This is a genomic window from Streptomyces sp. RKND-216 (assembly GCF_004795255.1).
GTDB lineage: Bacteria > Actinomycetota > Actinomycetes > Streptomycetales > Streptomycetaceae > Streptomyces > Streptomyces hazeniae.
In genome coordinates this window covers 55039-102500 of record NZ_SSBQ01000002.1, presented here as the reverse complement: position 1 = coordinate 102500, position 47462 = coordinate 55039, and the positions used below count along the sequence as shown (strand labels likewise).

Sequence of the window (47462 nt, the reverse complement as noted above, 5' to 3'; positions counted from 1 at the left end):
GCGAGCATCTGTGGCCAAGTTTTTAAGGGCGCACGGTGGATGCCTTGGCACCAGGAACCGATGAAGGACGTGGGAGGCCGCGATAGGCCCCGGGGAGCTGTCAACCGAGCTGTGATCCGGGGGTGTCCGAATGGGGAAACCCGGCAGTCGTCATGGGCTGTCACCCGCACCTGAATGTATAGGGTGTGTGGAGGGAACGCGGGGAAGTGAAACATCTCAGTACCCGCAGGAAGAGAAAACAACCGTGATTCCGGGAGTAGTGGCGAGCGAAACCGGATGAGGCTAAACCGTATGTGTGTGATACCCGGCAGGGGTTGCGCATGCGGGGTCGTGGGACCGTACTTCAGTTGTCTGCCGGCGGCTGGGCGAGTCATAAATTGTGGGTGTAGGCGAAGGGCATGCGAAAGGCCCGGCGTAGAGGGTAAGACCCCCGTAGCTGAAACATCTGCAACTCGTTTGTGCGGCACCCAAGTAGCATGGGGCCCGAGAAATCCTGTGTGAATCTGGCGGGACCACCCGTTAAGCCTAAATATTCCCTGGTGACCGATAGCGGATAGTACCGTGAGGGAATGGTGAAAAGTACCGCGGGAGCGGAGTGAAAGAGTACCTGAAACCGTGTGCCTACAAGCCGTGGGAGCGTCGCACAGCAAGCTTGCTTGCTGTGTCGTGACTGCGTGCCTTTTGAAGAATGAGCCTGCGAGTTTGCGGCATGTTGCGAGGTTAACCCGTGTGGGGGAGCCGTAGCGAAAGCGAGTCCGAAGAGGGCGTTGAGTAGCGTGTTCAAGACCCGAAGCGGAGTGATCTAGCCATGGGCAGGGTGAAGCGGAGGTAAGACTTCGTGGAGGCCCGAACCCACCAGGGTTGAAAACCTGGGGGATGACCTGTGGTTAGGGGTGAAAGGCCAATCAAACTCCGTGATAGCTGGTTCTCCCCGAAATGCATTTAGGTGCAGCGTCGTGTGTTTCTTGCCGGAGGTAGAGCACTGGATAGGCGATGGGCCCTACCGGGTTACTGACCTTAGCCAAACTCCGAATGCCGGTAAGTGAGAGCGCGGCAGTGAGACTGTGGGGGATAAGCTCCATGGTCGAGAGGGAAACAGCCCAGAGCATCGACTAAGGCCCCTAAGCGTGTGCTAAGTGGGAAAGGATGTGGAGTCGCAGAGACAACCAGGAGGTTGGCTTAGAAGCAGCCATCCTTGAAAGAGTGCGTAATAGCTCACTGGTCAAGTGATTCCGCGCCGACAATGTAGCGGGGCTCAAGCACACCGCCGAAGTCGTGTCACTCCAGTATGTACCTTTAACGAGGGCTGGGGTGGGTAGGGGAGCGTCGTGTGCCGGGTGAAGCAGCCGTGGAAGCGAGTTGTGGACGGTATGCGAGTGAGAATGCAGGCATGAGTAGCGATACGTACGTGAGAAACGTGCGCGCCGATTGACTAAGGGTTCCTGGGTCAAGCTGATCTGCCCAGGGTAAGTCGGGACCTAAGGCGAGGCCGACAGGCGTAGTCGATGGATAACCGGTTGATATTCCGGTACCCGCTGTGAAGCGACCCACATCGAATCCAGTGATGCTAAGCCCGTGAAGCCGCCGGTGGATTCTTCGGATGAAGTCGGAGTGGTGGAGCCGGTGGCCCGAGCTGGTAGTAGGTGAGTGATGGGGTGACGCAGGAAGGTAGTCCATCCCGGGCGGTGGTTGTCCCGGGGTAAGGGTGTAGGACGTCAGGTAGGTAAATCCGCCTGGCTTGTGTCTGAGACCTGATGCCGAGCCGATTGTGGTGAAGTGGATGATCCTATGCTGTCGAGAAAAGCCTCTAGCGATGTTTCATGGCGGCCCGTACCCTAAACCGACTCAGGTGGTCTGGTAGAGAATACCGAGGCGTTCGGGTGAACTATGGTTAAGGAACTCGGCAAAATGCCCCCGTAACTTCGGGAGAAGGGGGGCCACGTCTGGTGATGGGACTTGCTCCTTGAGCTGGGGGTGGCCGCAGAGACCAGCGAGAAGCGACTGTTTACTAAAAACACAGGTCCGTGCGAAGCCGTAAGGCGATGTATACGGACTGACGCCTGCCCGGTGCTGGAACGTTAAGGGGACCGGTTAGTCATTCTTCGGGATGGCGAAGCTGAGAACTTAAGCGCCAGTAAACGGCGGTGGTAACTATAACCATCCTAAGGTAGCGAAATTCCTTGTCGGGTAAGTTCCGACCTGCACGAATGGCGTAACGACTTCTTGACTGTCTCAACCATAGGCCCGGTGAAATTGCACTACGAGTAAAGATGCTCGTTTCGCGCAGCAGGACGGAAAGACCCCGGGACCTTTACTATAGCTTGATATTGGTGTTCGGTTCGGCTTGTGTAGGATAGGTGGGAGACTGTGATGCTCAAGCGCCAGCTTGGGTGGAGTCGTTGTTGAAATACCACTCTGGTCGTGCTGGATGTCTAACCTGGGTCCGTGATCCGGATCAGGGACAGTGTCTGGTGGGTAGTTTAACTGGGGCGGTTGCCTCCTAAAGAGTAACGGAGGCGCCCAAAGGTTCCCTCAGCCTGGTTGGTCATCAGGTGGTGAGTGTAAGTGCACAAGGGAGCTTGACTGTGAGACTGACGGGTCGAGCAGGGACGAAAGTCGGGACTAGTGATCCGGCGGTGGCTTGTGGAAGCGCCGTCGCTCAACGGATAAAAGGTACCCCGGGGATAACAGGCTGATCTTCCCCAAGAGTCCATATCGACGGGATGGTTTGGCACCTCGATGTCGGCTCGTCGCATCCTGGGGCTGGAGTCGGTCCCAAGGGTTGGGCTGTTCGCCCATTAAAGCGGTACGCGAGCTGGGTTTAGAACGTCGTGAGACAGTTCGGTCCCTATCCGCTGCGCGCGTAGGAGTCTTGAGAAGGGCTGTCCCTAGTACGAGAGGACCGGGACGGACGGACCTCTGGTGTGCCAGTTGTTCTGCCAAGGGCATGGCTGGTTGGCTACGTTCGGGAGGGATAACCGCTGAAAGCATCTAAGCGGGAAGCCTGCTTCGAGATGAGGACTCCCACCCCCGTTGAGGGGTTAAGGCTCCCGGTAGACGACCGGGTTGATAGGCCGGATCTGGAAGCCCAGTAATGGGTGGAGGTGACCGGTACTAATAGGCCGAGGGCTTGTCCATAGAGGCTCGCGTCCACTGTGTGGGTTCTGAGACCACAACCAGGTCGAGAACCCGTAATTCCTTGCCCGCCTTTGGTGGTGTGTGGGGGGTTGCGGTTGTTCTCCCGGTGTTTGTGTGTTTCATAGTGTTTCGGTGGTCATAGCGTGAGGGAAACGCCCGGTTACTTTCCGAACCCGGAAGCTAAGCCTTATTGCGCCGATGGTACTGCGAGGGGGACCTCGTGGGAGAGTAGGACGCCGCCGAACAATCTGTGACGGGAGCCCCGTCGGCCTTCGGGCCGGCGGGGCTTTCGCCGTTTTCGGCCGAGTCGCCGGCACCCCTCTGCCCGGGTTGCCGCGTCCGGCCGGTATCGTCGGGTCGGCAAACGTCGGCGCACGTCACTCCCAGGAGGCCCGGGTGGAGGCTCAGGAATCCCCAGTCCGCGCGGACCGGGTTTTCACCATCCCCAACATCCTGAGCATGGCCCGCCTCGTCGGCGTCCCGCTCTTTCTCTGGCTCATCCTGTGGCCCGAGTTCGGCGGCCCCAACTGCGACGGCTGGGCGCTCCTCGTCCTCGCCCTGAGCGGAGTGAGCGACTACCTCGACGGCAAACTCGCCCGCCGGTGGAACCAGGTGAGCGACCTGGGCCGCATCCTCGACCCGGCTGCCGACCGGCTGTACATCCTCTCCACGCTCGTCGGGCTCACCTGGCGCGACATACTGCCGCTCTGGCTGACCGGGATCCTCCTCGCCCGCGAGGCGCTGCTGCTGGTCATGGTGTGGGTCCTCGACCGGCACGGGTTCGCCCCGCCGCAGGTGAACTTCCTCGGCAAGGCCGCCACCTTCAACCTGATGTACGCCTTCCCGCTCCTCCTCCTCAGTGACGGAAGTGGATGGCTGGCGTCACTCGCTGCTATTTTCGGATGGGCGTTCGCAGGTTGGGGTACAGCGCTGTACTGGTGGGCCGGAGTGCTCTACGTCGTTCAGGTCCGCCGCCTTGTCAGAGCGAGCGCCGCAACCGGCTGATCCCTCCCCGCGGCGTTCTCGCGTCCCGGGTGCCCGTCGTGTGACAACCTGGGCCTTCGGGGAGGGTGGTAGCCGGTTCGACCGTCGCTGCGCGAGGAGGACGCTTCCGAGATGAAGGCCGTCGTGATGGCAGGCGGCGAAGGCACACGCCTTCGCCCTATGACCGCGAGCATGCCCAAGCCACTGCTTCCCGTTGCCAACCGCCCGATCATGGAGCACGTGCTGCGGCTGCTCAAGCGCCACGGGCTCAGCGAGACGGTCGTCACCGTCCAGTTCCTCGCCTCATTGGTCCGCAACTACTTCGGCGACGGCGAAGAACTCGGGATGGAGCTGACCTACGCCAACGAGGAGAAGCCGCTCGGCACGGCCGGCAGCGTCAAGAACGCCGAGGAGGCGCTGAAGGACGACTCCTTCCTGGTGATCTCCGGTGACGCCCTCACCGACTTCGACCTCACCGACCTCGTCCGCTTCCACCGCGAACGCGGCGCCCTCGTCACCGTCTGCCTCACCCGCGTCCCGAACCCCCTGGAGTTCGGCATCACCATCGTGGACGAGGACGGCAAGGTCGAACGCTTCCTGGAGAAGCCCACCTGGGGGCAGGTCTTCTCCGACACCGTCAACACCGGCATCTACGTGATGGAGCCGGAGGTCTTCGACTACGTCGACGCCGACGTGCCCGTCGACTGGTCCGGCGATGTCTTCCCGCAGCTCATGAAGGAGGGCAAGCCCGTCTACGGCTACATCGCCGAGGGCTACTGGGAGGACGTCGGCACGCACGAGAGCTACGTCAAGGCGCAGGCCGACGTCCTCGAGGGCAAGGTCGAGGTCGACATCGACGGCTTCGAGATCTCCCCGGGCGTCTGGGTCGCCGAGGGGGCCGAGGTCCACCCGGAAGCGGTGCTGCGAGGCCCCCTGTACATCGGCGACTACGCCAAGATCGAAGCCGGCACCGAGATCCGCGAGCACTCGGTCATCGGTTCCAACGTCGTCGTCAAGAGCGGCGCCTTCCTGCACCGGGCCGTCGTGCACGACAACGTCTACATCGGCCAGCAGGCCAACCTGCGCGGCTGCGTCGTCGGACGCAACACCGACGTGATGCGCGCCGCCCGCATCGAGGACGGCGCCGTCATCGGCGACGAGTGCCTGGTCGGGGAGGAATCCATCGTCCAGGGCAACGTCCGCGTCTACCCCTTCAAGACCGTCGAGGCCGGTGCCTTCGTCAACACCTCCGTCATCTGGGAGTCCCGGGGCCAGGCCCACCTCTTCGGCGCCCGAGGGGTCAGCGGCATCCTCAACGTCGAGATCACGCCCGAACTCGCCGTCCGGCTCGCCGGCGCCTACGCCACCACCCTCAAGAAGGGGTCGACGGTCACCACCGCGCGCGACCACTCCCGTGGCGCCCGCGCACTCAAGCGCGCCATCATCTCCGCGCTCCAGGCCAGTGCCATCGACGTGCGAGACCTGGAGAACGTGCCGCTTCCCGTCGCCCGTCAGCAGACGGCCCGCGGTAGCGCCGGCGGCATCATGATCCGCACCACCCAGGGCCTTCCCGACAACGTCGACATCATGTTCTTCGACGAGCGGGGCTCCGACCTCTCCCAGGCGGCGCAGCGCAAACTCGACCGCGTCTACACCCGGCAGGAGTACCGCCGGGCGTTCCCCGGCGAGATCGGCGACCTCCGCTTCCCCGCCAGCGTCTTCGACTCCTACACCGGCTCCCTGCTCCGCGCCGTCAACACCGACGGCATCGCCGAGTCCGGCCTCAAGGTCGTCGTCGACGCGTCCAACGGGAGTTCCGGACTCGTCCTCCCCAGCCTCCTCGGCCGGCTCGGCGTCGACGCTCTCACCATCAACCCCGGCCTGGACGAGGCCCGCCCCACGGAGACCGCCGACGCTCGCCGCTCCGGCCTGGTGCGGCTCGGCGAGATCGTCGCCTCCGCGCGTGCCGCGTTCGGCGTCCGCTTCGACCCCGTCGGAGAGCGGTTCTCGCTCGTCGACGAGCGAGGCGAGATCGTCGAGGACCACCGGGCGCTGCTTGTCATGCTGGACCTGGTGGCGGCCGAACGCCGCAGCGGAAAGGTCGCCCTCCCCGTCACCACCACGCGCATCGCCGAACAGGTCGCCGCCTACCACGGCACGCAGGTGGAGTGGACCACCACCTCGCCCGACGACCTCACCCGCGTCGGCCGGGAGGACTCCACGATCTTCGGCGGCGACGGCCGTGGCGGCTTCATCATCCCCGAGTCCAGCTCCGTCTTCGACGGGACCGCCGCCTTCGTGCGGCTCCTCGGGCTGGTCGCCCGCACCCAGCTCACCCTCAGCCAGATCGACGCCCGCATCCCGCAGGCCCACGTGCTGCGCCGCTCCCTGACCACGCCCTGGGCCGTCAAGGGGTCCGTGATGCGGCGGGTCGTCGAGGCCGCCGGCGACCGTGACGTCGACACCACCGACGGCGTGCGGATCGTGGAGTCCGACGGCCGCTGGGTGATGGTCCTGCCCGATCCCGCCGAAGCCGTCACCCACCTCTGGGCGGAAGGCCCCGACGACACCTCCGCGCAGGCCCTGCTCGAGGAGTGGACGGGAGTCGTCGACAGCGCCGGGCGCTGACCCCTCCGGTCCGCGCCGCCGGCATCCCGCACGCGCCGGATGGGCCCCAACCGCCCACGCGGAGGGCCCATTCGGCGGAACGGCGGCCGACGTGCGACGATGTGCGGCATGTCGCAGCAGCCCCCCGGACGGAGTACCGCAGCGCGGCCTGCGCGACCCGACGCCTCGATGTCGCTGCTCACCAACGTCATGGAACACAGCCTCGACGACGGCTACGCCGAGGCCGCCGCGCGGGACGGGGTCGAGGGCAGGAACGGTCTCCCGCGGAGCCTTCGCGGACGCCTCTGGCTCGCCGCCGGCGTCGTTCTGGCCACCCTGGTGGTCACCGTGGGCGCGGTGCAGGCGCAGATGGACGCGCCGACCCTGGCCCGGGAGCGTGGGGAACTGGTCGAACGCGTCGAGGACGACACCGCGGCGGCCGACTCCCTGCAGCAGCGGGTCGACGAGCTGCGCGGCACCGTGAGCGAGATGCAGCGGGAGGCGCTGGAACGGCACGGCGGCGACCAGGCAGAACTGATCGCGCTGCTGTCCGGAGCCACACCCGTCGAAGGGCCCGGTGTCGAACTCACCGTGAACGACGCCAAAGGCGCCGGCGGCGGAGGCGACGGGCCCCGGGCCGACACCGGTTTCTCCGACACCGGGCGGGTCCGCGACCGGGACATGCAGCGCATCGTCAACGGCATGTGGAGCGCCGGCGCGGAAGCCGTGTCGATCAACGGGCAGCGGCTCACCGCCCTGTCCGCCATCCGCGCCGCCGGTGACGCCATACTCGTGGACAACAAGCCGCTCGCGCCGCCGTACGACGTCCTCGCGGTGGGCGACGGCAGCGAACTCGCCGACGCGTTCAAGGACAGCGTGGACGGCCGATACCTGCAGGTGCTGAAGGAGAACTACGGGGTGCGCTACAGCATCAGCGAACAGGACCAGGTCCGGCTGCCGGCCGCGGCGAGCCTGATCGTACGCACAGCGGAGCCCGTGAAGACAGAGAAGGGCAGCACATCGTGATCGCCGTACTGGGCCTCGTCGTGGGAGTCGTGGCCGGACTCTTCGTCCGGCCGGTGGTGCCTACCGTGGTCGAGCCGTACCTGCCGATCGCCGTCGTCGCGGCACTCGACGCGGTGTTCGGCGGGCTGCGTGCCATGCTGGACGGGATCTTCAACGACAAGGTGTTCGTGGTGTCGTTCCTGTCCAACGTGGTCGTCGCCGCCCTCATCGTCTACCTGGGTGACAAGCTGGGCGTCGGTGCGCAGCTCTCCACCGGCGTGGTGGTCGTCCTGGGCATCCGCATCTTCTCCAACGCCGCCGCGATCCGGCGGCACGTGTTCCGGGCGTGAGGCCGATGAGCGACGACAACCACGAGCCGGACAGCCCGGCCCCCCGCTCTGTCGGCCCCGAGCTGCCGCCGGAACGCCCGCGCGGCGGCACTCCGCCGGGCCCGCCGGAGGCGCCCCGGACCGGTCCCGGACCGGCGGCCCCGCCGCCGGACGGCCCGCCGACGTCCGGCGACCGACCGGGGGCCCCCGGATCGGAGGCCCCCGGGCCCGCGGACGAAGGACCTGCCGTCGCCGACCCGTCCGCTGCGTCCCGGGACGCGGAACCGACCGGGCGGCAGCGGCTCGCGGCCGCGATCTGGCCGCCGCGCGTCACCCGCGCCCAGCTGATCGCGGCCCTCCTGCTGTTCGTCCTCGGCCTCGGCCTCGCCATCCAGGTACGCAGCACCAGTGAGAGCAGCCCGCTGCGCGACGCCCGCCAGGAGGACCTGGTGCGCATCCTCGACGAGCTCGACGACCGCACCACGCGCCTCCAGGACGAGAAGCAGCGTTTGGAGGACCAGCGCAGCGAACTGGAGACCAGCTCCGACCAGGCCGAAGAGGCACGCAAGCAGACCCAGCAGAAGAAGCGGCAGCTCGGCATCCTGGCCGGCACGGTCGCCGCCGAAGGGCCGGGGCTCCGCATCACCGTCTCCGACCCGGCCGGTGCGGTCGAGTCCGACATGCTGCTGGACGCCATCCAGGAGCTGCGCGCGGCCGGTGCGGAGGCCATCGAGATCAACGACGTGCGCGTCGCGGCCGGCACCTACTTCACCGGAACCGGCGGCGACGTCCGCATCGACGGGAAGAAGGTCGGCGCTCCGTACCGCTTCCTGGCCATCGGGGAGCCGGAGGACCTGGAGCCCGCCCTCAACATTCCGGGCGGTGTGGTGCAGACGCTCGAGAAGGAGCAGGCCGTCGTGCAGGTCACCCGCGAGGAGAAGATCGTCGTGGATGCCTTGCGCAAGCCGGAACGTCCTGACTACGCTCGGTCATCACAGTGAGGTGGGCGATGATTCTTGCAGGGGGTCGGCGGGGGAGCGACGGACGGCGTCAGGGAGACTGTGCCCAGGCCAGGCACGTTTCCGCGATCTGCGCAACGGCCAATCAGAGCATCGAGGATCTGTCCTGCCCCACGGGCGGGTCTGTTTCGTGCGAGGGGAATCGCCCGTGAGTTTTCTTTCCAGGTTGTTCGGCAAGGGCCGCAAGGACGGCAGCGGCGACGGCCGCCACCGCGCCCCGCAGCACGGCGGTGACGGTGCGCCCGCCGAGACGGCCGGTCACGAGCGTCCCATGTTCCGTGACGAGGTGAATGGGCCGACCGGCGGTACTTCTCCCGCCGCAGGCGGAGTTTCTGTTGACCCCGGAGCCGCGGCGCGCATAGGTTCCACAGATCCATCAACCTCACCAACGGGTGGAGGATCTGCCTTGCCGGTCTGTTCGAGGTGCGGTACGCGCGCTGCGGAGGAGAGCCGCTTCTGCTCGCAGTGCGGTGCACCGCTGCGGGGCAGCGTGCCCCCGCCCGAGGCTCCCTCGGAGACCACCTCGACGATCTCCATCTCCGGACTCGAGGCCTACGACTCCGAGGCGACGGGCCAGCACGTGGCGCCGCTGCCCCCCGAGGCGCAGGCCGCCGTGGACGCGCTGCCGCTGGGCTCGGCCCTGCTCGTGGTGCGGCGCGGGCCCAACTCCGGCAGCCGCTTCCTGCTCGACGGCGAGCTCACCACCGCCGGCCGCCACCCGGAGAGCGACATCTTCCTCGACGACGTCACGGTCTCGCGGCGTCACGTGGATTTCCGTCGCGGTCCGGACGGCGTGTTCACCGTCTCCGACGTGGGCAGCCTGAACGGCACCTACGTCAACCGGGAGCGGATCGAGACCGGCATCCCGCTCGCCAACGGCGACGAGGTGCAGATCGGCAAGTACCGGCTGGTGTTCTTCGCCAGCCCGCGCAGCGCCTGACCACCCGGGGGTATCGACCCGCGGGAGGCTCCATGCCGCACACACCCACCGGCGGTGCCCTGGGGGGCACCGCCACCCGGGAGCCGTCGCTCCGGGGCGCAGCGGCCGCCCCGGAGGAGCGACCGCAGAGCATCGGCACCGTGCTCGCGGCGCTGCGGAAGGACTTCCCCGAGGTCACCCTGTCCAGGATCCGCTTCCTGGAGGCGGAGGGCCTCGTCAGCCCCGAGCGTGGAGCCGGAGGGCAGCGCCGCTTCCGCGACGCCGACGTCCGGCGGCTCCGCCACGTCCTTGGCCTCCAGCGCGACCACTGTCTGCCGCTGCACGCCATCCGGGAACGCCTCGGAGAGCCGGGCGACGGCCAGGACGCCGCAGCCCACCCCGCTCCCGCCCCTGGGCATCCCCGCGACCTGCGGGTACGCACCGGGCGGGCCCGCCTGCTCGCCGCTACCGGGGCCGACGAGGCGCAGTGCGCACGCTGGGAGGAGTACGGACTGCTCCGCCCGGACGCCGCCGGTCACTACGACGTGGCACAGGTGGCCCTCGCCCGTACCCTCGCCGAGCTCGGAGGGCACGGACTCGAGCCGCGGCACCTGAGGGCTGTCAAGGCGGCCGCCGACCGTTCCGCGGCGCTCGTGCAGCAGGTCGTCGCCCCGCTGCGGGCCAACCGCGACCCACGGGTCCGGGAGGACGCCGAGGCCACCGCACGGGACCTGGCCCACCTCACCGCCCGCCTGCACGACGCCTTCCTGCGGGCCGCACTGGAGCCCGCTCCACACGGTCAGAGCCGGGTCCGCTGAGCAGGCCGACGCCCACGCCGAAAGCGTGCCCGACTATCCAAACAGGCCGGGCACGTCCTAGGGTTGCTGTGTGAACGAGCTCGACGTCGTGGGTGTCCGGGTCGAAATGCCCTCCAACCAGCCGATCGTTCTCCTGCGGGAAGTGGGGGGCGACCGGTACCTCCCCATCTGGATCGGTCCGGGAGAGGCGACCGCCATCGCGTTCGCCCAGCAGGGCATGACGCCGGCCCGTCCCCTGACACACGACCTGTTCAAGGACGTGCTGGAGGCGGTGGGGCAGGAACTGACCGCTGTGCGCATCACCGACCTGCGTGAGGGCGTCTTCTACGCCGAGCTGGTCTTCGCCAGCGGCGTCGAGGTCAGCGCCCGCCCCTCCGACGCCATCGCACTGGCCCTGCGCACCGGGACCCCGATCTACGGCAGTGACGGCGTACTGGACGACGCTGGCATCGCCATCCCGGACGAGCAGGAGGACGAGGTCGAGAAGTTCCGCGAGTTCCTCGACCAGATCTCCCCCGAGGACTTCGGCACCAGCAGTCAGTGACCCGCGGGCTCCCGGCGGCCCGTCCCGTGACGCCGCCGCGCGCCCAACCGGCGTCCGTCCCCGCTCTGAAGCCCGCTAAACCACTCTTCGGGTGATTATCACTCGGCGTGCCGAGTGTGGCGATCGTTGACGCACCCGGAGCGACTGCCTACCTTCAAGTGGGCATCTTCCGGGGCCCGGAAGAGGGAAGGGACGGAGGTCGGCGTGAGAAGCACCGGCGACGGCGTGGCAGCGGGCGAACCCTCCCGAGCGGGGTCCGCGTCCCCGGCCGGCCGCGCACCCGCTCCCACTACCTCCGGCGAGGAGAACCTCGGCTACCGGGGTCCCACGGCTTGTGCCGCCGCGGGCATCACCTACCGCCAGCTCGACTACTGGGCCCGCACCGGCTTGGTCGAACCCGGTATCCGCTCCGCCCACGGCTCCGGCACCCAGCGGCTCTACAGCTTCCGCGACGTCGTCGTCCTCAAGATCGTCAAGCGTCTGCTCGACACCGGGGTGTCGCTGCAGAGCATCCGCGCCGCCGTGCAGCACCTGCGCTCCCACGGACGCACCGACCTCGCCCGGCTCACCCTCATGAGCGACGGTGCCACGGTCTACGAGTGCGCTTCCCCCGACGACGTCGTCGACCTGCTCCAGGCCGGTCAGGGTGTGTTCGGCATTGCCGTCGGCGTGGTGTGGCGGGACGTCCAGGGGGCCCTGTCGCAGCTGCATGCCGAACGGGTCGACACCGGCGAGACCGTCACCGCGCACCATCCGGCCGACGAACTGGCCCGGCGCCGCCGCGACCGCGCAGTCTGAAAACCTGCGACGACGCAGAGACCACCGCCCGCAGCGCTGTCCGGCCCTGCGGACGCCGCGTCCTCCCCGGTGCGCCCGTCCGGGCGGCTGTCAGCGCCGTAGGGCAGCATCGGTGGTGTGAGAGACGCAGCGACGGTCCTCCATCTCGACATGGACGCGTTCTACGCCGCCGTGGAGCAGGCGGCGAAGCCCAGTCTGCGCGGGAAGCCCGTGATCGTGGGCGGTCTCGGACCCAGGGGGGTCGTGGCCACCGCCTCCTACGAGGCGCGCCGGTTCGGCGTCCATTCGGCCATGCCCACGGCTCAGGCGCGCCGCCGCTGCCCCAATGCCGCCTACCTCACTCCGCGCTTCGGGCTCTACCGCCGGATCAGCGGACGGGTGATGGAACGGCTGTCCGTGCTCTCGCCGCTCGTCGAGCCCCTCAGCCTGGACGAGGCCTTCGTCGACCTCGAAGCGGGCGGGGCCGCAGCGGACTCGGCGGCGGCCACCACCGTCGCCCACCGCCTCCGCGCCGACATCCGGGCCGAGACCGGGCTGAGTGGTTCGGTGGGGCTGGCGGGCTCCAAGCTCCTCGCCAAGATCGCCTCCGAACGCGCCAAGCCCGACGGGCTGGTCGTGGTGGAACCCGGCACCGAACGCGCACTGCTGGCGCCGCTTACCGTGCGCACCCTGCCCGGGGTCGGGCCCGCCACCGCCGAGGTGCTGCGCCGCGCCGGCATCGCCACCGTCGGCGACACCGCGGAGGCGGGGGAGGACGAACTGCTGCGGCTGCTCGGGCGGGCCCACGGCAGCACGCTGTACGCCATGGCTCTCGGCCTGGACGACCGGCCCGTCGTCGCCGAGCGGGACGCGAAATCGGTGTCCGTCGAGGACACCTACGACGTCGACCTCACCGACCGAACGCGCGTGCAGACCGAGGTGGCGCGCCTCGCCGACCGCTGCGTGCACCGGCTGCGGGAGGCCGGCCGCTCCGGCCGCACCGTGGTTGTGAAGGTGCGCAGCTACGACTTCTCCACCCTCACCCGTTCCGAGACGCTGCGCGGACCGACCGACGACCCCGCCGTCGTCCGCGCCGCCGCGGCCAGACTGCTCGAGGGCATCGACACCACGGCCGGTGTGCGCCTCCTCGGTGTCGGGGTCAGCGGCCTCGCCGACTACACCCAGGAGGACCTGTTCGCCCAAGCCGCGGCCTCCGCCGAGGCGGAGGTCGGTGACGTGCCGGACCCGGGCCGTGCCCACGGCGCCCCGGTCCGCCCCGGCGGCGCGGCGGACGGCGGAGCGACCCAGGCGGCCGGGGAGCGGTCGCGCAGTTGGTTGCCGGGTCTCGACGTCCACCACCCGGCCTACGGCCCCGGCTGGGTGCAGGGCAGCGGCGTCGGACGGGTCACCGTCCGCTTCGAACAGCCCGGCTCGCCGCCCGGACCCGTCCGCACCTTTCCCGTCGACGACCCGGAGCTGACCGCGGCCGACCCGCCCATGCTCGTGCCCGGCCCCCCGGTCGCGGACGACTCCGCCTCCGGGGCCGGTCAGCCCTCCGAACCGGCGACCCGGCCGAAGTCCCGGTCCGGCGGCACGGCCGGCGGGCCGGGAGCGGAAGGCACGTCCAAGCCGTAGTGGTGGTAGAGCTGGAGTTCCTGCTCGGGCGACAGGTGGCGGCCCACACCGAAGTCCGGCGCGTCCTTGATCAGAGCCCGTTCGAACGGCACCCGTAGCACTTCGCCGTCCAGCAGGCTCGGCTCCAGCGGCACGAACGCGTCCCGGCTGAACAGACCCGTGCGCACCGCCGCCCACTCGGGCTCCCCGGTCGCGTCGTCCAGGTAGACCTCGTCCACGGTGCCGATCTTGAGTCCGTCACGGTCGAACGCTCTGCGGCCTATCAGGCTCCGCGGGTCGATGTCCGTCTGCACGCTGCCTCCAGCTGCTCGCACACTGCACGGGCCCCCTCCCAACGATTGGCCACTTCGCCCGCGACGGCCACTCGAGAGCCGCGCCCGTCCCCCTACGGCCCCTCGCTGGTACGCTCGGGGCGAAGGCTGTTGACCCCGTGCGGGAGAGCTCTCCGGCGGCAGCGCCGGAGGCGCCGAAGGAGCAACTCCTCCCCGGAATCTCTCAGGCTCACGTACCGTACGGACGAGGTCACTCTGGAAAGCAGGGTGGGCCACGGACCCGTGCCTGGGGCTCCCCCTCACCGACGGTGAAAACCCGGCTGCCCCCACAAGGCCCCGCCGGGTGAAGCTCTCAGGTTGTGATGACAGAGGGGGAGGCCGTCCGGGCACCGGCCGTGGTGCCCCTCGCAGGTCGCTCACGACCAGGAGGCCCCCGCAGATGACCGACAACCGCATCTCCCTCGCCGAGCTCGAGCGCGGCACGCCCTTCGAACAGCGCCATGTCGGCCCCGACCACGGCGCGCAGGCCAAGATGCTCGCGCATCTCGGATACGCCTCACTCGACGAACTCACCGCCGCCGCGGTACCCGACGCCATCAAGAGCACCGACCGGCTTCAGCTCCCCGAGGGGCGCACCGAGGCCGAGGTCCTGGCCGAGCTGCGCGACCTGGCGCGGCGCAACAGCGTGCTGTCCTCGATGATCGGGCTGGGCTACTACGGCACGTTCACCCCGCCCGTGGTGCTCCGCAACGTGATGGAGAACCCGGCCTGGTACACCGCCTACACGCCTTACCAGCCGGAGATCTCCCAGGGCCGCCTCGAGGCGCTGCTGAACTTCCAGACCGTCGTCGCCGACCTCACCGGCCTGCCCACCTCCGGTGCGTCGCTGCTGGACGAGCCCACCGCCGCCGCCGAGGCCATGGCGCTCGCACGACGCGTGGGCAAGGTCAAGAAGGGCGTCTTCCTCGTCGACGCGGACTGCCTGCCGCAGACCGTCGCCGTGCTCCGGACCCGCGCCGAACCCACCGGCGTCGAGGTCGTCGTCGCCGACCTGACGGACGGTATCCCCGCCGAGGTCGCCGAGCGGGGCGTCTTCGGCCTGCTGCTCCAGTACCCGGGTGCCTCCGGCGCTGTGCGGGACCACCGTTCCGTCATCGAGCAGGCGCACGGCCTGGGCGCGATCGTCACCGTCGCCGCCGACCTGCTCGCCCTCACTCTGCTGACCTCGCCGGGCGACCTGGGCGCGGACATCGCCGTCGGCTCCAGCCAGCGCTTCGGCGTGCCCATGGGTTTCGGCGGCCCGCACGCCGGCTACATGGCCGTCCGCGACACGTTCGCCCGCAGCCTGCCCGGCCGTCTGGTCGGCGTCTCCAAGGACGCCGACGGCACCCAGGCGTACCGCCTCGCCCTCCAGACCCGCGAACAGCACATCCGCCGCGAGAAGGCCACCAGCAACATCTGCACCGCGCAGGTGCTGCTCGCCGTCATGGCCGGCATGTACGCCGTCCATCACGGTCCCGAGGGTCTCGCCGCGATCGCCCGTCGCACCCACCGCTACGCGACCCTGCTCGCCCGGGGCCTGAGCGACGGCGGCGTCGAGGTGACGACCGGCGAGTTCTTCGACACCGTCACCGCCCGGGTGCCCGGCCGCGCCGCCGAGATCGTCGAGCGGGCCCGCGAGGCCGGGGTGAACCTCCGCCACGTCGACGCCGACCACGTCGGCATGGCGTGCGACGAGACCACCACCCGTGAGCAGCTCACCGCCGTGTGGGGCGCGTTCGGCGTGCAGGCCGACATCGAGGAACTCGACGGCGCCGTCGCGGACGCCCTGCCCCGGGACCTGCTGCGCACCGACGAGTATCTGACCCACCCGGTCTTCCACGAGCACCGCTCGGAGACGTCGCTGCTGCGCTACCTGCGCCGCCTGGCCGACCGCGACTACGCGCTGGACCGCGGCATGATCCCGCTGGGCTCGTGCACCATGAAGCTGAACGCCACCACCGAGATGGAGGCGGTCACCTGGCCCGAGTTCGGCGGACTGCACCCCTTCGCGCCCGCCGACCAGGCCGAGGGCTACCTCACCCTGATCCGCGAGCTCGAGGAGCGCCTCGCCGAAGTCACCGGCTACGACAAGGTCTCCATCCAGCCCAACGCCGGCTCCCAGGGCGAGCTCGCCGGTCTTCTCGCCGTCCGCGCCTACCATCGCGCCAACGGCGACGACCAGCGCGACATCTGCCTCATCCCGTCCTCCGCACACGGCACCAACGCCGCCAGCGCCGTGATGGCCGGCATGAAGGTCGTCATCGTCAAGACCGGCGAAGAGGGCGACATCACCATGGAGGACCTGCGCGAGAAGATCGCGCAGCACGGCGACCGGCTGGCCGTCCTCATGGTCACCTACCCGTCGACGCACGGCGTCTTCGAGGAGAACATCTCCGAGGTCTGCGCCGCCGTGCACGACGCGGGGGGCCAGGTGTACGTCGACGGCGCCAACCTCAACGCGCTCCTCGGACTCGCCCGCCCGGGCCGCTTCGGCGCCGACGTCTCGCACCTCAACCTGCACAAGACGTTCTGCATCCCGCACGGCGGCGGCGGCCCCGGCGTGGGCCCGGTCGGCGTCCGCGCCCACCTGGCCCGGTACCTGCCCAACCATCCGCTCCAGCCGCTGGCGGGACCGGAGACCGGAATCGGACCGGTCTCCGGGGCTCCGTGGGGCTCGGCGGGCATCCTGCCGATCTCGTGGGCCTACATGCGGCTGATGGGCGGCGAGGGACTGCGGCGCGCGACGCAGGTCGCCGTGCTGAGCGCCAACTACATCGCCAAGCGACTGGAGCCGCACTTCCCCGTCCTCTACACCGGCCCGCACGGCCTGGTCGCGCACGAGTGCATCATCGACGTGCGGCCGCTGACCAAGGCGACCGGCGTCAGCATCGACGACGTCGCCAAGCGGCTCATCGACTACGGCTTCCACGCCCCGACGATGTCGTTCCCGGTCGCCGGCACGCTGATGATCGAGCCCACCGAGAGCGAGGACATCGCCGAGGTCGACCGCTTCTGCGAGGCCATGATCGCCATCCGCGCCGAGATCGACAAGGTCGCCTCCGGCGAGTGGAGCGCGGAGAGCAGCCCGCTGCGCAACGCCCCGCACACGGCGGCCCAGCTCAGCGATGCCTGGGACTTCCCGTACACCCGCGCCGAGGCAGCCTTCCCGGCCGGGGTGCAGGCGGCGGACAAGTACTGGCCGCCGGTGCGCCGCATCGACGGTGCGTTCGGCGACCGCAACCTGGTGTGCTCCTGCCCGCCCGTCGAGGAGTACGACGGCTGAGGCCGTCCTCCCCCGGCACAGGACGGGCCCGGGACGGCGGTGACCGCCGTCCCGGGCCCGTCCCCGTCGCTGCGTCCCGGTTCACGCCGCCTGCGCGACGCGCAGCGCGTCCAGGGGGCGGTGCGGGGCGATGACCCGGCCGTCCGGGAGCAGTTCCCCGGTGTCCTCGAAGACGAGGACACCGTTGCAGAGCAGGCTCCAGCCCTGCTCCGGGCGGTGCGCCACGAGGTGGGCGGCCTCCCGGTCGGCTGATTCCGCGGTCGGGCACGGTGGCTGGTGCTGGCACATCGTCGGCGTCTTCCGTTGTGTGGTCTCGACGGTCCTGGTCGTCCTGCGGCTCGGTGTGGCTTCCATGGCCGTTCCCCGTTCCTCAAGGGCTGTCCCAGTGTCCACCTGCGGACGAAGGGCCCGCAGGGGTTTCGCGGCAGCACTCCTCGTAGGGAAGGACGTTTCACCCGGACGGGTGGTTTCAGGCGCCGATCAGCGGCACGGAGCGCAGGCGGTGTGTCAGCAGCGGTAGCAGGGTGTCGACCCGCTGCGGCTGGTGGGAGGCGATGCCGGGCGGCGCCGGGGCCAGCGGGATCACCAGGTCGGCGGCGTCGGGGAAGTGTGCGGCGGGGTCGGCGTCCGGGACGGAGTGCAGCCAGAGAGTCAGCATGTACAGCTCCGGTACCGACAGCAGTCGCGGCTGGTACGGCAGCGGCAGTCCTTCGGCCTGGTCGAGCGCACGCAGGGTGGCGGACACGTACGGGCCGCCGCGGAAGTGGGCGAAGGCCCAGCCGTCCGCCGTCGGCATGGTCTCCGCCGCGCTCAGCGGCGGAGGGGATGACGGCCCGGGCGCCGCAGACTTCCCGTCCGGTGCCGGCGCCGCCGGCACCGGTGCCAGCAGGAAACGCCAGCCGGTCAGGCCGGTGCGCGGCGGCCCCTGCCTGCTCACACCGGTGATCTCATGTACCGGCAGGGCGAGTTCGGGACGCAGCCGGGCCGGGCCCGGCCCGGCGCCGGAGTCGAGGGCCGACAGGACACTCTGCCGGGCGGGCGCCGGAGCAGGAGCAAAACGCAGGGGCATGATGGGTCGCCTCTCACCTCGACAGGCACACGGGAGCGGGGGCGGGGCGCGGACGGCGCTGTTCGGCCCGGGGGGCCGCAGGACCGTAGCCGGTGCAGCGGGCAGACGGTCGTTCGACGCGGGGTCTCGGCCTCGTCGGCAGAGTTTATACGACACCAGTTCCCCGGTGGTTTCGGCTAACGACGCGGCGGTGTTTCCACAAGGCGGCTTCACGCCGATTTCCGGAGGTATTTCCTCCCGCTCCGTCCACCCGTCGAAGCGCTCGCCTCGGCCTTCGGCGGAAACCGGGTCGGCCGGTTCTGCTGTGGCCCTTTCTCCCGGCCCTTGCGTGACGCCTGGGCCGTGAGCCGTATGCCCAAGGAATGTGCCAGAGGATTTCCCCGGCACGATAGCGGTTACCCGGGGGTTCGCCGAGGGATTGCGGATCATCGCCCTGGGCATCATCAGGTGACACACGTGCCCGGTCGTCGCACGGGCACCCGACCGAGAGGACCGGCGGGATGGGAGAGAAGGTCGCGGCCGACAGGTTCGCCCTGTCCGATCGGCTGCGGTACCGGCAGAAACTCCTCCAAGGGCTGGAGGCCCTGGAACTGCTTCTGGACAGGAAGCGGTTCGACCGCCCGCGCAATCTCATGGGTCTGGAGATCGAACTCAATCTCGCGGACGCCGAAGGCATGCCCCGGATGATGAACGCCGAGGTTCTGGAACGCATCGGCAGCCGGGATTTCCAGACGGAGCTCGGTCAGTTCAACCTCGAAGCCAACATCGTCCCGCACCGCATGGCCGGCCGGGTTTTCGACCAGCTCTCCGAGGAACTCCGCACCGCCCTCGCCTACGCCGACCGCCAGGCCCGCGAGGTGGACGCGCGCATCGTGATGATCGGCATCCTGCCCACGCTCACCAGCGACGACCTGGTCTCCGCGAACCTCTCCGCCGTCGACCGGTACACCCTGCTCAACGACCAGATCATGGCGGCCAGGGGAGAGGACGTGATGCTCGACATCGAGGGTGTCGAGCACCTGCGCTACGCCTCCGACTCCATCGCCCCCGAGGCCGCGTGCACCTCGGTGCAGCTGCACCTCCAGGTCACGCCGGGCCGGTTCGCCGACGTGTGGAACGCCGCCCAGGCGATCGCCGGGCCGCAGATCGCCATGGGCGCCAACTCGCCGTTCGTCTTCGGGCGGGAGCTGTGGAGGGAGTCCCGGCCGCCGCTCTTCCTCCAGTCCACCGACACCCGGCCGCCGGAGCTCGCCGTGCAGGGCGTACGTCCCCGCACCTGGTTCGGCGAACGCTGGATCGACTCCGCCTACGACCTCTTCCAGGAGAACGTGCGCTACTTCCCGGCGCTGCTCCCGCTCTGCGAGGACGAGGAACCACTCCAGGTGCTGGAGGACGGCGGAGTCCCCGAACTTCTCGAACTGTCCCTGCACAACGGCACCGTCTACCGCTGGAACCGCCCGGTCTACGGTGTCGTCGACGGCGTCCCCCACCTGCGGGTCGAGAACCGGGTGCTTCCGGCCGGCCCCACCGTCACCGACGTGCTCGCCAACGCCGCCTTCTACTACGGGCTGGTGCGCGCCCTGGCGGACGAGCCCCGTCCCCTCTGGACCCGGATGCCCTTCCCCGTTGCCCACGAGAACTTCGAGGCGGCGTGCCGGGACGGCATCGACGCCCAGCTGCACTGGCCGCGCTCCGGGCGGGGGAGCGCGACAGTCGCGCTGCCCGCGACCCGGCTCGTGCAGGACGAGCTGCTCCCGCTCGCCGCGTCCGGACTCGACGCGTGGGGCGTGGAGCCCGCCGACCGGGACCGCTACCTGTCGGTGATCGAGGAACGCTGCCGGCGCCGGGTCAACGGCGCCTCCTGGCAGGCCGCCACCTACCACCGGGCCACGGACGCCGGACTCGACCGGGAGAAGGCACTCGCGGCCGTCGCCCGCCGGTACTGCGAACTCACCCGCACCGACGAGCCGGTGCACACCTGGCCGCCCGGGCCGTGACGCCGGGCGGCGCCCGGATACCCCGCGCACGACTCCGCCTCCCGGATGCGGCAAGCTGAGACCGGGAGCCGGACACACCGGCGCCCCACAGGCAGGCGATCCAGGCGAACAGGAGGCGCGGGTGCGCGCACGGACGGGAGACGCCGCGGACCAGGGGATTCCCGGCGACGCCGGACTCCCCGCTCCCGTGCTGCGGCGGGAGACGCTGCTGGTACTTGCCCTCTCCCTCGGCGCCAGCGCGCTCTCGGCGCTCATCAGCTTCGCCGGTTCGCTGACCGCCCCGGGCGGACTCGCCGACCAGGCTGCGCGGATGAACACCTCGGCCGCCCCCGACCGCCCGTGGCTCGACCTGGCCTGGCAGCTCTTCGGTATCGCCACCGCGCTCGTCCCCGTCGCGCTCGTCGCGCACCTGCTGTACCGCGAGGGCACCGGCGGCCTGCGCGCGGTCGGGTGCGACCTGGGGCGCCCCCGCTCCGACCTGGCCCGCGGCACGCTGGTCGCCGCCGGCATCGGAGGAACCGGCCTGCTCCTCTACCTCGGTGCCAGGGCGGCCGGCGCGAACCTCACCGTGGTGCCGGAGAACCTTCCTGACGTGTGGTGGAAGATCCCGGTGCTGATCGCCTCCGCGGTGCAGAACGCCGCGGTGGAGGAGATCATCGTCATCGGCTACCTTCTGCGCCGCCTGGACCAGCTCGGCTGGTCACCCTGGGGAGCGCTGGCGGCCAGCTCCCTCCTGCGCGGCACGTACCACCTCTACCAGGGGATCGGCGGCTTCGTCGGCAACATGGCGATGGGCGTGATCTTCGTGCTGCTCTACCGCCGCTGGGGGCGCGTCGGCCCGCTGCTCGCCGCCCACGCCCTGATCGACATCGTCGCCTTCGTCGGCTACGCGGTGCTGGCCGGCAAGGTGGACTGGCTCCCCACCGGCTGACCCGACGCCCAGGCCGGTCGGTGCCCCCCGGCGGACGCGCACCGCCGCCGGGGCGCAGCGGCGGCCGGCGCGCTCAGAGCCACGTCAGCAGCCGGCCGTCCAGCACCGTCACCGCCGCCCCCGACAGCTCCGTCCGCGCGCCGCGCAGCGCGGTCCGCACCACTCCGGTACGCGCGGACGCCTGGAAGCCGGTCAGCTCGTCCCGCCCCAGCCGAGCCGCCCACAGCGGCGCGAGTGCCGTGTGGGCGCTCCCGGTGACCGGGTCCTCCGGAACCCCCACCGCGGGTCCGAAGAACCGGGAGACGAAGTCGTAACCGGCGGCCGTGTCGTGAGCGGCGGCGGTGACGATGACGCCGCGCCCCCGGAGCCGGGCCAGCGCGGCCATGTCCGGTGCGAGGGCGCGCACCGTGTCCTCGTCGTGGACCTCGACCAGGAGGTCGCCGACGTCCGGCCCTGTGTCGTGCACCGTCAGGACCTCGCAGCCCAGCGCCGCGGAGAGCCCGGGCGGCTCGGTCAGCGGCGTCAGCGGAGCCGTCGGGCAGTCCAGCGTCATCGTGCCGTCGGGGGAGGGAGCGGCGGTCAGCACTCCGCTACGGGTCCGGAACCGCAGCCGGGAGCCGGCCCGTCCGGCGGAGTGCAGCACGTGCGCCGTGGCCAGCGTCGCGTGCCCGCACAGGTTCACCTCCACGGCGGGCGTGAACCAGCGCAGCGCCCAGTCCGCGTCCTCGCCGCGGGGGAGTGGGTGCGCGAACGCCGTCTCGGAGAGGTTCATCTCGCCCGCGACCCGCTGGAGCCGTTCGTCCGGGGGGAAGCCCGCCTCCTCGAGCAGGACGACCGCGGCGGGATTGCCGGCGAACGGACGGTCGGTGAAGGCGTCGACGACACGGATTCTCATGCCCAGAAGCGTAGGCCGCTGCGGTCGCGCCCCTCCACGGCCGGTCTCGGGGACGTCGCCCAGTGCTCTCCGCGGCCTCCGCGAGGGCCGACCGCATCCGAGTCTCGCACGGTGAGACAGGTGCTATCCGGGGTGACACTCCTGACCTCGCTTGGCATCATGGGGCGCATGCCGCACGCCGCACCACCGTCGCACCCCGTCCGGGTCCGGAGCACGGGGCTCGCCATCGCGCTCCTCTCCGCCTTCGCCTTCGGCGGATCCGGTCCCGCGGCCAAGCCGCTCATCGAGGCCGGTCTCGCCCCCCTGCACGTCACCTGGCTGCGGGTCGCGGGAGCCGCCCTGGTCACTCTGCCCCTCGCCTGGCGTCATCGCGGGCTGCTCAGGTCGCATCCCGCGCTGCTGGCGGGCTTCGGCCTCTTCGCCGTGGCCGGCGTGCAGGCCTGCTACTTCGCAGCCATCTCCCGCATCCCCGTGGGCGTGGCCCTGCTCATCGAGTACCTGGCCCCCGCACTGGTCCTTGGCTGGGTGCGCTTCGTACAGCGCCGCCCGGTGACCCGGGCGGCGGCCGTCGGCGTGGTGCTGGCCGTCGGCGGGCTGAGCTGCGTGGTCGAGGTGTGGTCGGGGCTGGCCTTCGACGTCCTCGGCCTGCTGCTGGCGCTGGGCGCGGCCTGCTGCCAGGTCGGCTACTTCGTGCTCTCCGACCACGGTGCCGACGAGGCCGACGGCCGGCGGCCCGACCCGGTGGGCGTGATCGCGTACGGCCTGCTGGTCGGCGCACTGGTGCTCACCCTCGTCGCGCGGCCGTGGTCCATGGAATGGGGCGTCCTGCTCCGCGAGGCCGAGATGGACGGCATGCCCGTCCCCGGCCTGCTGCTCCTCGGCTGGATCGTGCTGGTCGCCACCGTCGCCGCCTACCTGACGGGCGTGGTCTCCGTGCGCCGCCTCTCCCCGCAGGTCGCCGGGGTGGTCGCCTGTCTGGAGGCGGTCATCGCGACCGCGCTGGCCTGGGTGCTTCTCGGCGAACACCTCTCCGCGCCCCAGGTCCTCGGTGGTCTGCTGGTGCTCACCGGCGCACTCATCGCCCAGCGCTCGGCCCCCCGGCCGCCCGCGCCCGAGCCGGTCGCCGGGAGCGCCGTCGCCGACCACGCCGGAACGGGCTTGTCCGCGCGGACCCCGTCCTCGTAGGGTGGGCCGCCGTGTACCTGACCGTGCTGTCGCCGCCCGCCGCGTAGAGCGGGCCGGCCGAGGACCGCGCCACCGGGGGAGCGAGACTCCGCCCGCGGCGTCACCCTCCGGCGCCCGCAGACGGGAACGTCACCAGTCCCCTCTCTGCGCGGAGTACACCACGTGTCGCATGCATCCTTTTCCCCTGCCGCCGCCCTGCCCGTCGGCCGCGCCCTGACCTACCTCGTCGTGGCCGGCGTCGCCTGGGGCACCGCCGGCGCGGCCGCCTCACTCCTCTACAGGGCGAGCGACCTCGGCCCCCTCGCCCTGTCCTTCTGGCGCTACGCCGGAGGTCTCCTGCTGCTGCTGGCCTTCCAGGGTCTGCGCGGACTGACGGCACGCTCGCGGACGGAGCCGGCCCGGGGGCCCCGGCCGGCCGAGCGGCCCCGGCGCCGTGCCCTGCGCATCGCCTCCACAGGCGTCGGCCTCGCCGTCTTCCAGACCGCCTACTTCGCCGCGGTCGAGGTCACCGGCCTCGCCGTCGGCACCGTCGTCACGCTCGGTGCGGGGCCCGTCCTCATCGCGCTCGGCGCTCGGCTGACCATGGGCGAACGTCTCGGTGGTTCCGGGATCGCGGCGGTGACCGGTGCACTGGCCGGACTCCTGGTCCTGTGTCTCGGCGCGGGAGGCGGCACCGTTCACCCCGCCGGAGTCGCCCTCGCCCTTCTCTCCGCCACCGGCTACGCGGCGGTGACCCTGCTGACGCGGCGGTTCGGCCGCGCGTCGGGCACCGGCGAGTCCGCCACCACACGCTGGGCGTTCGCCGTCGGGGCGGTCTGCACCCTCCCCCTGGCGCTGGCCGAAGGACTCCTCCCGCAGACCGGGGACCCGGTCCGGGTGCTGCTCCTCCTCGCCTACGTCGCCGCCGTGCCCACGGCGCTCGCCTACGCCCTGTACTTCGCGGGCGCCGCCGTGGTCCGCGCGGCAACCGTCTCGGTCATCATGCTGATCGAGCCGGTGAGCGCCGCGGTCATCGCGGTGGTGCTCCTGGACGAACGGCTGACCGCCGCCACGGTGACCGGCACCGTGCTGCTTCTCCTCGCCGTGACCGGTCTGGCGTGCGCCGAGGCGCGGCACGCCGCGTCGGTCCGCCGGACTGCCGCGCGGCCCGGGCCCGACCTCAGCGTCCCGGCCTCCGCGGAGCGGTGAGGTAGGCGGGCGCGGCGACGGTGCCGGCCAGGTCGTCGGCCGGCACCGGCTCGCCCGTGGTGCTGCGCACGGGCAGCACGCCGGCCCAGTGGGGGAGCGACAGGTCCGCCGGCTCGTCCACGGGCGGGCCGGACCGTACCTTCGCCGAGACCTCCACCAGGTCCAGCGCCAGGACGGCGGTGGCCGCCAGCTCCCGCGCGTCCGCCGGTCGGCAGTCGGCCGCCCGGCCGGGCAGCACGTGGTCCACCAGCGCGTCCAGCGCCGCCGTCCGCTCCTGCGGGTCCGTCACCTGCCGGGCCTCGCCGTGCACGACCACGGAGCGGTAGTTGGCGGAGTGGTGGAAGGCCGAGCGAGCGAGCACCAGCCCGTCGACGTGCGTGACGGTCAGGCAGACGGGAAGCCCCGGTGTCTCGGTGCCGTCCCCGGCCGCCCGCAGCGGCCGGGAGCCGGTGGAACCGTGCACGTACAGCCGCTCGCCGTCCCGGGCGTACAGCGTCGGCAGCACCACCGGCGCCCCGTCGCGCACGAAACCCAGGTGGCAGACGTAGCCCTCGTCGAGGATCGCGTGCACCAGGTCGCGGTCGTAGGAGGCCCGGTCGCGGTTGCGGGTCGGCATGGTGCGCCCGACGGCCTCGTAGGTCGGTCGCGGAGACGCGGTGGCGGACATGGGGATCTCCTTGCGTTCTCTTTGTACTAGTGCATAATCGTCTTTGTGCTAGGAGATTACCGGATCGAGGGAGCGGGCGCAGCCGAGATCGCCGCCAGCGTGGAGCGCGGCGTCGGCGCCGGCGCCCTCGCCCCCGGCGACGCGCTGCCCCCGCAGCGGGAGCTCGCCACGCGGCTCGGCGTCAACCCCAACACGGTGGCCGCCGCCTATCGTTCGCTTCGGGACCGCGGAGTGATCGAGACCGCCGGGCGCCGGGGGAGCCGCATCCGGCACCGTCCGGCCAGCACACCCCGCGAGTCGCTCCGCGTCGACGTCCCCCACGGTGCGCGCGACCTGTCCACCGGCAATCCGGACCCCGCGCTGCTGCCACCGCTGGGCGACGCCCTCGCCACGGCGGCCGAGCGCGCCCGCACGCGTCCGACGCTCTACGGTGCCCCCGCAGTCACCGCCGAACTCGGCCGCGCCGCACGGCGGATGCTCGCCGCCGACGGCGTTCCCGACGGGCCCGTCGCCGTGACCTCCGGCGCCCTGGACGCGATCGAACGCGTCCTGGCGGCGCACCTGCGGCCCGGTGACGTCGTCGCCGTGGAGGACCCCGGCTGGGGGAGTCTTCTGGACCTGGTCCCGGCCCTCGGCCTGCGTCCGCTGCCCGTCGCCGTGGACGACGACGGGCCGCTGCCCGACGCCGTCGCCGGTGCCCTCCGGCGGCATGCGCGCGCCCTGATCGTGACCGCCCGCGCCCAGAACCCCACGGGCGCCGCCGTCTCGGCCGCGCGCGGAGCCGCCCTCCGCGCGCTGCTGGCGGAACACCCGGCCACGCTGGTCGTCGAGGACGACCACGGGCACGGCATCGTGGACCTGCCGCTGCACGCGGTCTGCGGCTCCACCACCCACTGGGCGCTGGTCCGCTCCACCGCGAAGGCGTACGGCCCCGACCTGCGCCTGGCCGTCCTCACCGGCGACGCACTCACCGTCGACCGGGTGCGTGGCCGCCAGCGGCTCGGCCCGGGCTGGGTCAGCCACCTGCTCCAGGACGCCGTCGCCCGGCTCTGGGAGCAGGAGGCCGTGCGTCCGCACCGCGTCGCCGCCTCCTACGGGCACCGGCGGGACGCACTGGTACGCGCCCTCGCGGACCGCGGCGTGCCCGCGCGCGGCCGCAGCGGCATGAACGCCTGGGTGCCCGTGCCCGACGAGACCGGAGCGGTGGCGCGCCTCCTCCAGGCCGGCTGGGCGGTGGCGCCCGGCGCGCGCTTCCGCCTCGCCTCGGGACCCGGACTCCGGATCACCCTCTCGCCGCTGGCTCTGGAGGAGATCGGGGGAGTGGCGGACGCCGTGGCCGACGCGCTGCGTCCCTCCCTGCCACGCCGGTACGACTGACGGGTCCGGCCGGCGGGGGAGGCGCCCGGTCAGCTCCGCCGCACGGAACCGCCGCGCACCGACACCTTCACCGCGGGCAGCGGCTGCGTCGCCGGACCCTGCTGGACGCTGCCGTCGGCGACGGCGAAACGACTGCCGTGGCACGCGCAGTTGATGGAGCCGTCCGCGACCGACGACACCACGCAGCCCTGGTGCGTGCACACCGCGGAGAAGGCTTTGTACTCGCCGGCCGAGGGCTGGGTGACGACCACCTTCTCCTCCTTGAGGATCGTCCCGCCGCCCTCCGGCACCTCGGAGGTGCTCACCAGCTCCGCGCCGCCCCCGCCGGGCTCCGAAGTGCCCTTTCCGGTCGGCTGGTCGCCGGACCCGGGCGACTCCTCGCCGCCCGTGTCCCCGCCGCCGGAACTCCCGCACGCGGCGAGGGCCAGCGCGGCCGAGGTGGTCCCCGCGGCGGCCAGTACGGTACGGCGGGTGGGAAAGGCGGTGTTCATGCCACGCTCCTACGGTCTCGGGACAGCCGTCCACACCTTCCTACGTGCGCCCGGGCCGTCACGTTCAACGACACGGCGCCGCATAACCTGGTGCGATGCTGCCCGAAGTCACCGCCACCCGGTACGTCACGCCCCTGCGCGAGGGCGGCTCACTGCCCGGCCTCCTGGAAGCCGACGACCTGGGCACCTACGTCGTGAAGTTCACCGGTGCCGGACAGGGACGCAGGACGCTGGTCGCCGAGGTCGTCTGCGGGCGTCTCGCCCGGCTCCTGGGGCTCCGCGTACCGGACTTGGCAGTCGTCCACGTCGACCCGGTCCTCGGGCTCGCCGAGCCTGACGAGGAGGTGCAGGAACTGCTGAAAGCGAGCGGCGGTCCCAATCTGGGCATGGACTACCTGCCCGGCTCCCTGGGATTCGACCCGCTCGCCTACGAGGTGACGGCCCGGGAGGCCGGGCGGATCGTCTGGTTCGACGCCCTGACCGGCAACGTCGACCGCTCCTGGCGCAACCCCAACCTGCTGGTCTGGCACGGCGACCTGTGGCTCATCGACCACGGGGCCTCCCTGATCTGGCACCACAACTGGCCGAAGGCCGGCGCTGCCGCGGACCGCCGCTACGACGCGTCGGACCACGTCCTCGCGCCCTTCGCCCCCGACGTGGCCGCCGCCGCAGCCGACCTCGCCCCCCGGGTCACGCCAGCACTCCTCGACCGGTGCACCGCGGACATCCCCGACGACTGGCTGGCGGGCGAACCAGGCTTCGATCACCCCGACGACGTCCGCGCCGCCTACACCCGCGTCCTCGCGGCCCGCGCGCCGCAGGTGCACGAGCGCGTCGAAATGGGCGCACCCACCCCCGACCGGCCCTCACAGGCCCCGGGCTGGCTGACCGGGCACCCGGGCACCGGGCCCGAGCCGGCCCGCGCCCGGCACGCCGGGAAGCCGGGGGAGACGCGATGACGCCTCGCATGGTCTTCGAATACGCCCTGCTCCGCGTCGTCCCGCGCGTCGAACGCGGCGAACTCATCAACGCCGGCGTCGTGCTCTACTGCCGTGCGCGCTCCTACGCCGCCGCGTTGACCCACCTGGACGAGGACCGGCTGCGCGCCCTGGACCCGGACGCCGACGTGGCGGGGGTGCACGCCGCGCTGCGCGCGGTCGAGGGGGTGTGCCGGGGCGGCGGCGACGCGGGGCAGGCCGCGGGCGACGACGCCGGACGCCGCTTCCGCTGGATCGTCGCGCCGCGCAGTACCGTCGTCCAGCCCGGCCCGGTGCACACCGGCCTGACCGCGGACCCCGAGGCCGAAGCCCGGCGGCTGCTGGACCTCCTGGTGCGGTGACCGGCACGAACCAGGCTGCCGTTGACACGGAGTGCCACGACTTCTAGCGTCACGACCACCGAGCCTACTAAGCGGTTGCTCACCAGGCGGGCACGTGGCCCGCCGGCGACCCCACGAGGACGAGGAGAACGAAATGTCCACCAGCGAGCAGCGCGTCGCGATCGTCACCGGCGCAGCCCGAGGCATCGGCGCGGCCACCGCCGTGCGTCTGGCCCATGAGGGCAGGGCCGTCGCCGTGCTCGACCTCGAAGAGGCGGCCTGCAAGGACACCGTCGAGAAGATCACCTCCGAGGGGGGGCGGGCGATCGCCGTCGGCTGCGACGTGGCCGACACCGAGCGGGCCGAGGCCGCCGTCGCCCGGGTCGCCGAGGAACTCGGCGCGCCCACCGTGCTGGTGAACAACGCCGGCGTGCTCCGCGACAACCTGTTGTTCAAGATGAGCGACGCGGACTGGGACACCGTGATGAACGTCCACCTGCGCGGCGCCTTCGTGATGACCCGGGCCTGCCAGAAGCACATGGTGGACGCCGGGTTCGGACGCGTGGTCAACCTCTCCTCCAGCTCCGCCCTCGGCAACCGCGGCCAGGTCAACTACGCCGCCGCCAAGGCGGGCCTCCAGGGCTTCACCAAGACCCTCGCCAAGGAACTGGGCAAGTTCGGCGTGACCGCCAACGCCGTCGCGCCCGGCTTCATCGTCACCGACATGACGGCCGCCACCGCCGAACGCGTCGGCATGGACTTCGACGAGTTCCAGGCCGCAGCAGCCACCCAGATCCCGGTCCAGCGCGTCGGCCGCCCCGAGGACGTCGCCGGCGCCATCGCCTTCTTCGCCTCCGACGACGCGGGATTCGTCTCCGGCCAGGTCATGTACGTGGCCGGCGGCCCCCTCAACTGACAGGAGCCACCCCCATGACCGACACAGCACAGCCGGACCCGTCACAGCCCGGAGCGCCCCGCCCGGACAGCGGGCGGACGGCCCTGGTGACCGGCGGCAGCCGCGGCATCGGATACGCCGTCGCCGAAGCCCTCGTGGCACGCGGTGACAGGGTCTGCATCACCGGTCGCAACGAGGACGCCCTGAAGACCGCGGTGGCCTCGCTCGGCGCCGACCGGGCCATGTACGTCGCGGGGAAGGCGCACGACACCGGCCACCAGGCCGCCGCCGTCGACGCGGTCATGGCCGCCTACGGACGGCTCGACCACCTGGTCAACAACGCCGGGACCAACCCCGTCTTCGGGCCCATGGCCGATCTCGACCTCGCCGTCGCCCGCAAGGTCTTCGAAACCAACGTCATCTCGGCCCTGGGCTTCGCCCAGCGGACCTGGGCCGCCTGGCAGCGCGACCACGGCGGCTCCATCGTCAACATCGCCTCCATCGCCGGACTCTCGGCCTCGCCCTTCGTCGGCGCCTACGGCATGAGCAAGGCGGCGATGGTCAACCTGACGCAGCAGCTCGCCCACGAGTTCGCGCCCGCCGCCCGCGTCAACGCGCTCGCCCCGGCCGTGGTGAAGACGAAGTTCGCCGCGGCGCTCTACGAGGGCCGTGAGGACGAGGCCGCGACCCGCTACCCGATGGGGCGGCTCGGAGCCCCCGAGGACGTCGGCGGCGCCGCCGCGTTCCTCAGTTCGGACGCCGCGGCGTGGATCACCGGCCAGACCCTGGTCGTCGACGGCGGCCTCTTCCTCAACGCCGGCGTCTGATGACCCTGAGTTGAGGCGAGTCCACCGCTGGTCACCCGTCTGATGCCGCTCCGCAGTGGAGCGGCATCAGATCTGTGACGCCTTCGAAAAGGGCGTCACAAAGGGATGATCTGTCCCTGCTCACGGCTGGGAGGCTGGGGTAAGGTCTGATGCGCCTGCGGCCAGCAGGTCCGCGCGGGCATCCGCGTGCAGGACACACGGATGCGCAAGCGAAGCGCATGGAACCGGCCGGCGGGCGACATCCCTCATGCAACCGCATCAAGCAGTGGCCCCGCCGACTGAGGAGCGCGTACGTGTTCGACCGGAACGGACCTCTGAGAATCGCAGCGATCGCGGCGAGCGCGGCGCTGCTCGCCGGGTGCAGCGTGTTGCCCGGTGGTGACAACGACGAGGACCAGTCCATCGTGGTCGGCACCACCAGCTCGCCCAGCGTCCTGGACCCGGCGGGCGCGTGGGACCAGTCCTGGGAGCTGTTCCGGAACGTCTACCAGACCTTGATGCACTTCCCCAACTCCTCCAGCTCGCCCGAGCCGGACGCCGCCAAGTCCTGCAAGTTCACCGACACGGCGAGCAAGGTGTACCGCTGCACCCTGCGCGAGGACCTCACCTTCTCCAACGGCAACCCGCTGGACGCGGAGGCGGTCAAGTTCTCCCTCGAGCGCGTCTTCAGTATCGGAGCCGAAGGCGGCCCCTCGGGCCTCCTCGGCAGCCTGGACCGCATCGAGACCCCGGGGAAGCACGAGATCGTCTTCCACCTGAAGGAGTCGGACGCGACCTTCGAATACGTCCTCGCCACTCCCGCGGCCTCGATCGTCGACCCGGAGGTGTACGACGACAAGGGGCTGCTCAAGGGCACCGAGATCGTCGGATCCGGCCCGTACGTGCTCGAGGAGTACAGGGAGAACAAGCGCGCCGTCCTGCTCGCGAACCCGGACTACAAGGGTGCCGCCGAGATCAAGAACGACAAGGTCACCATCCGCTACTTCCAGAGCTCCACGGCGATGGTGAAGAAGTTCAAGAAGGGCGAACTCGACGTCACCTTCCGCGGGCTCACGCCGAGTCAGATCAGCGAGTTCCAGGACGCCGGCGCGAAGGGCAACGACAAGATCGAGCTGAGCGAGCTCCCGGGCAAGGAGATCCGCTACCTGGTCTTCAACCCCAAGTACGACTGGGCGGGCGACGAAGCCGTCCGCCGGTCCATCGCCCAGCTCATCGACCGCAAGGCGCTGGTGCGCAACGTCTACGACCGCACCGCCGAGCCGCTGTACTCCATGGTGCCAAGTGGCCTGACCGGCCACACCAATGCCTACTTCGACGAGTACGGCGAGCCCAGCCGTGCGGGCGCGGAGGAAGTCCTGCGGGAAGCCGGCATCACCGAGAAGGTGCCGCTGACCCTCTGGTACACCACCGACCGCTACGGCTCGACGATGAAGAAGGAGTTCGAGGAGATCGAGCGCCAGCTCGAGGGCTCCGGCCTCTTCGACATCACCGTCAAGGGCAAGCCGTGGAACGAGTACTCCCAGGACTACCTGCACGGCGAGTATCCGGTCTTCGGCCGTGGCTGGGCCCCCGACTTCCCCGACGCGGACAACTTCATCTCACCGTTCGTCGGCGAGAACAACGCGCTGAACACGCCGTACGAGGCACCCCGCATCACCCAGGAGCTGCTGCCCTCCTCCCGCAAGCAGGACGACCGCGGCATCGCCAGCGAGGCGTTCACCGAGGCGCAGAAGATCCTCGCCGAGGATGCCCGCCTGCTGCCGCTCTGGCAGGGCAAGGTGTACGTGGCGGCCGGCAAGGACATCGCCGGCGTCGAATGGTGCATCGACCCCTCGACGATCATGCGCATGTGGGAGCTGAACCGGAAGGCGAGCTGGTAGCGGCCTCCGCCCTTCCGCACTGCGTGCGCCCCGGCTGGTCGGCAGCCGGGGCGCACGCCTGTACGCGGGGCCGACAACCCCGCACCGCGCCGCCCGGCGCGGCGTTGTCGGTGGCGCCCGGTACCTTCGGTTCCGGCGCGTGGGAACACCAAGCGGAACGCGCCTGCATCTGACGGAGGTTGACGCGTGATCGGCATGCTGCCCGGATCCTGGCAGGACGTCCTCGGCGAGGAGCTGGACGAGGACTACTTCACCGAACTCACCGAGTTCGTCGAGAAGGAACGAGCGGCGGGACCGGTCTACCCACCCCGCGACGAGGTCTTCGCCGCCCTCGATGCCACACCCTTCGACCAGGTCAAGGTACTCGTGCTCGGTCAGGACCCCTACCACGGTGCCGGCCAGGGCCACGGCCTGTGCTTCTCCGTGCGTCCGGGTGTACGGACCCCGCCTTCGCTGCGCAACATCTACAAGGAGCTGCGGGACGACCTCGGCCACCCGGTGCCCGACAACGGCTGCCTCACCCCGTGGGCGCGGCAGGGCGTCCTGCTGCTCAACTCCGTGCTGACGGTGCGTGAGGCCGAGCCCAACTCGCACAAGAACCAGGGCTGGGAGAGGTTCACCGACGCCGTGATCCGCGCCGTGTCCGACCGCGAGCAGCCCGCCGTGTTCGTGCTCTGGGGTGCCTACGCCCGGAAGAAGCTCCGTCTCGTCGACACCACCCGGCACGCCGTCGTCGAGGGGGCCCACCCGTCCCCGCTCTCGGCGAAGAAGTTCCTCGGCTCCCGCCCGTTCAGCCAGATCGACGCGGCCCTGCGGGCCCAGGGCCACGACCCCGTCGACTGGCGCATCCCCGACCTGGCCGCCTGACCGCCACCCCGCCACCTCCCACGCGGGACCCGTTGGCACGCACATCGTCGAGGAGCAGCCATGACCGCAGCAGCGCCCCAGCCGTCGCAGGGCGAACCGACCACGCGCATCGGTCAGGCGGTGATGCTCCACCACGCCGGAGACCGTGAGGAGGCCCGCAGCCGCTTCGCCGCGCTGTGGGAGGAGACCTCCGCAGCGGACGCCTTCCACCGGTGCACCATCGCCCACTACATGGCGGACACCCAGGACGACCCGGCCGACGAACTGGCCTGGGACCTGCGGGCGCTGGCCGCCGCCGACTCGCTCACCGAGGACCACGCAGCCCGGGGCGAGCACGCCGTCGCGGTGCGGGCCCTGTATCCCTCCCTGCATCTCAACCTCGCCGCCGACCATGTCAAACTCGGCGACCCGGGCGCCGCGCGCCGCGAGCTGGACCGCGCGCGGCACGCGGCGCACGTGCTGCCCGACGACGCCTACGGCCGGGGCGTCCTCGCCGCGATCGACCGGCTCGGCCGGAGACTGGAGGAGCCGGATCAGCGCCCGTAGGCCCGCTCGCAGGCGTCCTGCGGGGCGCTGCCCGCGTCCCAGCCGCCGTACCGGCGGCCGAGGTCGCACATCCCCGCGCCGCCCGGCAGCCCCGGCATGTCCCCGGGCCGCAGGGCCGGGGACCGCCGTTCCGCGGCGCCCCCGGGAGCGGGCCGCCCGGCCGGTCCCTCCGCCTCCGGCACCTGCGCGGCCGCCCCGCGCTCGGCCGCTTCTTCTTCCGGTACGGCGCCGGGCCGGGCCTCGTACCGCACGGACGCGCCCGGCGCCGGGGCCGGGCGTGACAGCCCTTCGTGCGGCGAGGGCCGGCCCGCCCGCGACAAACCACCCCCGTCCGCCGCTTCCGGCGCGTCCGCCGCTCGCGAAGAACCGGGGCCGGGGGACCCGTGCGGTTCCCCCTTCTCCCGGACCGTCACACAGCCCGTCACCGCCACGACGGACACGCACCCCAGCACCACGGCTCCCGTCATACGTCTCACCCCCGCAACCCTGCACGTCGGCGGGGTGCCGTGACATTCCCCGGGAGAGTGAAAACGCGGGCGTCGAGGTGCCGCCGCCGGGTACATCCACCACGCGGCAGCCGCCGCCCTCACCGAACGGACCAGGAGCACCCGTGAAGATCGGCATCATCGGGCTCGGCGCGATCGCCCGCAAGGCCTACCTGCCGGTGCTCACCGCACAGCCCGGTCTCGAGCCGCACCTGGTGACCCGCGACGCCCGGGTGCTCGGCGAACTCGGCGACGCCTACCGCGTCCCTCCCGCGCACCGCCACGCCACGATCGAGGGTCTCCTCGACGCCCGCCCGGACGCGGCGTTCGTCCACGCCGCGACCCCGGCACACCCCCGACTCGTCGGCCGCCTGCTCGACGCGCGCGTCCCCACCTATGTCGACAAGCCGCTCGCCCGCCACCTGGCCGACGCGGAGACACTCGTCGACAGCGCGGAGTCAGCCGGAATCCCCCTCGCCGTCGGGTTCAACCGCCGCCACGCGCCGTGCTACACGCAGTGCCTGGAGCACCCACGCGACCTGATCGTCCTCCAGAAGCACCGCGTCGGCCTGCCCGAGAGCCCGCGGCACATGATCCTCGACGACTTCATCCACGTCGTCGACACCCTGCGCTTCCTCGCTCCCGCCCCCCACGACCAGGTCACAGTCCACGCCCGGGTCCGCGACGGGCTGCTGCACCACCTGGTCCTGCAGCTCGCCGGGGACGGCTTCACCGCGCTCGGCGTCATGAACCGGCTCTCCGGATCGGCGGAGGAGATCCTGGAGGTCTCGGGGCAGGACACCAAGCGGGAGGTCCGCGACCTGGCCGAGGTCGTCGACCACAAGGGGCAGCCCAGCGTGCGGCGCCGCGGCGACTGGGTGCCCGTCGCCCGGCAGCGCGGCATCGAGCAGGCCGTCCTCGGCTTCCTGGACGCCGTGCGCGCCGGGCGGCCGCTGTCCGCCCGCGACGCGCTGCTCACCCACGAACTGTGCGAACGCGTGATCCGTGCGGTCGAGGAGCAGTCCGTCTGACGTGGTGACGGCCCCGGGGCGGACATCCGCCCCGGGTCAGCTCCGGCAATGCGCCGGGTGCGGCACGGCCGTACCGTCCGCCCGGCCCTCGCCCCGCACCGCCGCCGGGTCGAGCCCCGCCGTCAGCGGCACCAGCGCCCCGGCGGCCTCCGGCCGCGCCACCGGCGCGGGGATGACGACCGCTCGGGCGGCCGCCGCCCGCCGCTGCCGCGCCACGTTGTCGGCCGTGAGGACGAACAGCCCCCAGCCGGTCACCACGGCGCCCAGCAGCGCGGCCACCGCACCCGGAGCCCCGTAGCGGAAGCCCTCGTCCAGCAGCAGAATGCCCACCGCCCCGGCCACCACCGGATTGACCACCGTCGCCGTGGCGAGCGGCGTGGCCAGGCCGCCGCCCCGGTACGCCGCCTGCGAGGTGGCGAGACCGGTGACCGCGAAGACCGCGATCAGGCCCAGCACCGGAACGGCCCGGGCCGGCGACGTCAGCGCCCAGCCCTCCGCGACCGCCTTCACGCACACCGAGGCCGTGCCGAACGCGACCCCGGCTGCGGTCGCGAGGGCGATGCTGCGCAGGCCGGTGCGCCCCGTCCGGCTCAGCACCGTCGCGCAGCCGACCAGCAGCAGGACGCCGGCCGCGGCGACGCCGGTCACCGCGTACTGGCCGCCGGCGCCCAGCGGTTTCGAAGCGTTCGCGCCGGTGAACAGCAGCACCGCCGCCAGCCCCAGCGTCACCAGGCCGATGCCCCGCCAGGCCCTCCTGCCGACCCGGCGCTTCACGGTCAGCGCGGCAAGCGGGGCCACGATCACGATGGTCAGCACTCCCAGGGGCTGCACGACCGTCAGCGGACCCAGCCCCAGCGCCGCCACGTGCAGCAGCGCGCCCGTGCCGTTCAGCACGACCGACACCCACCAGCGGCCGTTGCGCAGCAGCGCGAAACGGCTCGGGTCGGTCGTCGACGCGATCCGCTCCTGGACGATCGCCGCTCCCGCGTAGGCGACCGCCGAGAGGACCGCGAGCAGGACCGAGGCGATCAGCGTGTTCACCGCCGCGCACCTCGCTCCGACCAGAAGACGTCCATACCTCCACCATGGACCCGTCGGACAGCGAATGCGTCCTCTGGCGGTCCCGATCTCTCCTACCCCCACAGGAGTACGCCTCAGCCCCACGTACATCCCACAGCGGACCCCGGCCCGACACCGGCTCCGACGCCGCGCCGCCCTCGGCCCGGCCCCGCCGCTAGCCCGTCCCCCTGACGTTCCTCCCCCCGACGGACCTCCCGGCTGTCGCGTTCCCTCCGCCCGCTTCAGGGTGCGAAGCAGGAGCCCGTCACGGGCACGCACGCCGAGGAGAGGCGAGGAACAGTCATGGGACGCATACGACGGCCGGTACGGCTCGCGGGAGTGCTCACGCTCTGCGCCGCGCTCGCCTCGTGCAGCCAGACGCGGACCGGCACCGACGCGGCCGCCGGCGACCGGGACGAGCAGCGGATACCCGCGGCCCGAGCCGCCGACGCGGAACCGTTCACGCTCGTCGCCTCCGGCGACGTCATCCCCTACCCCTCGATCATGCGGCAGGCCCGGCAGGACTCCGGGGGCGAGGGTCACGACTTCACCCGCATATTTGCCGGCATCCGCCCCGTCGTCGCACAGGCCGACCTCGCGCTCTGCCACATGGAGACCCCCTACGGCGACGCCGACGGCCCGTTCACCGGCTACCCTCTCTTCCGCTCGCCGCCGCAGCTCGCCGAGTCGCTGCGCGCCACCGGGTACGACAGCTGTTCCACCGCCTCCAACCACACTCTCGACGCCGGTATGGAGGGTCTGACCCGCACACTGCGGGCGATGGACGAGGCAGGACTCGAGCACGCCGGCTCCGCGCGGTCGTCGCGCGAACGGAACAGCCCCACCCTGCTGAAGGCCGGCGGCGCCACCGTCGCCCACCTCTCCTACACCTACGGCACCAACGGCATACCGGTGCCCGACGGCAAGCCCTGGGCCGTCAACCTCCTCGACCCGCGGAAGGTCGTCGCCGACGCCCGCGCCGCACGGAAGGCGGGCGCCGACGTGGTCGTCGCCAGCGTCCACTGGGGCACCGAGTGGCAGCAGAAGCCGGACGCGCGGCAACTGCGCCTCGCGAAGCGGCTGACCGCCTCTCGCAGCGACGGGCGGCGCGACATCGACCTGATCCTCGGCACCCACAACCACGTGCCGCAGGCCTACGAGAAGGTCAACGGCACCTGGGTCGTCTATGGCCTCGGCGACCAGGTCGCCAGCTTCATCCCCTCCATGTACCGGGGCAACGAGGGCTCCACCGCGCGCTTCACCTTCACCCCGCCCGAGCGCGCGGGAGAGCCCTGGACGGTCTCCGAGGCCGGCTTCCTGGTGACGCACTCCGACACCGGCCCGCCGTTCCGGGTGGTCCGCGCGACCGAGGACCGCTTCCCCGCGGTCCGGCAGCGCGTTCGCGAGGCCGTACTCAGCCGCGGCGCTGCCGACGACGGCCTCACCGAAACCCGCTGAACGGCACCCGCCGCCCCGACACCGCCCCGCCCCGACACCGCGCCCACCGCCCGCACCCTCCGGAGATGCCGCATGCCCACGCACCACCACGGAAGAGACCGCACCCGCCACCCCCGCCACCGCGTCGCCCTCGCCTGCGCCGTCACCGCGCTCCTCACAGCGCTTCCAGCCTGCGGGACGGACCGGGCCGGCGACGACGGCGCAGCCTCGGACGGCGGCAGGAGCCGGGACGCCGCAGCGGCCGCCCACCGCGAGTCCGCAGAAGGGTTCACCCTCCTCGCCACCGGCGACATCCTTGCGCACGACTCGATCATCCAGCAGGCACGGCGCGACGCGGGCGGCAAGGGCTACGACTTCCGGCCCATGCTCGCCGCCGCCGAACCCCTCGTCTCGGCCGCGGACCTGGCGGTCTGCCACATGGAGACCGTCTACGGCGCCGACGGCGGCCCCTTCACTGGTTACCCCGCCTTCCAGACGCCGCCACACGTGGCCGAGGCCATCGCCGCCACCGGGTACGACAGCTGTTCCACCGCCTCCAACCACACCTTGGACGCCGGCCCGGAAGGTGTGCGCCGTACCCTGGACGCCCTCGACGAAGCGGGGGTCCGGCACGTCGGCTCGGCGCGTTCCGCGAAGGAGGACGTCGAGCCCGTCCTGCTGGACGCGGGTGACGCGAAGGTGGCCCAGCTCGCCTACACCTACGGCACCAACGGCATACCAGTGCCGCACGGCAAGCCCTGGCTCGTCGACCTCCTCGACCCGCGGAAGGTGGTCGCCGACGCCCGTGCGGCCCGGAAGGCCGGCGCCGACGTCGTAGTGGTGTCTCTCCACTGGGGGACCGAGTGGCAGCAGGAGCCGGACACGGACCAGCTGCGGCTGGCCAAGGAGCTGACCGCGTCGCGCAGCGACGGGCGGCGCGACATCGACCTGATCCTCGGCACCCACAACCACGTGCCGCAGGCCTACGAGAAGGTCAACGGCACCTGGGTGGTCTACGGACTCGGCGACCAGGTCGCCGGAGTGATGAACGACCCGCGCGGCAGCATGGGCAGCGCCGCCCGCTTCACGTTCGCCCCGCCGCGGCGCGAGGGCGGCGCGTGGCGCGTGCGGAAGGCGGATTTCACGCCGTTCCTGATGGCGAGTGAGCCACGCTTCCGGCTGGTCGACCTCACCGGTGAGGAGGCCCGCGGATCCGGCCGCCCGCAGTACACCGCGGCGCTGAACGGCATCCGGGAGGCCGTGCTCGCCCGCGGCGCCGCCGACGACGGCCTCACCATGACCCCCTGACCCGCGGCCTCCTCCGTGGCGGCGGCACGGCGGCGGCTGGGTCTCGGGGCGGTGTCGGCTCGGTCTCGGGGCGCCTCAGCGCGAGCCCTGCCCCGACCCCACGTCACCCGCCTCGTGCGGAGTGAGCACGCCCAGCGCGATGAGGACGAAGATCACCACCCCCAGCAGCACCCGGTAGATCACGAACGGCATGAAACTCCTGGTGCTGATGTACCGCATGAACCAGGCGATGACCACGTAGGCGACTGCGAACGCCAGCACGGTGGCGAAGAGCGTCGGCCCCCAGGACACGTGCCCCTCGCCGATCTCCGTGAGTTCGTAGAGTCCGGACGCCAGCACCGCGGGGATGGCGAGCAGGAAGGAGTACCGGGCGGCGGCCTCGCGGGTGTAGTTCATGAACAGCCCCGCGCTGATCGTCGCCCCGGACCGCGACACGCCCGGCACCAGCGCGCACGCCTGCGCCAGCCCGTAGAGCAGGCCGTCCTTCACGGTCAGGTTCTCCAGCGTCTTGGGCGCGCGGCGCGCACGGTGCCGCCCGCCGCGCTCCCGCCGGGCCGACACCCGGTCCGCGACGCCCAGGATGACGCCGACGCCGATCAGCGTGGTGGCGATCAGCCGCAGGTCACGGAACGGCCCCTCGATCTGATCCTTCAGCGTCAGCCCCAGCACGCCGATCGGGATGGACCCGACGATCACCAGCCAGCCGAGTTGCGCGTCGTGGTCCCGGCGCATGGCCCGGTCGGTCAGCGACCGGAACCACGCGGTGACGATCCGGGCGATGTCCTTGCGGAAATAGATGAGCACGGCCGTCTCGGTGCCGATCTGGGTGACGGCGGTGAACGCCGCGCCCGGGTCCTTCCAGCCGGCGAACGCGGCCGTCAGCCTCAGGTGGGCGCTGGAGGAGATGGGGAGGAATTCGGTCAGCCCCTGGACGAGCCCGAGGATGAATGCTTCGAACCAAGACATGGAATTCCCGTGCGTCCCCGAGGTGTGCGCTGTTCGCGAGCCGGTGCGAGTCGGACCCGCGCCACTCTAGGACAGACGGCGTCACCTTCCGTCGACGGAAGGTGACGCGTGGGCGGCGGGCCGGTGACGGGTGGATGACGGGACGGCGGTGCCGCGTCACGCCGCGTACGCGGTCGGCGGCACGCCACCGTCGCGGTGAAGTCGCGGACCAGGTGGGCCTGGTCGCTGTACCCCGGCTCCGCCGGCAGCCGCGCCCAGTCCCCCGGCCCGGAGGACTCCGCCCGCTCCAGCGCCTCGTGGATCCGGTAGCGGAGGATCACCCACTTGGGGCCCACACCGCCTGGGCGGCGAACAGCCGTTGCAGGGCGCGGACCGATACGGCCGGAGCGCCGCGGCCGGCGCGTGACGGCGGAACCGGACGCGGGCGAAGAGGCCGTGCGCGTCGACGATGCCGCGGGTGTCGCGCCGTGGACCTGCCATGTCCCGATCCTGGCGGCCAAGCGCGACGCGGACTTTCTCCGCCACGCCCGTCTACCTGCACGGCGACTGGCGGGCGCGTTTTCCGTGCGAGACCGGCGCCCTGCCTGGTGCGCGCCTGGGCGCAGCCGGGCGCCGAGGAGGGCACGGCAGGTTCCATGGGGCTGCCCGCGCGCACGCTGGGCGCCATGGTCCTGCTCGACCTCAGCGTGCACCCCTGGGACCTGGCCCGGGCGGTCGGGCTGGACTACACGGCGGGCACGGCGGGGCTGGGCGAGTTGGAGGACCTCGTCGCGCAGATGGGGTCGACCGCGCGTTCGATGGGCGCCTTCGGCGAGCCGTACCCGTTCCCGGCGATGCGGGGCGTTTCGAGAGGCTGTTGGTCGCGGTGGGACGCGACCCGCGATGGGCGCCGCCCGCGCGGTGACGCGGGCGGGCTGGGAGGCGTGGGCGGGGAGGGCCGGAGCGGAGTGCCCCGGGTGGGGGGGCGGTGGCCTCAGGCGGCCTGGGCGGCGAGAACCTTCTCCTCCTCCGCCGCCACCCGCTGGGCGTCGAGCGGCTGCGGTGCCTCGGTGGCCGCGTCGGCAGGGACGCCCGCGGCCCGTGCGGTGGCCGCCCGCATCTTGGCGCGCTTGCGCCAGGCGAAGACGACTCCGCCGACACCGGACACCGCGATGAAGCCGAACGCGACCATGAACGCCGGGGAGTTCGGCGTGCCGGCCTGGCTGCCCGCCACCACGTACGCGGCGGTGTTGGGGATCGAGCCGAGGATGGTGGCCGAGAGGAAGGCCGGCCAGCTCATGCGGGAGACGGCCGCGGTGAAGTTGGAACCGGCGAACGGAATACCCGGAAGCAGCCGCATGATCAGCATGGTGCGGAATCCGTGGCGGCTGAGCTGCCGGTCCGCCTTGGTGAGCAGCTTGTGCTTCAGCAGCGGACGCAGGGCGTCCTGGCCGAGCAGGCGGCCCATGCCGAACGAGATTCCGGCGCCCACGGCGGTGCCGGCGAGCGCGGCGCCGAGGCCGAGCTGCGCGCCGAAGAGGGCGCCTGCCGCCAGGTTGAGGAAGGGGCGGGGGAGGAAGGCCGTCGTGCACGTGCCGTAGGCCGCGGCGAAGAGCAGCACGGCCAGCGCACCGGACAGCTGGGCGATCCCGCCGTCGGTGATGAGGCGCTGCGGCTCGAAGACCAGAACCAGGGTGGCGGCCGTGGCCAGCAGCACGATCAGCAGGCCGAAACGGGACCAGGGGGAGAGGAGCGTCTGTGCCAGGCGGGCGGGGAAACCCGCGGGCTGCGCGACAGAAAGGGACATCTCGGGGAGAGTAACCCACGACCTCGGACCCGCAACGTGACGCGGGTCACGCCCCCCGGTGGCCCCTTTCGGTGTGGCGTTCTGACCAGCCGGTCAGTCCTTCGGACGCAACGTCCAGATGATGGACATCTCGCCCGTCGTCTCGCCGTCCTCGCGCGTGATCACGACCCGCACCGGGAACTCCGGACGCCCGCCGGCGTCCAGCTCGGCGACGACCTCGGCGGCCGGCCGCCCCAGCTCCGCCGTCGCCGTGACCGGTCCCATGGCCAGCTTGCGGTACGCGATCTCCGCGCTGACCGCCAGCGGCACGGCGCGGGAGAGCTGGTCGCCGAAAGCGGCCAGGACGATCGCACCGCTCGCGGACTCCGCGAGGGTGAACATGGCCCCGGCGTGCGGCCCCCCGACGTGGTTGTGGAAGGCGCTCTGGTCCGGCAGTGAGAGCACCGCGCGTTCGGCCGTGGTCTCGGTGAACTCCAGGTTCAGGGTGCGCACCATCGGCACAGTGGCCGCCAGCAGCTCGCCCCAGGACTGCGTGTCGCCCGTGGAGGGCGCGGATTCCGTCGTCATGGGCGCACATTACCACTGGGTAACTTGTTGGGGTCGGTCGCTCGCGCCGCAACCGCCGCCGCGCGGTCCAAGCGACCGGAAACCGGGCTGCGACGTGCCCGGCACGGCCCGTAGGGTTGCCGCCCATGTGGCAGGCGGACCAGCACGGCGGCGACCCCGAGGCGCCGTCCGGACCAGCGAAGCGGCCGACCCGGGCGACCTGGGCCGGCCGCAACTACGCCCTGCTCACCGCCGCCGCCGTCGTCACCGGTCTCGGAAACTCCGGCGCCCTCGTGGCGGCCGCCTTCGCCGTCCTCGCGGCCGGCGGCGACGGCACTGACATCGGGCTGGTCGCCGCCGCCCGCACCGTTCCGCTGGTGCTGTTCCTGCTGGTCGGCGGCGCAGTGGCCGACCGCCTGCCCCGCCACCGGGTCATGGTCGCCGCGAACGCCCTCAACTGCGCCTCGCAGGGCGTCTTCGCCGCACTGGTGATCACCGGGCAGGCCCAGCTGTGGCAGATGGCCCTGCTGTCCGCCCTGGGCGGAACCGGCCAGGCGTTCTTCGCCCCCGCGTCCGAGGGCATGGTGCTGGCCACGGTCAGCGGTGAGCAGTCCTCCCGCGCCTTCGCCTTCTTCCGCATGGGTGTCAACGGCGCCAACATCGGTGGCGCGGCTCTCGGTGGCGCGCTCGTCGCCGTCGTCGGACCGGGCTGGGTCCTGGCGGCCGACGCCGCGGCGTTCGCCGTCGCCGGACTCCTCCGCGCCCTGCTGGACCTCAGCGGCGTTCCCGAACGGGGCCCGGGGGGCGGGCTGCTCGCCGACCTGCGGGACGGCTGGCGCGAGGTCGTCTCCCGGACCTGGCTGTGGGCGGTGGTGGTCCAGTTCGCGGTGGTCAACGCCGTCGTCGCCGCGGCGGAGGCGGTGTACGGTCCCCAGGTCGCCCAGGAGCACCTGGGCGGGGCCGGCCCCTGGGGTGTCGCCCTGGGCGCGTTCGGCGCGGGCACGGTCGGCGGCGCGCTGCTGATGACCCGCTGGAAACCCCGCCGCATCCTGCTCACCGGCGCCCTGTGCGTTTTCCCGCTCGCTCTGCCGTCCGCCGCGCTCGCGGTGCCGGTGTCCGCCGCGGCGCTGATCGGGGTCATGTTCGCCACCGGCCTGTTCGTGGAGGTGTTCGGGGTGACGTGGATGATGGCCCTGCACCAGGAGGTCCCCGAGGAGAAGTTCTCCCGCGTCTCCTCCTACGACTGGTTCGGCTCCCTCGCGATGGTCCCGGTGGCGACCGCTCTTGCCGGGCCCGCCGAGGAACTCGTCGGCCGGCCGGCCGCACTGTGGTCCTGCTCCGCGGTGATCGTGCTGCTCACCGCGGCGGTCCTGTGCGTGCCCGACGTACGCCGCCTGGAGCGCCGCACGGTTCCCCGCGACGTCGCGGACGGCACCGGGGCTGTCGGGCAGCCCGTACCGCCGCAGGCCTCTCAGCCGATGCCGAAGGAACCCTCCGGCGGTACCGGGGACGGCGCGGCCGCGTCCTCCTGAACCGGGATCGCCCCGCCCCGCAGAGCCTCCAGCTCCGCACCCGGGACGACCCGCGCGGGGAACGGATCCGCCGCCGTGCGCCGCGCCAGCAGGGGCGGCGGCAGTTCGCCGTCCGAGGCGAGCAGCAGCACGTTGCCGAACCGCCGCCCGCGCAGCACCGCCGGCTCCGCCACGACGCACACGCGGGTGAACGCCGCGCGCCACGTGGCGATCTGGGAACCGAGAAAGCCGAAGGGCGCCGCGTCCGCGAGATTCGCCGCGTAGATCCCGCCGGGCCGCAGCGCCCGCGCCGCGGCCCGGGCGCAGCCCACCGTCGTCATCTGCGGCGGCACCCGGTTCCCGCCGAACACGTCCGCGACGACCACGTCTGCCGACGCCGGGGGAGAGGACTCCAGGGCCGCGCGGGCGTCAGCCGCCTCCACCGCCGTCCCGGCCCCGGCCGGCAGCGGCAGGAACTCCGCGACCAGCGCCGACAGTTCCGCGTCCGACTCGACGACCCGCTGCCGCGACCCCGGCCGGGTGTGTGCGGCGTAGCGCGGCAGCGTCAAACCCCCGCCGCCCAGGTGCAGCACGTCCAGCGGCGCCCCCTCGGGCCCCGCGAGATCGAGTACGTGGGCCAGCCGCCGCACGTACTCGAACTCCAGGTGCAGCGGATCGTCCAGGTCCACGTACGACTGCGGCGCCCCGTCGACGGTCAGCATCCACGCCCGGCGGCGGTCGACGTCGGGCAGCAGTTTCGCGGTACCGCCGCCCACCGGGCGGCAGACGGCTGCGGGCTCCTCCACCGTCCCATTGTGCGGTCCTCGATCACCCCTCGGTGCGTCGCCCCCGCTCCAGTAGGCTGCCGGGGTGGGGTGGCACCTCGCCGAGAGACGCGGAACGGGAGACATCGATGACGGAGAACGCACTCGTCATGACCGTCGGCGGCCATGGGCCCCGGATCCACCCGGAGGCGTTCACCGCGCCCACCTCGGTCGTCCTGGGCGAGGTCGCCCTGGAAGCCGGAGCGAGTGTCTGGTACCACGCGGTGCTGCGGGCGGACTGCGGCCCGATCGTGCTCGGCGCGGACAGCAACATCCAGGACAACTGCACCGTGCACGTCGACCCCGGCTTCGCCGTCACCGTCGGCGCCCGCGTCTCCGTGGGGCACAACGCGGTCCTCCACGGCTGCACCGTGGAGGACGACGTCCTGATCGGCATGGGAGCCACGGTCCTCAACGGCGCACGGGTCGGGGCGGGTTCGCTCGTCGCCGCCCAGGCGCTCGTCCCGCAGGGGCTCCAGATCCCACCGGGCTCGCTGGTCGCCGGCGTCCCGGCGAAGATCAAGCGCGAACTCACCCCGGAGGAACGCGAGGGCATCCGCGCCAACTCCGACATGTACCTCGAACTCGCCCGCCGGCACCGCGAGGCGACTCCCGTACGTTGACCGCCGCCCCGCACGGCAGGCGCGCGCGACGCCCCGGCGGGCGACGCTGCGGGAAGGATCACAGGCCCGGCGCGGGGTGGGACGGCCGCCCAGCCGCTACCGTGAGGCGGTGCGACCGATCGGTAACCTGTTCTCCGCGCTGGCCTCCCGCGCCGTGCACGCCGCGTGGCGCCGCGCCCAGCACCTCGGCGCCGTCACGGCGCAGCGTCCCGGACCGTACACCTTCCGCGCCTTCGGCCCCCACAGCCGCCTGGCGTTTCCGCAGGGCACAGTCTTCGGCGCGCCGTGGATGGAGATCGGCGACCACTGCGTCATCGGTCAGGACGTGACCCTCACCGCGGGCATGATGCCCGGCCTGGACCTCGGAGACGACACCGTGCTGACTCTCGGAGACGGCGTCGTCGTCGGCCGCGGCAGCCACCTCATCGCCGACGCCTCCGTCACCCTGGACGACGACGTCTTCTGCGGCCCGTACGTCTACATCACCTCCACCAACCACTCCTACGACGACCCCGGCGCTCCCGTGGGACGCCAGTGGCCGCGCACCGCACCCGTACACATCGGCGCCGGCAGCTGGCTGGGCGCGGGCGCCGTGGTCCTGCCGGGCGCCCGCCTGGGCCGCAACGTGGTCGTCGCCGCCGGATCGGTGGTGCGTGGCGAGGTGCCCGACCACGCGGTGGTCGCCGGCGCCCCGGCCCGGGTGGTGCGCCGCTGGGACGCCGCGCACGGCTGGCAGCCGCCGCTGCGCACCCCGCCGCCCGAGCCGCTGCCCGACGGCATCACGGCCCGGGAACTGCGCGCACTGGCGGCATCCGAACGCAGCGCCGCGGGCACACTGGAATGAGAACGGCCGGCGGCAGGGCGCCGCGCGGCACGGGCACCGGGACGGGAGGCGCCGTGAGCGGCCGCACGCTGCGCATACTCCTTCTGGCGGCCATCGCCGTCCAGGGGTTCGCCCTGCTGCTCTACGCCGTCCAGCGTTTCTGACCCGCGCGCCCGCTCCCCCCTCCGCGCTCAGCCGGAGGCCAGCAGTACCGTGCCCACCAGCGCCAGCCCCGCCCCGGCGGTCTGCACACCGCGCAGTCTCTCCTTGAGCACGCCCCGCGCCGCCAGCGCCGTGACCACCGGATAGAGCGAGGCGAGCACTGCCGCGACGGTCACCGGACCGTGCTGCGCCGCCAGTACGTAGGTCCCGTTGGCCGCCACGTCCGCGAGGCCGACGAAGGCCAGCGCGGGAAGCTGGGAGCGAAGTACCGGCACCCCGCCCTCGGGCAGCGCGGGCGCGCCGCGCCGCATCTGCACCAGCAACGCCCCGCCGCCGACCGCGATGTTGCACAGCCGCTGCACGAACAGCGCGAGGAACAGCCCCGTGATGCTGGTCGAGGCGTGCTCGATGAGCGCCATCACGGCACCGAAACCGAAAGCGGAGACCAGCGTCAGCAGCAGCGTCTGCCGCTGTACCGGGGCGCCGCGCAGCTCCGGGCCGCCGGCCAGCACCACCCCGGTGACGGCGACGAGGATGCCCACGGCCTGCGTCCAGCCCGGGCGCTCGCCCAGGGCGAGCCCGGCGCCGACCGGCACCACCACGGCGAGTGAGGCGAGCGGTGAGACCACACCCATCGGCCCCTGCGCGAGCGCCTTGTAGAAGGAGAGCATCGCCACTGGCCCCACCACGCCGGCGGCGACCGCGAACCACAGCTGCGGGCCCCACTCGTTCCAGCCTCCGGTCGCCACGACCACGGCGCCCAGTACCAGCGCGGCGAGGGTCTGCGACACGACCACGACGGTGAGGGCGGACATGCGCCGGGTCAGCAGCCCGCCGCCGAAGTCGGCCAGCCCCCACATCAGGCTGGTCGCCAGCGCCAGGGCTGCGGTCATGACGGCACCTCGCAGTACAGTGTGGTGAACGGTTGGGTCCAGCACACCGTAGTACGGCGGACTGGACTCTGTCATGCAGAATAGTGGACCACGACTGGACGGTGCGCCCGCACGTGACGGACCTCGACCACCTCACGCAGTCCCTCGCCCGCAACCTCAGGCGATGGCGGCAGGAACGCGGCTTCACCCTGGACGCCCTCGCCGCCCGGGCGGGCGTAAGCCGGGGCATGCTCATCCAGATCGAACAGGCCCGCACCAACCCGAGCGTCGGCACCGTCGTCAAGGTCGGCGACGCGCTGGGCGTGAGCATCACCACCCTGCTGGACTTCGACCGGGAGCCCCAGGTCCGCGTCGTCCCGCCGGACCAGGCAGTGCGCCTGTGGTCCACGGACGCCGGGAGTCACAGCACCCTCCTGGCGGGAGCCGAGGCCCCCGGCCCCCTGGAGCTGTGGCACTGGCGGCTGATGCCGGGGGAGGGCAGCGCCTCCGACCCCCACCCCCAG

General features: G+C 71.8%; 43 protein-coding genes, 2 rRNA genes, 2 pseudogenes and 1 riboswitch (1 of these 48 running past the window's edge). Of the genes and pseudogenes, 33 read left to right on the top strand and 14 right to left on the bottom strand.

Going from position 1 to position 47462, the window contains the following annotated elements; genetic code table 11:
- Positions 1-12 precede the first annotated feature (12 nt).
- From E4198_RS00710 to E4198_RS00650, 13 genes and pseudogenes are all read left to right on the top strand, one after another.
- A 23S ribosomal RNA gene (locus E4198_RS00710) occupies positions 13-3138 on the top strand.
- 128 nt (positions 3139-3266) lie between these two features.
- Positions 3267-3383 (top strand): 5S ribosomal RNA (gene rrf, locus E4198_RS00705).
- A 151-nt stretch (positions 3384-3534) separates the two neighbouring features.
- Positions 3535-4143, top strand: a complete 609-nt coding sequence (locus E4198_RS00700) for a CDP-alcohol phosphatidyltransferase family protein (RefSeq protein WP_136181400.1) — start codon at positions 3535-3537, stop codon at positions 4141-4143.
- Between the two features lie 111 nt (positions 4144-4254).
- Positions 4255-6750 (top strand): mannose-1-phosphate guanyltransferase, encoded by a 2496-nt coding sequence (locus E4198_RS00695; RefSeq protein ID WP_136181399.1) that lies wholly within the window; start codon positions 4255-4257, stop codon positions 6748-6750.
- 99 nt (positions 6751-6849) lie between these two features.
- Entirely contained in the window at positions 6850-7755 is a 906-nt protein-coding gene (locus tag E4198_RS00690) for a DUF881 domain-containing protein (RefSeq protein ID WP_210732754.1), read from the top strand.
- Positions 7752-8084, top strand: a complete 333-nt coding sequence (locus E4198_RS00685) for a small basic family protein (protein WP_027764785.1) — start codon at positions 7752-7754, stop codon at positions 8082-8084. The genes E4198_RS00690 and E4198_RS00685 overlap by 4 nt, the downstream gene beginning before the upstream one ends.
- A 5-nt stretch (positions 8085-8089) precedes the next feature.
- Positions 8090-9064: a DUF881 domain-containing protein gene (locus E4198_RS00675; protein ID WP_247597493.1), complete on the top strand. Its 975-nt coding sequence runs from the start codon at positions 8090-8092 to the stop codon at positions 9062-9064.
- Positions 9015-9557, top strand: a pseudogene (locus E4198_RS25755) (hypothetical protein); the annotation flags it as partial. The gene E4198_RS00675 and the pseudogene E4198_RS25755, both read left to right, overlap by 50 nt.
- Positions 9558-9572: 15 nt before the next feature.
- Entirely contained in the window at positions 9573-10022 is a 450-nt protein-coding gene (locus tag E4198_RS25750) for an FHA domain-containing protein (protein WP_348771321.1), read from the top strand.
- A 32-nt stretch (positions 10023-10054) separates the two neighbouring features.
- A complete protein-coding gene (locus E4198_RS00665) occupies positions 10055-10819 on the top strand; it encodes a MerR family transcriptional regulator (RefSeq protein ID WP_136181396.1) in 765 nt (254 codons plus the stop codon).
- A gap of 70 nt (positions 10820-10889) precedes the next feature.
- On the top strand, positions 10890-11363 hold the full coding sequence (locus E4198_RS00660; RefSeq protein ID WP_027764781.1) for a bifunctional nuclease family protein: 474 nt from the start codon (positions 10890-10892) through the stop codon (positions 11361-11363).
- A gap of 204 nt (positions 11364-11567) precedes the next feature.
- Positions 11568-12161, top strand: a complete 594-nt coding sequence (locus E4198_RS00655) for a MerR family transcriptional regulator (protein ID WP_136181395.1) — start codon at positions 11568-11570, stop codon at positions 12159-12161.
- A gap of 117 nt (positions 12162-12278) precedes the next feature.
- Positions 12279-13775, top strand: coding sequence for a DNA polymerase IV (locus E4198_RS00650; protein WP_136181394.1), 1497 nt, complete (start codon positions 12279-12281; stop codon positions 13773-13775).
- Here the strand turns inward: E4198_RS00650 and E4198_RS00645 are convergent.
- Positions 13688-14068 (bottom strand): PRC-barrel domain-containing protein, encoded by a 381-nt coding sequence (locus E4198_RS00645; protein ID WP_136181393.1) that lies wholly within the window; start codon positions 14066-14068, stop codon positions 13688-13690. The genes E4198_RS00650 and E4198_RS00645 overlap by 88 nt on opposite strands.
- A 130-nt stretch (positions 14069-14198) precedes the next feature.
- Positions 14199-14296, top strand: a riboswitch (glycine riboswitch).
- A 190-nt stretch (positions 14297-14486) separates the two neighbouring features.
- Here E4198_RS00645 and gcvP point away from each other — a divergent pair.
- Positions 14487-17372, top strand: coding sequence for an aminomethyl-transferring glycine dehydrogenase (gene gcvP / locus E4198_RS00640; protein WP_136181392.1), 2886 nt, complete (start codon positions 14487-14489; stop codon positions 17370-17372).
- 81 nt (positions 17373-17453) lie between these two features.
- Here gcvP and E4198_RS00635 read toward each other — a convergent pair whose 3' ends face one another.
- Together E4198_RS00635 and E4198_RS00630 are read right to left on the bottom strand one after the other, a co-directional pair.
- Positions 17454-17660 carry a DUF5999 family protein gene (locus E4198_RS00635; protein ID WP_136185096.1) on the bottom strand — a complete coding sequence of 69 codons (207 nt, stop codon included), beginning with the start codon at positions 17658-17660 and terminating at the stop codon, positions 17454-17456.
- A gap of 181 nt (positions 17661-17841) precedes the next feature.
- Positions 17842-18441 carry a hypothetical protein gene (locus E4198_RS00630; protein ID WP_136181391.1) on the bottom strand — a complete coding sequence of 200 codons (600 nt, stop codon included), beginning with the start codon at positions 18439-18441 and terminating at the stop codon, positions 17842-17844.
- Between the two features lie 500 nt (positions 18442-18941).
- On the opposite strand from E4198_RS00630, the gene E4198_RS00625 reads away from it, so the two are divergent.
- Positions 18942-20438 (top strand): glutamate--cysteine ligase, encoded by a 1497-nt coding sequence (locus tag E4198_RS00625; RefSeq protein ID WP_136181390.1) that lies wholly within the window; start codon positions 18942-18944, stop codon positions 20436-20438.
- A 157-nt stretch (positions 20439-20595) separates the two neighbouring features.
- Entirely contained in the window at positions 20596-21369 is a 774-nt protein-coding gene (locus tag E4198_RS00620) for a CPBP family intramembrane glutamic endopeptidase (RefSeq protein WP_247597832.1), read from the top strand.
- Positions 21370-21442: 73 nt separating this feature from the next.
- Here E4198_RS00620 and E4198_RS00615 read toward each other — a convergent pair whose 3' ends face one another.
- Positions 21443-22264, bottom strand: coding sequence for a PhzF family phenazine biosynthesis protein (locus E4198_RS00615; protein ID WP_136181389.1), 822 nt, complete (start codon positions 22262-22264; stop codon positions 21443-21445).
- Positions 22265-22432: 168 nt separating this feature from the next.
- On the opposite strand from E4198_RS00615, the gene E4198_RS00610 reads away from it, so the two are divergent.
- Together E4198_RS00610 and E4198_RS00605 are read left to right on the top strand one after the other, a co-directional pair.
- On the top strand, positions 22433-23449 hold the full coding sequence (locus tag E4198_RS00610) for an EamA family transporter (RefSeq protein WP_136181388.1): 1017 nt from the start codon (positions 22433-22435) through the stop codon (positions 23447-23449).
- A 162-nt stretch (positions 23450-23611) separates the two neighbouring features.
- Positions 23612-24637, top strand: a complete 1026-nt coding sequence (locus E4198_RS00605) for an EamA family transporter (RefSeq protein ID WP_247597491.1) — start codon at positions 23612-23614, stop codon at positions 24635-24637.
- Here the strand turns inward: E4198_RS00605 and E4198_RS00600 are convergent.
- Complete coding sequence (locus tag E4198_RS00600; RefSeq protein WP_136181387.1) at positions 24609-25304, bottom strand: pyridoxamine 5'-phosphate oxidase family protein; 696 nt, start codon at positions 25302-25304, stop codon at positions 24609-24611. The genes E4198_RS00605 and E4198_RS00600 overlap by 29 nt on opposite strands.
- Positions 25305-25349: 45 nt before the next feature.
- On the opposite strand from E4198_RS00600, the gene E4198_RS00595 reads away from it, so the two are divergent.
- Entirely contained in the window at positions 25350-26681 is a 1332-nt protein-coding gene (locus E4198_RS00595) for an aminotransferase class I/II-fold pyridoxal phosphate-dependent enzyme (RefSeq protein ID WP_136181386.1), read from the top strand.
- A 29-nt stretch (positions 26682-26710) separates the two neighbouring features.
- On the opposite strand, the gene E4198_RS00590 is transcribed toward E4198_RS00595, so the two are convergent.
- A complete protein-coding gene (locus E4198_RS00590; protein WP_136181385.1) occupies positions 26711-27172 on the bottom strand; it encodes a Rieske (2Fe-2S) protein in 462 nt (153 codons plus the stop codon).
- 95 nt (positions 27173-27267) lie between these two features.
- Here E4198_RS00590 and E4198_RS00585 point away from each other — a divergent pair, with 95 nt between their 5' ends.
- The 7 genes from E4198_RS00585 to E4198_RS00555 all read left to right on the top strand — a co-directional run bounded on the left by E4198_RS00585 (position 27268) and on the right by E4198_RS00555 (position 33505).
- The gene (locus tag E4198_RS00585; protein WP_136181384.1) at positions 27268-28131 is read left to right on the top strand and encodes a HipA family kinase; all 864 of its coding nucleotides are present in this window, start codon (positions 27268-27270) and stop codon (positions 28129-28131) included.
- The gene (locus E4198_RS00580) at positions 28128-28511 is read left to right on the top strand and encodes a DUF3037 domain-containing protein (protein ID WP_136181383.1); all 384 of its coding nucleotides are present in this window, start codon (positions 28128-28130) and stop codon (positions 28509-28511) included. Before E4198_RS00585 ends, E4198_RS00580 begins: the two co-directional genes overlap by 4 nt.
- A 133-nt stretch (positions 28512-28644) precedes the next feature.
- Positions 28645-29406, top strand: a complete 762-nt coding sequence (gene fabG / locus E4198_RS00575; protein ID WP_136181382.1) for a 3-oxoacyl-ACP reductase FabG — start codon at positions 28645-28647, stop codon at positions 29404-29406.
- Between the two features lie 14 nt (positions 29407-29420).
- The gene (locus tag E4198_RS00570; protein WP_136181381.1) at positions 29421-30212 is read left to right on the top strand and encodes an SDR family oxidoreductase; all 792 of its coding nucleotides are present in this window, start codon (positions 29421-29423) and stop codon (positions 30210-30212) included.
- Positions 30213-30505: 293 nt separating this feature from the next.
- Positions 30506-32092 (top strand): ABC transporter substrate-binding protein, encoded by a 1587-nt coding sequence (locus tag E4198_RS00565; protein WP_136181380.1) that lies wholly within the window; start codon positions 30506-30508, stop codon positions 32090-32092.
- 186 nt (positions 32093-32278) lie between these two features.
- On the top strand, positions 32279-32959 hold the full coding sequence (ung, locus tag E4198_RS00560; RefSeq protein WP_136181379.1) for a uracil-DNA glycosylase: 681 nt from the start codon (positions 32279-32281) through the stop codon (positions 32957-32959).
- A gap of 60 nt (positions 32960-33019) precedes the next feature.
- Entirely contained in the window at positions 33020-33505 is a 486-nt protein-coding gene (locus E4198_RS00555) for a tetratricopeptide repeat protein (protein ID WP_136181378.1), read from the top strand.
- On the opposite strand, the gene E4198_RS00550 is transcribed toward E4198_RS00555, so the two are convergent.
- The gene (locus E4198_RS00550) at positions 33493-33756 is read right to left on the bottom strand and encodes a hypothetical protein (RefSeq protein ID WP_136181377.1); all 264 of its coding nucleotides are present in this window, start codon (positions 33754-33756) and stop codon (positions 33493-33495) included. The genes E4198_RS00555 and E4198_RS00550 overlap by 13 nt on opposite strands.
- Positions 33757-34115: 359 nt before the next feature.
- On the opposite strand from E4198_RS00550, the gene E4198_RS00545 reads away from it, so the two are divergent.
- Positions 34116-35021, top strand: coding sequence for a Gfo/Idh/MocA family oxidoreductase (locus tag E4198_RS00545; RefSeq protein WP_136181376.1), 906 nt, complete (start codon positions 34116-34118; stop codon positions 35019-35021).
- A 36-nt stretch (positions 35022-35057) separates the two neighbouring features.
- On the opposite strand, the gene E4198_RS24730 is transcribed toward E4198_RS00545, so the two are convergent.
- On the bottom strand, positions 35058-36062 hold the full coding sequence (locus tag E4198_RS24730; protein ID WP_247597490.1) for a DMT family transporter: 1005 nt from the start codon (positions 36060-36062) through the stop codon (positions 35058-35060).
- A 321-nt stretch (positions 36063-36383) separates the two neighbouring features.
- On the opposite strand from E4198_RS24730, the gene E4198_RS00535 reads away from it, so the two are divergent.
- Both E4198_RS00535 and E4198_RS00530 read left to right on the top strand, forming a co-directional pair.
- On the top strand, positions 36384-37538 hold the full coding sequence (locus E4198_RS00535; RefSeq protein ID WP_136181375.1) for a CapA family protein: 1155 nt from the start codon (positions 36384-36386) through the stop codon (positions 37536-37538).
- Positions 37539-37610: 72 nt separating this feature from the next.
- Positions 37611-38825 (top strand): CapA family protein, encoded by a 1215-nt coding sequence (locus E4198_RS00530; RefSeq protein ID WP_136181374.1) that lies wholly within the window; start codon positions 37611-37613, stop codon positions 38823-38825.
- A 75-nt stretch (positions 38826-38900) separates the two neighbouring features.
- On the opposite strand, the gene E4198_RS00525 is transcribed toward E4198_RS00530, so the two are convergent.
- From E4198_RS00525 to E4198_RS00510, 4 genes and pseudogenes are all read right to left on the bottom strand, one after another.
- Entirely contained in the window at positions 38901-39791 is an 891-nt protein-coding gene (locus E4198_RS00525; protein ID WP_136181373.1) for an undecaprenyl-diphosphate phosphatase, read from the bottom strand.
- A 156-nt stretch (positions 39792-39947) separates the two neighbouring features.
- Positions 39948-40170: pseudogene (locus E4198_RS25245) on the bottom strand (AraC family transcriptional regulator); the annotation flags it as partial.
- 594 nt (positions 40171-40764) lie between these two features.
- The gene (locus E4198_RS00515) at positions 40765-41577 is read right to left on the bottom strand and encodes a VTT domain-containing protein (RefSeq protein WP_136181372.1); all 813 of its coding nucleotides are present in this window, start codon (positions 41575-41577) and stop codon (positions 40765-40767) included.
- Positions 41578-41670: 93 nt separating this feature from the next.
- Complete coding sequence (locus E4198_RS00510) at positions 41671-42144, bottom strand: DUF4442 domain-containing protein (protein ID WP_136181371.1); 474 nt, start codon at positions 42142-42144, stop codon at positions 41671-41673.
- Between the two features lie 125 nt (positions 42145-42269).
- Between E4198_RS00510 and E4198_RS00505 the strand changes: the two genes are divergently transcribed.
- Positions 42270-43655 (top strand): MFS transporter, encoded by a 1386-nt coding sequence (locus E4198_RS00505; protein ID WP_136181370.1) that lies wholly within the window; start codon positions 42270-42272, stop codon positions 43653-43655.
- On the opposite strand, the gene E4198_RS00500 is transcribed toward E4198_RS00505, so the two are convergent.
- A complete protein-coding gene (locus E4198_RS00500; protein WP_136181369.1) occupies positions 43595-44440 on the bottom strand; it encodes a fused MFS/spermidine synthase in 846 nt (281 codons plus the stop codon). The two genes, E4198_RS00505 and E4198_RS00500, sit on opposite strands and share 61 nt — an antisense overlap.
- A 107-nt stretch (positions 44441-44547) precedes the next feature.
- Between E4198_RS00500 and E4198_RS00495 the strand changes: the two genes are divergently transcribed.
- Complete coding sequence (locus E4198_RS00495; RefSeq protein WP_136181368.1) at positions 44548-45081, top strand: gamma carbonic anhydrase family protein; 534 nt, start codon at positions 44548-44550, stop codon at positions 45079-45081.
- Between the two features lie 109 nt (positions 45082-45190).
- Entirely contained in the window at positions 45191-45925 is a 735-nt protein-coding gene (locus E4198_RS00490) for an acyltransferase (protein WP_136181367.1), read from the top strand.
- Between the two features lie 170 nt (positions 45926-46095).
- On the opposite strand, the gene E4198_RS00485 is transcribed toward E4198_RS00490, so the two are convergent.
- Positions 46096-46959 (bottom strand): DMT family transporter, encoded by an 864-nt coding sequence (locus tag E4198_RS00485; RefSeq protein WP_136181366.1) that lies wholly within the window; start codon positions 46957-46959, stop codon positions 46096-46098.
- A gap of 113 nt (positions 46960-47072) precedes the next feature.
- On the opposite strand from E4198_RS00485, the gene E4198_RS00480 reads away from it, so the two are divergent.
- A protein-coding gene (locus tag E4198_RS00480) for an XRE family transcriptional regulator (RefSeq protein WP_136185093.1) crosses the window boundary here: on the top strand, positions 47073-47462 show its 5' portion. 183 nt of this gene lie beyond the right edge of the window; the window shows 390 of its 573 coding nt (coding positions 1-390); the start codon lies at positions 47073-47075; its stop codon lies off the right edge, out of view.

Bases quoted from the DNA above. Each gene is read 5' to 3' on its own strand.
- E4198_RS00615 (WP_136181389.1), bottom strand. From the start codon at position 22,264: ATGAGAATCCGTGTCGTCGACGCCTTCACCGACCGTCCGTTCGCCGGC.
- E4198_RS00535 (WP_136181375.1), top strand. From the start codon at position 36,384: ATGGGACGCATACGACGGCCGGTACGGCTCGCGGGAGTGCTCACGCTC.
- E4198_RS00495 (WP_136181368.1), top strand. From the start codon at position 44,548: ATGACGGAGAACGCACTCGTCATGACCGTCGGCGGCCATGGGCCCCGG.
- E4198_RS00610 (WP_136181388.1), top strand. From the start codon at position 22,433: ATGCCGCACGCCGCACCACCGTCGCACCCCGTCCGGGTCCGGAGCACG.
- E4198_RS00630 (WP_136181391.1), bottom strand. From the start codon at position 18,441: ATGCCCCTGCGTTTTGCTCCTGCTCCGGCGCCCGCCCGGCAGAGTGTC.
- E4198_RS00580 (WP_136181383.1), top strand. From the start codon at position 28,128: ATGACGCCTCGCATGGTCTTCGAATACGCCCTGCTCCGCGTCGTCCCG.
- E4198_RS00555 (WP_136181378.1), top strand. From the start codon at position 33,020: ATGACCGCAGCAGCGCCCCAGCCGTCGCAGGGCGAACCGACCACGCGC.
- E4198_RS00510 (WP_136181371.1), bottom strand. From the start codon at position 42,144: ATGACGACGGAATCCGCGCCCTCCACGGGCGACACGCAGTCCTGGGGC.
- E4198_RS00530 (WP_136181374.1), top strand. From the start codon at position 37,611: ATGCCCACGCACCACCACGGAAGAGACCGCACCCGCCACCCCCGCCAC.
- E4198_RS00525 (WP_136181373.1), bottom strand. From the start codon at position 39,791: ATGTCTTGGTTCGAAGCATTCATCCTCGGGCTCGTCCAGGGGCTGACC.
- E4198_RS00675 (WP_247597493.1), top strand. From the start codon at position 8,090: ATGAGCGACGACAACCACGAGCCGGACAGCCCGGCCCCCCGCTCTGTC.
- gcvP (WP_136181392.1), top strand. From the start codon at position 14,487: ATGACCGACAACCGCATCTCCCTCGCCGAGCTCGAGCGCGGCACGCCC.
- E4198_RS00485 (WP_136181366.1), bottom strand. From the start codon at position 46,959: ATGACCGCAGCCCTGGCGCTGGCGACCAGCCTGATGTGGGGGCTGGCC.
- E4198_RS00695 (WP_136181399.1), top strand. From the start codon at position 4,255: ATGAAGGCCGTCGTGATGGCAGGCGGCGAAGGCACACGCCTTCGCCCT.
- E4198_RS00585 (WP_136181384.1), top strand. From the start codon at position 27,268: ATGCTGCCCGAAGTCACCGCCACCCGGTACGTCACGCCCCTGCGCGAG.
- E4198_RS00665 (WP_136181396.1), top strand. From the start codon at position 10,055: ATGCCGCACACACCCACCGGCGGTGCCCTGGGGGGCACCGCCACCCGG.
- E4198_RS00515 (WP_136181372.1), bottom strand. From the start codon at position 41,577: ATGTCCCTTTCTGTCGCGCAGCCCGCGGGTTTCCCCGCCCGCCTGGCA.
- E4198_RS00505 (WP_136181370.1), top strand. From the start codon at position 42,270: ATGTGGCAGGCGGACCAGCACGGCGGCGACCCCGAGGCGCCGTCCGGA.
- E4198_RS00570 (WP_136181381.1), top strand. From the start codon at position 29,421: ATGACCGACACAGCACAGCCGGACCCGTCACAGCCCGGAGCGCCCCGC.
- E4198_RS00690 (WP_210732754.1), top strand. From the start codon at position 6,850: ATGTGCGGCATGTCGCAGCAGCCCCCCGGACGGAGTACCGCAGCGCGG.
- E4198_RS00590 (WP_136181385.1), bottom strand. From the start codon at position 27,172: ATGAACACCGCCTTTCCCACCCGCCGTACCGTACTGGCCGCCGCGGGG.
- E4198_RS00600 (WP_136181387.1), bottom strand. From the start codon at position 25,304: ATGTCCGCCACCGCGTCTCCGCGACCGACCTACGAGGCCGTCGGGCGC.
- E4198_RS00635 (WP_136185096.1), bottom strand. From the start codon at position 17,660: ATGTGCCAGCACCAGCCACCGTGCCCGACCGCGGAATCAGCCGACCGG.
- fabG (WP_136181382.1), top strand. From the start codon at position 28,645: ATGTCCACCAGCGAGCAGCGCGTCGCGATCGTCACCGGCGCAGCCCGA.
- E4198_RS00625 (WP_136181390.1), top strand. From the start codon at position 18,942: ATGGGAGAGAAGGTCGCGGCCGACAGGTTCGCCCTGTCCGATCGGCTG.